The sequence below is a fragment of the Rothia sp. HMSC069C10 genome (assembly GCF_001812205.1).
In the GTDB taxonomy this organism is placed as follows: Bacteria; Actinomycetota; Actinomycetes; order Actinomycetales; family Micrococcaceae; genus Rothia; species Rothia mucilaginosa.
Window position 1 is genome coordinate 51,119 of sequence record NZ_KV808300.1, and the last position, 42,843, is coordinate 93,961.

The 42,843-nt window shown below is 59.7% G+C and carries 37 protein-coding genes, 4 tRNA genes and 1 pseudogene; 25 read left to right on the forward strand and 17 right to left on the reverse strand.

Annotated features, from left to right (window positions below; translation table 11 throughout):
- The 4 genes and pseudogenes from HMPREF2842_RS04865 to HMPREF2842_RS04880 form a co-directional block, all read left to right on the forward strand.
- Nucleotides 1–319, forward strand: a pseudogene (locus HMPREF2842_RS04865) (ATP-dependent RNA helicase); the annotation flags it as partial.
- Between the two features lie 304 nt (nucleotides 320–623).
- Nucleotides 624–695 (forward strand) — tRNA-Thr (locus HMPREF2842_RS04870).
- A gap of 38 nt (nucleotides 696–733) precedes the next feature.
- Nucleotides 734–807 (forward strand) — tRNA-Met (locus HMPREF2842_RS04875).
- Between the two features lies 1 nt (nucleotide 808).
- Nucleotides 809–880, forward strand: a tRNA-Thr gene (locus HMPREF2842_RS04880).
- 172 nt (nucleotides 881–1,052) lie between these two features.
- On the opposite strand, the gene HMPREF2842_RS04885 is transcribed toward HMPREF2842_RS04880, so the two are convergent.
- The gene (locus HMPREF2842_RS04885) at nucleotides 1,053–2,054 is read right to left on the reverse strand and encodes an LLM class flavin-dependent oxidoreductase (protein ID WP_070643060.1); all 1,002 of its coding nucleotides are present in this window, start codon (nucleotides 2,052–2,054) and stop codon (nucleotides 1,053–1,055) included.
- Nucleotides 2,055–2,262: 208 nt separating this feature from the next.
- On the opposite strand from HMPREF2842_RS04885, the gene HMPREF2842_RS04890 reads away from it, so the two are divergent.
- From HMPREF2842_RS04890 to HMPREF2842_RS04900, 3 genes are all read left to right on the forward strand, one after another.
- Nucleotides 2,263–2,715 carry a MaoC family dehydratase N-terminal domain-containing protein gene (locus HMPREF2842_RS04890; protein ID WP_005504824.1) on the forward strand — a complete coding sequence of 151 codons (453 nt, stop codon included), beginning with the start codon at nucleotides 2,263–2,265 and terminating at the stop codon, nucleotides 2,713–2,715.
- Nucleotides 2,715–3,176 carry a MaoC family dehydratase gene (locus tag HMPREF2842_RS04895; RefSeq protein WP_070643062.1) on the forward strand — a complete coding sequence of 154 codons (462 nt, stop codon included), beginning with the start codon at nucleotides 2,715–2,717 and terminating at the stop codon, nucleotides 3,174–3,176. The genes HMPREF2842_RS04890 and HMPREF2842_RS04895 overlap by 1 nt, the downstream gene beginning before the upstream one ends.
- A gap of 234 nt (nucleotides 3,177–3,410) precedes the next feature.
- Complete coding sequence (locus HMPREF2842_RS04900; RefSeq protein ID WP_070643068.1) at nucleotides 3,411–4,517, forward strand: UDP-N-acetylmuramate dehydrogenase; 1,107 nt, start codon at nucleotides 3,411–3,413, stop codon at nucleotides 4,515–4,517.
- Between the two features lie 117 nt (nucleotides 4,518–4,634).
- On the opposite strand, the gene HMPREF2842_RS04905 is transcribed toward HMPREF2842_RS04900, so the two are convergent.
- Together HMPREF2842_RS04905 and HMPREF2842_RS04910 are read right to left on the reverse strand one after the other, a co-directional pair.
- Nucleotides 4,635–5,606 carry a histidine kinase gene (locus HMPREF2842_RS04905; RefSeq protein WP_070643070.1) on the reverse strand — a complete coding sequence of 324 codons (972 nt, stop codon included), beginning with the start codon at nucleotides 5,604–5,606 and terminating at the stop codon, nucleotides 4,635–4,637.
- A gap of 132 nt (nucleotides 5,607–5,738) precedes the next feature.
- A complete protein-coding gene (locus HMPREF2842_RS04910; RefSeq protein WP_070643073.1) occupies nucleotides 5,739–7,166 on the reverse strand; it encodes an MFS transporter in 1,428 nt (475 codons plus the stop codon).
- Nucleotides 7,167–7,381: 215 nt separating this feature from the next.
- Here HMPREF2842_RS04910 and HMPREF2842_RS04915 point away from each other — a divergent pair, with 215 nt between their 5' ends.
- Complete coding sequence (locus tag HMPREF2842_RS04915) at nucleotides 7,382–7,771, forward strand: PGPGW domain-containing protein (protein ID WP_012902998.1); 390 nt, start codon at nucleotides 7,382–7,384, stop codon at nucleotides 7,769–7,771.
- Nucleotides 7,772–7,862: 91 nt separating this feature from the next.
- Here the strand turns inward: HMPREF2842_RS04915 and asd are convergent, their stop codons facing one another.
- From asd to HMPREF2842_RS04950, 7 genes are all read right to left on the reverse strand, one after another.
- Nucleotides 7,863–9,002, reverse strand: coding sequence for an aspartate-semialdehyde dehydrogenase (gene asd, locus HMPREF2842_RS04920; RefSeq protein ID WP_049327531.1), 1,140 nt, complete (start codon nucleotides 9,000–9,002; stop codon nucleotides 7,863–7,865).
- Between the two features lie 209 nt (nucleotides 9,003–9,211).
- Entirely contained in the window at nucleotides 9,212–9,862 is a 651-nt protein-coding gene (locus HMPREF2842_RS04925) for a dihydrofolate reductase (RefSeq protein ID WP_070643076.1), read from the reverse strand.
- Between the two features lie 22 nt (nucleotides 9,863–9,884).
- Complete coding sequence (locus HMPREF2842_RS04930; RefSeq protein WP_049353365.1) at nucleotides 9,885–10,766, reverse strand: thymidylate synthase; 882 nt, start codon at nucleotides 10,764–10,766, stop codon at nucleotides 9,885–9,887.
- 152 nt (nucleotides 10,767–10,918) lie between these two features.
- Complete coding sequence (locus HMPREF2842_RS04935) at nucleotides 10,919–11,926, reverse strand: NUDIX hydrolase (RefSeq protein ID WP_070643078.1); 1,008 nt, start codon at nucleotides 11,924–11,926, stop codon at nucleotides 10,919–10,921.
- Nucleotides 11,927–12,177: 251 nt separating this feature from the next.
- On the reverse strand, nucleotides 12,178–14,451 hold the full coding sequence (locus tag HMPREF2842_RS04940; RefSeq protein WP_083309209.1) for an RNA degradosome polyphosphate kinase: 2,274 nt from the start codon (nucleotides 14,449–14,451) through the stop codon (nucleotides 12,178–12,180).
- Nucleotides 14,452–14,517: 66 nt separating this feature from the next.
- Complete coding sequence (gene mshD, locus HMPREF2842_RS04945) at nucleotides 14,518–15,582, reverse strand: mycothiol synthase (protein ID WP_049347338.1); 1,065 nt, start codon at nucleotides 15,580–15,582, stop codon at nucleotides 14,518–14,520.
- A 180-nt stretch (nucleotides 15,583–15,762) separates the two neighbouring features.
- Entirely contained in the window at nucleotides 15,763–16,440 is a 678-nt protein-coding gene (locus tag HMPREF2842_RS04950) for a winged helix-turn-helix transcriptional regulator (RefSeq protein WP_080976894.1), read from the reverse strand.
- 621 nt (nucleotides 16,441–17,061) lie between these two features.
- Here HMPREF2842_RS04950 and HMPREF2842_RS04955 point away from each other — a divergent pair.
- Together HMPREF2842_RS04955 and HMPREF2842_RS04960 are read left to right on the forward strand one after the other, a co-directional pair.
- A complete protein-coding gene (locus tag HMPREF2842_RS04955; protein ID WP_049349557.1) occupies nucleotides 17,062–17,751 on the forward strand; it encodes a nitrobindin family protein in 690 nt (229 codons plus the stop codon).
- 65 nt (nucleotides 17,752–17,816) lie between these two features.
- The gene (locus HMPREF2842_RS04960; RefSeq protein ID WP_070643082.1) at nucleotides 17,817–19,052 is read left to right on the forward strand and encodes a CAF17-like 4Fe-4S cluster assembly/insertion protein YgfZ; all 1,236 of its coding nucleotides are present in this window, start codon (nucleotides 17,817–17,819) and stop codon (nucleotides 19,050–19,052) included.
- 141 nt (nucleotides 19,053–19,193) lie between these two features.
- Here the strand turns inward: HMPREF2842_RS04960 and HMPREF2842_RS04965 are convergent, their stop codons facing one another.
- Together HMPREF2842_RS04965 and HMPREF2842_RS04970 are read right to left on the reverse strand one after the other, a co-directional pair.
- Nucleotides 19,194–20,225: a 6-phosphofructokinase gene (locus tag HMPREF2842_RS04965; protein WP_049347329.1), complete on the reverse strand. Its 1,032-nt coding sequence runs from the start codon at nucleotides 20,223–20,225 to the stop codon at nucleotides 19,194–19,196.
- A 511-nt stretch (nucleotides 20,226–20,736) separates the two neighbouring features.
- Nucleotides 20,737–21,939, reverse strand: a complete 1,203-nt coding sequence (locus tag HMPREF2842_RS04970; RefSeq protein WP_070643085.1) for a pyridoxal phosphate-dependent aminotransferase — start codon at nucleotides 21,937–21,939, stop codon at nucleotides 20,737–20,739.
- Between the two features lie 354 nt (nucleotides 21,940–22,293).
- On the opposite strand from HMPREF2842_RS04970, the gene HMPREF2842_RS04975 reads away from it, so the two are divergent.
- From HMPREF2842_RS04975 to HMPREF2842_RS05030, 12 genes are all read left to right on the forward strand, one after another.
- Nucleotides 22,294–22,366: transfer RNA gene (locus HMPREF2842_RS04975), tRNA-Trp, on the forward strand.
- Between the two features lie 77 nt (nucleotides 22,367–22,443).
- The gene (gene secE, locus HMPREF2842_RS04980) at nucleotides 22,444–22,722 is read left to right on the forward strand and encodes a preprotein translocase subunit SecE (RefSeq protein ID WP_049353360.1); all 279 of its coding nucleotides are present in this window, start codon (nucleotides 22,444–22,446) and stop codon (nucleotides 22,720–22,722) included.
- A 104-nt stretch (nucleotides 22,723–22,826) separates the two neighbouring features.
- Nucleotides 22,827–23,573, forward strand: a complete 747-nt coding sequence (gene nusG, locus HMPREF2842_RS04985) for a transcription termination/antitermination protein NusG (protein WP_012903012.1) — start codon at nucleotides 22,827–22,829, stop codon at nucleotides 23,571–23,573.
- Between the two features lie 267 nt (nucleotides 23,574–23,840).
- Nucleotides 23,841–24,269, forward strand: a complete 429-nt coding sequence (gene rplK, locus HMPREF2842_RS04990; RefSeq protein WP_005504870.1) for a 50S ribosomal protein L11 — start codon at nucleotides 23,841–23,843, stop codon at nucleotides 24,267–24,269.
- A gap of 137 nt (nucleotides 24,270–24,406) precedes the next feature.
- Entirely contained in the window at nucleotides 24,407–25,102 is a 696-nt protein-coding gene (gene rplA / locus HMPREF2842_RS04995; protein ID WP_070643089.1) for a 50S ribosomal protein L1, read from the forward strand.
- A 239-nt stretch (nucleotides 25,103–25,341) separates the two neighbouring features.
- Nucleotides 25,342–26,316, forward strand: a complete 975-nt coding sequence (locus HMPREF2842_RS05000; RefSeq protein ID WP_070643091.1) for a TDT family transporter — start codon at nucleotides 25,342–25,344, stop codon at nucleotides 26,314–26,316.
- A gap of 101 nt (nucleotides 26,317–26,417) precedes the next feature.
- Complete coding sequence (locus HMPREF2842_RS05005; RefSeq protein WP_044150178.1) at nucleotides 26,418–27,572, forward strand: ABC transporter ATP-binding protein; 1,155 nt, start codon at nucleotides 26,418–26,420, stop codon at nucleotides 27,570–27,572.
- Nucleotides 27,573–27,971: 399 nt separating this feature from the next.
- On the forward strand, nucleotides 27,972–28,502 hold the full coding sequence (gene rplJ / locus HMPREF2842_RS05010; RefSeq protein WP_044150180.1) for a 50S ribosomal protein L10: 531 nt from the start codon (nucleotides 27,972–27,974) through the stop codon (nucleotides 28,500–28,502).
- A gap of 155 nt (nucleotides 28,503–28,657) precedes the next feature.
- Nucleotides 28,658–29,032 (forward strand): 50S ribosomal protein L7/L12, encoded by a 375-nt coding sequence (gene rplL / locus HMPREF2842_RS05015; RefSeq protein WP_005504884.1) that lies wholly within the window; start codon nucleotides 28,658–28,660, stop codon nucleotides 29,030–29,032.
- Between the two features lie 350 nt (nucleotides 29,033–29,382).
- The gene (locus HMPREF2842_RS05020) at nucleotides 29,383–30,924 is read left to right on the forward strand and encodes a glycoside hydrolase family 32 protein (RefSeq protein ID WP_070643092.1); all 1,542 of its coding nucleotides are present in this window, start codon (nucleotides 29,383–29,385) and stop codon (nucleotides 30,922–30,924) included.
- A gap of 241 nt (nucleotides 30,925–31,165) precedes the next feature.
- Nucleotides 31,166–33,163: a PTS sucrose transporter subunit IIABC gene (locus HMPREF2842_RS05025; RefSeq protein ID WP_070643093.1), complete on the forward strand. Its 1,998-nt coding sequence runs from the start codon at nucleotides 31,166–31,168 to the stop codon at nucleotides 33,161–33,163.
- Nucleotides 33,164–33,437: 274 nt separating this feature from the next.
- Nucleotides 33,438–34,091 (forward strand): GNAT family N-acetyltransferase, encoded by a 654-nt coding sequence (locus HMPREF2842_RS05030; RefSeq protein ID WP_044150184.1) that lies wholly within the window; start codon nucleotides 33,438–33,440, stop codon nucleotides 34,089–34,091.
- Nucleotides 34,092–34,207: 116 nt separating this feature from the next.
- On the opposite strand, the gene HMPREF2842_RS05035 is transcribed toward HMPREF2842_RS05030, so the two are convergent.
- From HMPREF2842_RS05035 to moaA, 5 genes are all read right to left on the reverse strand, one after another.
- Nucleotides 34,208–35,284 carry a LacI family DNA-binding transcriptional regulator gene (locus HMPREF2842_RS05035; RefSeq protein WP_070643096.1) on the reverse strand — a complete coding sequence of 359 codons (1,077 nt, stop codon included), beginning with the start codon at nucleotides 35,282–35,284 and terminating at the stop codon, nucleotides 34,208–34,210.
- Between the two features lie 136 nt (nucleotides 35,285–35,420).
- Complete coding sequence (locus HMPREF2842_RS05040) at nucleotides 35,421–36,734, reverse strand: molybdopterin molybdotransferase MoeA (protein ID WP_070643098.1); 1,314 nt, start codon at nucleotides 36,732–36,734, stop codon at nucleotides 35,421–35,423.
- Between the two features lie 151 nt (nucleotides 36,735–36,885).
- Nucleotides 36,886–37,596 carry a molybdenum cofactor guanylyltransferase gene (locus HMPREF2842_RS05045; protein WP_070643102.1) on the reverse strand — a complete coding sequence of 237 codons (711 nt, stop codon included), beginning with the start codon at nucleotides 37,594–37,596 and terminating at the stop codon, nucleotides 36,886–36,888.
- The gene (locus HMPREF2842_RS05050; protein WP_070643103.1) at nucleotides 37,596–37,862 is read right to left on the reverse strand and encodes a MoaD/ThiS family protein; all 267 of its coding nucleotides are present in this window, start codon (nucleotides 37,860–37,862) and stop codon (nucleotides 37,596–37,598) included. Before HMPREF2842_RS05050 ends, HMPREF2842_RS05045 begins: the two co-directional genes overlap by 1 nt.
- A gap of 126 nt (nucleotides 37,863–37,988) precedes the next feature.
- The gene (moaA, locus tag HMPREF2842_RS05055) at nucleotides 37,989–39,200 is read right to left on the reverse strand and encodes a GTP 3',8-cyclase MoaA (protein WP_070643107.1); all 1,212 of its coding nucleotides are present in this window, start codon (nucleotides 39,198–39,200) and stop codon (nucleotides 37,989–37,991) included.
- Nucleotides 39,201–39,434: 234 nt separating this feature from the next.
- On the opposite strand from moaA, the gene modA reads away from it, so the two are divergent.
- The 3 genes from modA (at nucleotide 39,435) to HMPREF2842_RS05070 (ending at nucleotide 42,770) form a co-directional block, all read left to right on the forward strand.
- The gene (gene modA, locus HMPREF2842_RS05060; RefSeq protein WP_070643110.1) at nucleotides 39,435–40,241 is read left to right on the forward strand and encodes a molybdate ABC transporter substrate-binding protein; all 807 of its coding nucleotides are present in this window, start codon (nucleotides 39,435–39,437) and stop codon (nucleotides 40,239–40,241) included.
- A gap of 149 nt (nucleotides 40,242–40,390) precedes the next feature.
- Nucleotides 40,391–41,266, forward strand: a complete 876-nt coding sequence (locus HMPREF2842_RS05065) for an ABC transporter permease (RefSeq protein WP_070643112.1) — start codon at nucleotides 40,391–40,393, stop codon at nucleotides 41,264–41,266.
- A 124-nt stretch (nucleotides 41,267–41,390) separates the two neighbouring features.
- Complete coding sequence (locus HMPREF2842_RS05070; RefSeq protein ID WP_070643115.1) at nucleotides 41,391–42,770, forward strand: molybdopterin molybdotransferase MoeA; 1,380 nt, start codon at nucleotides 41,391–41,393, stop codon at nucleotides 42,768–42,770.
- Nucleotides 42,771–42,843: the final 73 nt, after the last annotated feature.

Here is a 42,843-nt window from a genome sequence, read left to right on the forward strand (position 1 = left end):
TCGCGACTTCGGTGGTCGTGATAACCGTCGCGAGGGTGGCTACCGTGGCAACCGTGACGGTGGCCGTGACTTCGGCGGCGACCGCGACTTCAAGCGTGGCGGCCGCGATTTCGGTGGCAAGCGCAATGACCGTGACTTCGGTGGTCGCGACTTCGGCGGCCGTGATAACCGCCGCGAGGGTGGCTACCGCGGTAACCGCGATGGTGGCCGTGACTTTGGTGGTCGCGACTTCGGTGGTCGTGATAACCGTCGTGATGGCGGCTACCGCGGTAACCGTGACGGTGGCCGTGACTTCGGCGGCCGCGGCAAGCGCTACTAAGATTCCGGCTAAGCATGGATTTGCGGTATGAGAGGCTTGCTGAGGCTATCGGCTAGCAACCTTGTCATCCGCAGATGAGTCAAAGACCGGCAGGGGAGCGATGAGCTCTCCTGCCGGTCTTTTGTATTTGTGTGTTGATGTGTTTGCATCAGCTGTTGCGGTGGTGCCTGGTCATTGCGGGGGCTTCTGATCAAAGCTGGGCTCTCATGCGGCAATGCGGAGAACAGGAAAACATCAAATGTGGCGTATGCCATAGCTTTTCCGCTTGCGAGCATTCCTGAAGACCTGTATAGTTTTACCTGTTGCCCCGATAGCTCAGTGGTAGAGCGCCATCTTGGTAAGATGGAGGTCCCGGGATCGATTCCCGGTCGGGGCTCTCTCATTAATTCATGCGAGAGCACGTATTAATGATGTGGCGGTGTAGCTCAGCTGGTTAGAGCGCACGACTCATAATCGTGAGGTCGACGGATCGAGCCCGTCCACCGCTACGCCCCGATAGCTCAGTGGTAGAGCGCCATCTTGGTAAGATGGAGGTCCCGGGATCGATTCCCGGTCGGGGCTCAGATAAGCCTGTCTCTTCGGAGGCAGGCTTTTTTGTTTGCCAATTTTCTCTGCCTATTTTCTTTGCCTGAAGCCCGGTCTGCATGCGCTCAGCGCACTGCTCGATACCGGGCATAGCGAAGCCCCCGAGAAAAATACTCGGGGGCTTCGTCTTTATGCTCTGATCAAAGCGTTAGGAGGCGCGGCGTACCACCGGCAGCTGGGACAGTAGCTCGTAGGAGCGCAGGCGGTCCTCATGCTCCCACGCCTCGGTCATGACGATGAGCTCGTCAGCGCCCGTGCGCGCCACCAGGTCCTCAATACGAGCCTGCGCGGTGGCGGGGGAGCCTACGATTGCTTCGGCGGTCATGCGGTCAATGTGCATCTTCTCCGTGTCGGTCCAGACGGCGTCCATATCTTCCACGGGAGGTGCGAAAGACAGATTGCCGCGCACCACGCCCAGGAAGTGCTGCAGCTGGCTCGTATACAGGTAGCGGGCTCGCTCATCCGTATCGGCGAGCATTGCGCTTGCACCCACCATGACGTAGGGCTGTTCCAGATGCTCCGAGGGCTTGAAGTTTGCGCGGTAGGTGTCTACCGCCTCCTGCAGCATTGCGGGCGCAAAGTGCGAAGCGAACGCGTAGGGCAGGCCCAGCTGTGCGGCAAGCTGCGCACCGAACAGGGAAGAACCCAGAATGTACAGGGGCACCTTCGAGCCCTGGCCGGGAATGGCGTGCACGCGGTGCATGGGGGAGGGCTCACCCAGGAAGCGCTGCAGCTGCTGCACCTCGGCGGGGAAGCTCATGGCGGCAGAATCGTCGCGGCGCAGAGCGGCGGCGGTCATCGGGTCGGTGCCGGGCGCACGACCCACACCCAGGTCAATACGACCGGGGTGGAATGCGTTGAGGGTACCGAACTGCTCCGCCACCACGTAGGGTGCATGGTTGGGGAGCATAATGCCGCCTGAACCCACGCGAATACGCTCGGTTGCGGCGGCGATCTCCGCCATGACCACGACGGTCGCTGAGGACAGCAGGGAGCCGGCATTGTGGTGTTCGGCGACCCAGAAACGCTCGTAGCCGTAGGACTCAGCCGCGCGGGCGGCATCGATGGTGTTGAGCATGGTCTGGTGCTGGCTCTGGTCGGGGCGGTGCGGCATCAGGTCAAGCACCGAAATTTTTACGTTAGAAGACACAATTTTTCCTTCTTGATTGATTGCAGGTACCCGTCCAGCCTACGCCTGCTTGGGCTGGATGGGTAGGGGCCTTCGCTAGCAGGTAAAAATGCGACGAAATACTGCACGCCTGCACGCTGGTTGCCTGCACGCCGGTTACCTGTACAGTGGTCTGTCCACTCTGTGCGTTTGAGCTGAACACTGTGCACAAGAACGGTAGACTGAAATCATGAGCATTAACCCTGAGATTGTGGGCAGGGTCTACCCGTCCGAGAACACCTACGTTGTCGGTCGCGAAAAGATCCGCGAATTTGCCCGAGCAGTTCACGCAGAAAACCCCCTCCACCACGACGTTGAGGCAGCCCGCGCGGCAGGGTACGCAGATGTGATTGCCCCGCCGACCTTCGCCATTATCCTGGCGCAGGCAGCTGACGCGGCACTCATCAACGACGATTCCGCCGGTATTGATTTCTCCCGCGTGGTGCACGCCGACCAGCGCTTCACCCACCACCGCCCCATCGTTGCCGGTGATGAGCTGCGCACCGAAGTTCACGTGGACTCCGTGCGCGTTATGGGTGCCGGCGCCATGCTGACCACCCGCGAAGAAATCGTTGACGCGCAGGGCGAGCCGGTCACCACCTGCATTTCTTCCCTGCTGGTTCGTGCTGAGGAGGAAAACTAATGGTGCGTTTTGAAGATCTTGAAAAGGGTCAGGACATCGGTTCGCGTACCGTGGAGCTCTCCCGCGCTTCGCTGGTGCGTTACGCTGGCGCATCCGGTGACTTCAACCCGATTCACTGGAACGAGCGTTTTGCTCAGTCGGTGGGCCTGTCCGGCGTGATTGCTCACGGCATGCTGACCATGGGTACCGCCGTGCAGCTCGTGAGCGACTGGGTGGGTGACCCCGGCGCGATTGTGGACTACCAGACTCGATTCACCAAGCCCGTTCCCGTGGCGGATGCACCCGGCGGCGAAAACCCCGACACCCCCACGAACGCCCTGACCATCAGCGGTAAGGTGGGTGCCCTGAACGAGGAAGAGCGCACCGCCCGCATTGACATGACCGTCACCGCTCGTGATGAGGAAGGCAAGGAGCAGAAGGTTCTGATGAAGAGCCAGGCTGTGGTTCGTCTCTCGGCATAGAGTTTCTGTGCTTGCAGATAGCCGTGTGAAAGCAATTATGTGAAAGCCCCAGCGCTACCCGATGCGGTGGTGCCGGGGCTTTTGCATGCTCGGCTGCGCGCTCGCCGGCGCAGGTGGTGGCGCTTCTTTCTGCGGGAGGCGCGCCGGAAAATGAAGGCAAAATCACCATAAGGTTTTCGTGACTTTAACGCGTGGCGGGTGTTGACCCCGCACAACGACAGGTATTCTTAACCTATGACTGAAAAGCTGTTGAGCGAACTGACCACCGCCCAGGTAGGCGGCCCCGCTAAGACCTACGTCCGCGCCACCTCCGAAGCAGAAATTATCGAAGCAGTCTCCGCTGCAGACGCCGCAGGCGAACCCGTCCTCATCGTGGGCGGCGGCTCCAACCTGCTGGTTTCCGACGAAGGCTTCAACGGAACCGTCGTACACATCGCCTCCGAAGGTGTAGAGGTTCTGCCCATCCCCGCATGCGGCGGCGCGAACGTGCGCGTGCAGGCGGGCACCATCTGGGACGACTTCGTGAAGCTCAGCATCGAGAACGAATGGGTTGGCCCCGCGGCTCTCTCCGGCATCCCCGGCACTGTGGGTGCAACCCCCGTGCAGAACGTCGGCGCATACGGCGTTGAGGTGGGCGAGTTCATCGCCTCCGTACGCACCTGGGACCGTGAAAAGAACACTCGGAAGACCTTCGCGAGCGCAGACCTGCGCTTCGGCTACCGCGACTCGGTGCTCAAGCGCGCAACCGTCAACGGCTCGCCCCGCTACGTGGTGCTGACCGTTGATTTCCAGTTCACCCTCGGTAGCCTGTCCTCCCCGATTCGTTACGCCGAGCTGGCGAAGAGCCTGGGCGTTGAGCCCGGTCAGCGCGCCGAATCCGCACTGGTACGCGAAAAGGTGCTGGAGCTGCGCGGCTCCAAGGGTATGGTGCTCAACCCCGAGGACCGTGACACCTTCTCCACCGGTTCCTTCTTCACCAACCCGATTGTTCCGCGCTCGACCCTGGATTCCCTGCCCGAGGGCGCCCCGAACTTCCCGGTGGTCGTGAAGACTTCCCCGTTCACCGCGGGTGTCGAGGACCCCGATCACGTGAAGCTTTCGGCTGCTTGGCTGATTCAGCACGCCGGTTTCGAGAAGGGCTTTGGCCTGGAGGGTGAGTCTCGCGAGATTGCTCAGGGCCGTGCGAGCCTGTCGACCAAGCACACCCTGGCGATTACGAACCGCGGCGGCGCATCCGCTGAGGACATCTTCGCTATCGCCCGCGCTGTGCGCGACGGCGTGCGTGAACGTTTTGGTGTGACTCTGGTTCCTGAGCCTGTCGTGGTTAACGGCGAAATCTAAACGCTTAACTTCTCGCCTCTCGTAGCGCGAGGACGCATAGAATAAACGCTTCAGAATAAACGCTTCGGGCGGTCTCTGATAAAGAGGCCGCCCGAAGCGTTGTATTGACCCGCTGAGCTAGTGGCGAGGGGAAAAGATACACATCTGCCCCGGCAGGTAAGGCCTGCGCTTGGGCGTTGTGCGCGTTGCCGCCAGGGGAGCGGCGGGCAGGTGCTCCATCAGTACCTGAACCGCCAGGGGAAGCTTCTGCGGCGGGCTGGGGGCGTGGAAAATCGGCTTATGGCGCGTGGGTCGGTAGGGGTAGTATTCCGCGTCCTCGCTGTGCGACCAAACAAGGTTGCCGAACTCGCCGGGAACAGGGGAAAGCACGTTGGCGTAGTAGGCGCGCGTCTGCAGGTCGGCACGCTCGGAGGCGCCGGTAGTGGTGCCGGTGGATACGCCGCTGGGTACGCGGTCCTGTTCGATGATGAGGGCGCGGACCATGCCTCCTACGGTGCTGATCGCGTTTACGTGTAGGGCGAGCAGATCCCCGTCCTTGTGGTCGACCTGTACCTGCCCGTCCGCGAGGATTTGGGTGCCCATTGTGATGCTGCTGGCGATTCCTTCGCAGAGGGCGCGGATGAGCGCCATGCGTGCAGGGTAGAGGTCTGCGATATCCCAGCCGATGAGGGCGGGCGCGGCGGAATTGCCTGCGTATTCCTCGCAGGATTCGTAGGCTGCGACGTCCACGTAGCCGCGGGCGATGGGCTCATGGTCGTAGGGGCGGCCGTCGCGCTGCTCCCAGAAGCTGAGGGCGGTTGCGGTGAAGACAGCCTGGCCGTCGCGTACGGCGACGCTGAGCGTAAAGTCCTGTGGGTAGCCGTTTTTGGTGCGCGGGCGCAGGGTGATCGCGCGGGTGTATTCGTTGAATTCCTCGGGCCAGTCCAGGTAGTAGCTCATTTTTGCCCCGTCGTCACGGTGCACGGTGAGTTCGCCCGGTAGTAGCATGGCTTCGGGCACGCCGCCGGCACGTTCGGTGGCGTAGTGTTCGCTCACGGGCCAGGGGCTGAACTCTGTGCGGTAGGGGCTGGAGAGGAAGGAATCGAGCATAGAACGTATCCTCTCATAGTTTGAGGTTGTGGCGCATGGATAGGGGGCTTAAATGACAAATGAGCTGTCCCTTCTGACTACTCGGAAAAAGCGTTCAGGAGGGACAGCCCATCATGTAGGCTAGGCGGCTCTTTAGAGGGATTCGCCGCGGCGTTCAGGCAGCAGGAACACGGTGGTTGCCGCTACCAGGAACGCGGTGGAGAAGAGCGTAAAGAGCAGCGGGGTTCCACCGAATGCGACCAGCGGCGGCACAATGAGCGGCGCCGCGATGGAGGCGATACGGCCGATACCGGCGGCGGCACCGGTGCCGGTTCCTCGCAGGTGGGTCGGGAAGATCTCCGGGCTCAGGGCGTAGAGGGCGCCCCACGCGCCGAGGTTGAAGAAGGAGAGCATACAACCGGCGAGGATAATGAATACCTCGGAGTGCGCCATGCCGTAGCCAGCAGCCGCCAGTGCGGAGCCGAGCAGGAAGGTCGCCAGGGTTGCGCGTCGGCCCCACTTTTCGATGAGGTAGGCGGCGACCGCGTAGCCGGGCAGCTGGGCGAGGGTCATGATGAGGGTGAATGCGAAGGACTTCACGAGGCTGAAGCCCTGGGCGTTCAGCAGCGCCGGAATCCAGATGAACGCGCCGTAGTAGGAGAGGTTGATGCAGAACCAGATGACGCACAGGGCGATGGTCTTGCGGCGCTGACCGGCAGCCCAGATGGAGTGAATCTTCGCGGATTCTGCGTTGTCGGCACTTTCTGCGGCACCGTGTGCGGAAGCGTCTTCGGTCTGCTTCTTACCGGTTCGGGAGAAGAGCGCGGGGGAGGCCTCGAAACGTTCGACCACCTGGCGTGCCTGATCGTGCTTGCCGACCGACTCGAGGAAGCGCACCGACTCGGGGGTTCCCATACGGATTACGAGCGAGTAGATGGCGGGAATCAGACCGATGGCAAGCGCCCAGCGCCAGCCGTTCGCCTGCGGAACGATGAAGGTGCCGATGAGAGCGGCGAGGATCCAGCCCAGAGCCCAGAAAGCCTCCAGCGCGACCACGACGCGGCCGCGAATAGCGCGAGGCGAGAACTCAGAAATCAGGGTGGATGCCACGGGAAGTTCCGCGCCCAGACCCAGACCGACCAGGAAACGGAAGACGAGCAACACACCCAGGGAGGTTGCCAGGGCGGAAGCACCGGTCGCCAGACCGTAAATCAGCAGGGTGAGTGCGAAGATGTAGCGGCGGCCGAGCTTATCGGCGAGTAGGCCGCCGAAGGTTGCGCCGAGCGCCATGCCGACGAATCCGATGGAACCGAGCCAGGAGGCTTCGGTGGGGCTCAGATGCCATTCCTTGATGAGGGCCGCCATGACGAAGGAGATGAGACCTACGTCCATGGCGTCCAGCGCCCAGCCGAGACCCGAGATACCCAGGAGCTTGCCGTGGGCACGGGTGAAGGGCAGGTTTTCGAGGCGTTCGTTGAGGGTCGGTGCGGCGTTGCGTTCAGTAGCGGGTGCAGCGGTACCAGCGGGTGCAACAGCATTGGTGCGGGATGAGTCCGTTGATACGGGACGAGGGGAGGACACGGTAGTGGGTCGCTTCCTTAGTGTTTAGGCGTAGTGCCGGGCGAATTGTTCCCTTACAGTGTATAAAGGTACTTTCGACTTGAACACTATTGAAACGAAAAAATTTTGAAGATGACGGAAAAATCTCAACATGAAGAAATCTTTCACAGCACCCATCCAGCGGTAGGTGCTATTCTCTAACCACCGCCGCCCGGTGAAACTCACCTACGGCACGTTTGGAAGGAGCACCCCTGAAAACCATTGAAGATGAAGTCAAGGAAAGCGAAACCAGCCGCTTCCACCGCTGGCTCGAAGCCCGCAAGGAGCGTATGCACGCGCATCCGGTCATGCGTCATCTCTACAAGCCCCTCGTCATCGGCGTGGGCGCCTTCTGCTTCATCGCCGGACTGATTATGCTCGTCACCCCCGGCCCCGGCTGGCTGTTCATCTTCATCGGCCTGGGCATTTGGGGTACCGAATTCACCTGGGCACGCCGCGCCAATATTTTCATGAAGCACGTGGTGCTCACCGCCTGGTACCGCTACCGCGCCTGGCGACAGCAGCGTAAGGAACGCAAAGCCGCACGCAAGGCAGAACGCAAAGCCGCCGCCGCAAACCAGCGCTAACCCCACACGCGCTATACGCAGGCACAAAAAGCCCTCGCTCCCATCCTAAAAGAATGGGAGCGAGGGCTTTCTTATAGCTTGTCAGTGAGCTTTAGAGCTTGCCAACAGCAATCTGCAGCATGCGGCGAATCGGCTCAGCAGCACCCCAGAGCAGCTGGTCACCCACGGTGAACGCGCTAATGTACTCGGGGCCCATCGCGAGCTTACGCACGCGACCAACCGGAATTTCCAGAGAACCGGAAGCAGCCACGGGGGTCAGCTGCTCCATGGAAGCCTCACGCTCGTTCGGCACGAAGCGAACCCAGGGGTTGTCTTCAGCGATGATGCGCTCAATCTCCTCGAGCGGCAGGTCCTTCTTAAGCTTGATGGTCAGCGCCTGAGAGTGCGAGCGCATCGCAGCGATGCGGACGCACAGACCATCCATGGTAATCTTCTCGTCCTCGGAGCGGCCCAGGATCTTGTTGGTCTCAACCTCAGCCTTCCACTCTTCGCGGGACTGGCCGTTACCCAGATCCGAGTCGATCCAGGGAATCAGGGAGCCGGCGAGCGGCACACCGAACTGGGAGGAATCCAGCTCACCGGAGCGCTGCTTAGCAAGGATCTTGCGGTCGATGTCCAGAATTGCGGATGCGGGGTCGTTCAGCTCCTCGGAGACCTCGTTGCCCAGGTCGCGGAACTGCGCGAGTACCTCGCGCATGTGGCGGGCACCGCCGCCGGATGCAGCCTGGTAGGTCATGGAGGTAGCCCACTCGACCAGGTCGTTCTTGAAGAGGCCGCCCAGGCCCATCAACAGGCAGGAGACGGTGCAGTTACCGCCGACGAAGTCCTTCACGCCGGATGCCAGGCCGCGGTCGATGACGTCGCGGTTAATGGGGTCCAGCACGATGATGGAGTCATCGTTCATGCGCAGGGTGGAAGCGGCATCAATCCACAGGCCGTCCCAGCCTGCTGCACGAAGCTTCGGGTGCACAGCCTCGGTGTAGCCACCGCCCTGAGCGGTCACAATAATCGAGTGCTTACGCAGCTCATCAATGTCGTATGCGTCCTTCAGCTCGGACGGCTCAATTACGCCGTCGAAGGTGGGCGCAGCGCCACCAACATTAGAGGTAGTGAAGAAGACGGGGGTAATGCCCTCGAAGTCGCCTTCCTCAACCATGCGCTTCATGAGGACGGAGCCCACCATACCGCGCCAGCCAACAAAACCTACAGAGTCACCGGGATTAAAGTTCATGGTTCCCAGTGTACTCTCAGGCTGGCGGGTGCGGACTAACACCGTACAAAAAATTTGATATTCGGAACGGGATACCGTGTGAAGAGGCGGGGTTTATTACCGGGGCACCGGGAGGCGCATTAAACACTCAAGCCCGCGGTACTCCGGGTGGAGCAACCGCAGACTTGAAATGCATGTCTATATCAGCGAGTGAATGAGGGAAGCTTGAACTAGATACGTTCGAGCCGCTGGAACGAGAAGTACATGGGGTTCTTCGTGCCCGACTCATCGATCAGGTAGCCCTTCTCGCTATTTTCCCAGGCACTCTCGGAGGTGACCCGCCAGCACCCGTTCGGGGAGCTACCCTCGCAGTTACCCGCAGAATTTGCAAGCTGCAGGTCGGGCGCTCGCGTATCGCCGGTAATCTCGTTACCTTCCTGGCAGTAGAAGAGGGTCCGCTCCACCGTCTCTACCCGACCGAAGGCGGGCAGGTCGGTGCGGGAGAGCGCCTCCGCGTAGACGGAGCCGCCACCAAGAATCCAAGCATCAACTGCGGCGGTATCTGCCGGGGTAGCTTCGACCGGCGCACCCGCAGCGTCACGAGCCGCGTACAGCGCCGCATCCAGCGAAGGAACCCACAGGGCGCCATCGCGTTCTTCCGCCTCGGTCACCGACCGACTAATCACAATATTCGTACGGCCCGGCAGAGGACGAAAACGCGGCGGGAACGACTCCCAGGTGCGGCGACCCATAATCACCGGAGCGCCCAGCGTCACCTTCTTGAAGTGCGCCAAATCCTCCGGCGCGTACCAGGGCATATCCCCGTCACGACCAATGATGCCGGCATCAGTTTGAGCCCAAATAGCGCCCAGACGAAACATCATTCCTCCTCGTTACCTGCAGTTAGACCGCGATCGGGGCGGCAATACCGGGGTGGTGCTTGTAATCCACCAGCTCAAAGTCTTCATACTCGTAATCGAAAATAGAAGGCTTCTTCGTCTTAATGACCAGCTTGGGGTACGGGTACGGCTCACGCGGCGGGTAGGGGTTACCCTCCGGGTCGGTGCCGTAACCCAGCTGCTTCTTCACCTGCTCCAGGTGGTTCGAGTAGATGTGGCAGTCGCCGCCGGTCCACACGAACTCGCCCGGCTCCATGCCTACCTCCTGCGCAATCAGGTAGGTCAGCAGCGCGTACGAGGCGATGTTGAAGGGCACGCCCAGGAACATGTCCGCGCTACGCTGGTACAGCTGGCAGGACAGCTCCTTCACACCGTCCGCGCGTTCGTGCACGTAGAACTGGAAGAGTGCGTGGCAGGGCGGAAGCGCCATGTTGTCCACCTCGGCAGGGTTCCACGCTGAGACGATGTGGCGGCGCGAGCTCGGGTTATTCTTCAACGAATCAATAACCTTCGCAATCTGGTCAATCGTGCCGCCGTCGGGGGTCGGCCACGAACGCCACTGCACGCCGTAGACCGGGCCCAAATCGCCGTTCTCATCAGCCCACTCATCCCAAATGGTCACGCCGCGCTCCTGCAACCAGCGCACATTCGAGGAACCGCGCAAGAACCACAGCAGCTCAATGGCAACAGACTTGAAGTGCACACGCTTGGTGGTAATCAGCGGGAACGACTCACGCAGGTCAAAACGCATCTGACGGCCAAACACGCCGAAGGTGCCGGTGCCGGTACGGTCGGAACGCTGCGCATCCGCCGCGATGGCGTCCTTGTTCTCCTCGAGGATTTCGCGCAGAAGATCTTCATAGGGAGTGGGGATTGCGTGAGTCATAAGAAAAACCTTGAATCCTGTCAGTAGACGTGAGAGACGGTCACAAATCAACCGCCCCTCTATTGTAAACCCTCGAACGGGCGCAGGTAGAGCAAACGCGCTGAGCATAAAGCCCAGCGCGCTCGCTGTTAGAAGATCAAAGTATATGGATGTTAGTCCAGAGCCGCGCGTACACGCTCTACCGAGACAATACGCGGGTTGTCGCCCTCAGTCACCTGCAGAACCAGGGCATCGCCAGGCTCCAGGTACGGGTCCTCGGTCGGAAGAACCTCCGCGGAACCCTCAAACAGGTACTCACGCAGAACATCCATCACCTGGGGCAGAACCGGGCGGTGAGTGCACAGCAACGAGGAAGAATCCTTATCGAACAGCGACGCCACGGTGCGGGCAACACGCGCCGGGTGACGCTGAGCCCCAGCCTCCGACAGGGACTTCTTCTCCTTTACCGAAACACCGTAATCCACCGAATACGGGGTCACGGTCTGAACGCAACGCAGCCACGGGGAAGAAATAATGCGGCTCGGAGCCCACGCCGCAAAGAGACGGCTAGAAGCCAGCGCCTGACGCTTACCGGTAGCCGCGAGCGGACGGTCATCCTCAGCGGCAGCCCAGTTTGAACGCGGCTTAGCCTTCGCGTGGCGGGCAATCAGCACCGGGCGGGTGCGCAGCACGTCCGCCTCCGCGAGAGCCTCCAGGGACTCCAGGGGAGCCAGGTCGTCCTCGTTGGTCAGCAGGGCGCGAGCAACCTCGGTGGATACCCAACGCAGCTCATCCACTTCACCCTCATCCGCCAGGGCGCGGGCACCCTCGGGAAGTTCAGCGGACCAGTAGAAGACATCCTTAGGGCGGCCACCCACCGGGTAGGAAGTCACCGCCAGGGGCACACCCAGAACAACCTGCAGGCTGACCTCTTCGCGAATCTCACGAATAGCAGTCTCAGCCAGGGACTCGCCCGGATCCTGCTTGCCCTTAGGCCAGGACCAGTCGTCATAACGAGGGCGGTGAATGATGAGGACCTCAAGCGCACCGTCGCGCATACGCCAAATCAGTGCGCCAGAAGCAACAATATCCGCAGTGTTTGAGGGGGCACGGTCAATGCTGTTGACCGCGTCAAAACGTCGTGCCGAGTAGTAGATGGAGGGGGAATCCAGCGGTGCCATATCTCTCTCTGAACCTCTTCGCTAGGCTTGCGCACAATGCCAGAGGGCATCATGCTCCGCGTCTAATTGTAGGGGAGAGAAGCGTCAAGTTGTAATCTTGACGTAACCTGTTGTTCACTTTTGCGCTAAGTGCACTAGTCCACCCCAAGATTTTGCACGACACGCAGTAAACCCCGCCTGTCCCACGCGTTAAAGCGCGAGAACAGACGGGGCTCACAACCAGAAATCACCGGTAGGTCAGCGGCAAATCCTTAGACCTTATCCACCACGTTCTTACGGGAACGCGAGCTCAAGTAGTACGACTGCACGTCCTGCAACGGGTTGCCCTGATCGTCGGTGTCGTGGCGGGTCCAGTTACCCTCAGAATCCAGGTGCCAGGTACGCGAAGAATCACTCATGTAGATGGTGAACATGTCACGCAGATACTTCACGTGGCGCGGATCCTTCACCGGTACCAGAGCCTCAATGCGGCGGTCCAGGTTGCGGTGCATCATATCGGCAGAACCAATGTAGACAATCGGGTCGCCACCGTTCTCAAACGCAAACACGCGTGAGTGCTCCAAGAAGCGGCCCAGCACCGAACGGACGCGAATATTCTCGCTCAGCCCCTTAACACCCGGGCGCAACGCGCAAATACCGCGAACCACCACATCCACCGGCACACCAGCCTGCGATGCGCGGTACAGCGAATCGATGACGGCCTCATCCACCATGGAGTTGCACTTGAACTGAATCTTCGCCGGACGGCCAGCCTTATGGTTCTCAATCTCCTGATCAATGCACTCAATCAGGCCGCTACGCAGAGTACGCGGCGCCACCAGCAGCGACTGGTAGTTAGTCTTCGGCGCGTAACCAGACAGCTGGTTGAACAGACGCGAAACATCCTCACAGATCTGCTCATCGCAGGTGATGATGCCCAAATCCTCGTAGAAACGAGCCGTGGACGGGTGGTAGTTACCGGTACCAATATGAGCGTAACGACGCAGGTGGTTACCCTCGCGGCGTACCACCAGAGACAGCTTGCAGTGAGTCTTCAGACCCACGATGCCGTACACCACGTGCACGCCAGCGCGCTCCAGCTTACGAGCCCACGAGATGTTGGCTTCCTCATCAAAGCGAGCCTTAATCTCCACCAGCGCCACGACCTGCTTGCCAGCCTCAGCCGCCTCAATCAGCGCATCCACGATGGGGGAATCGCCACTGGTACGGTACAGGGTCTGCTTAATCGCCTGAACACGCGGGTCGGCGGCAGCCTGCGCCAAGAACGCCTGCACACTGGTCGCAAACGAATCGTACGGGTGGTGCAGTAGCACGTCGTGGTCGCGGGCGGCAGCAAAAACATCCGCAGCCTTCGCGGTCTCGGTGGCGTTGAGCCAACGGGAAGTGTGCGCAATGTGCTTGGGGTAGTGCAGAGCCGGGCGGTTCGCACGAACAATCGCACTCATACCGCGCAGATCCAGCGGAGCCGGCAGGCGGTACACCTCAGACTCATCAATGTTCAGCTCAGAAATCAGCAGATCCAGGATGGTCGGGTTGATGGTGTCCTCAACCTCCAGACGGACCGGCGGACCGAAACGACGGCGCAGAAGCTCCTTCTCCAGAGCCTTCAGCAGGTTCTCTGCATCGTCCTCTTCCACCTCAAGATCCTCGTTACGGGTCACGCGGAAGACGTGGTGCTCCACAACCTCCATGCCCGGGAAGAGAGTGTCCAGGTGCTCAGCAATGATGTCTTCCAGAGCAATGTAGCGGCTCTCACGGCCCGCAGTGTTGGCGGCGCGGGAACCATCCACAGAGACCATACGGTCCAGCTGATCGGGCACCTTCACGCGAGCGAACAGCTCCTTGCCGGTCTGCGGGTTACGCACCAGCACCGCAAGGTTCAGCGACAGACCCGAAATGTACGGGAAGGGGTGCGCCGGGTCAACAGCCAGAGGAGTCAGAATCGGGAAAATATCGCGCATGAACTCCTCGCGCAGACGCTGCTTAGCGTCCGCATCCAGGTCGTTCCAACCCACAATGCGGATGTTCTGCTCCTCCAGAGCCGGAAGAACCTGGTTTTGGAACACATCAGCGTGGCGAGTCTGCAACTGGTGAGCGCGCTCAGCAATCTCTTCCATCTGCTCTTCGGGGCTCAGACCTGCTGCCGAAGGCACCGCCAGACCGGTCGCAATGCGGCGCTTCAGACCCGCCACACGCACCATGAAGAACTCATCCAGGTTAGACGCCACAATCGACAGGAAGTTCAGACGCTCCAGCAGGAACAGGTTCGGGTCCTCCGCCAGCTCCAGCACGCGGGTGTTGAAGTCCAGCCAGCTGCTCTCACGGTCGAAGAAACGCTCCGGGCCGAACTCCTCTTCCAGACTGAAGTAGGAGCGCTTCTCGCCCTTCTCAATGCGGTCGCCGCGAGACTCGGCACGCTCAATCTTCGAAATATCGTGGCCGATATGAATGACACCGGTCATGGGTGCCGGCTCAGACGGCTTAGGCTTAGGCGCCTTATTCAGGCCATTGGGGGCGGGTACCATACTGTACTTGCCTTTCTGATCGGGGATAAGTCGTGAAGAAGCACGCCAGAGACGGCGCACCAAAAGCTAGGCGGCAGGCTCATCCTGCTGGGCGGGGGCGTACATGCGGTCAACCGTCGCCACGCCGAAACCCAACGAAGTGTAGAGGGAATATGCGGTGGTGTTATCGGCATCCACGTACAGGTCGATGGCGCGCAGCGGCTCGCCGTTCTCGTCCTCAGCGCATGCCAGGTATGCCAGCGCGCGCAGGGTGAGGGTTCGGCCCAGGCCGCCTCCCTGCGCCTGAGGGTTCACGCCCACCACGTAAATCTCACCGGAGGGGGACAGCTCGCCCTGCTCCTGACCGGTTGGAATCTTCGTCCAGGTGAATGCCGCGATGGCGGAGTCGTCATCCACCTCGGAGGCGATGAAGAAACCCTCGGGGCGGAACCAGGGGGAGCCGGTGCGCTCGCGCAAATCGGCAAGGGTGAGCTTGCCCTGCTCCGGGTGGTGCGCAAAAGCGGCGGCGTTCACGCGTAGCCAAGGGAACTCGTCCGCGCCGGTGAAGGTGCGCATCCGCAGGTTCTCCGGCAGAGTGCGCGCATCGGAGCGTTCCACGAGCTCTTCGCGGGTCTGCGCGTCCAGGGGCAGAACCATCTTGTACAGCACACGCACCGGCTCGAAACCGTGCAGGGTCGCGAACGCGTGGGCGGGGCTTTCGATGCCGGTGTCGGTGGCGCTACCGTGAACCCAGAGGCGGTAGCGGGTTGCGTCATCGCCCAGCTGGCGGACGGCGTGGTCGAAGAATGCGCTACCTGCGCCTCGTCCGCGGTATTCGGGGGCGACGGCTGCCTCAATCACGCCGGTATCTTCATCGTTTGCCGGGGTGAGCGCCACGAAGACGGCGGCGAGGGTGCCGTTATCCTCGGCGACAAAGAAACGCGGAGGGATCAGGGTGCTTTCGTGGAGTGCCTTACTCAGTTCAATGCGGGTCTGCTCAGAGAATGCCGAGACGCCGTCGTGGCGGGCAACCTTCTGCGCGAAGGAATCGAAGCGTTCCAGCAGCTCTTCGGTGAGCTGCGGTTCTGCGTAGACCGGGGTGCTTGCTGCGGGCAGGGTGGAGGTTTCGGGTGTCTGACTGTGTACCATCATCGCCTTCTTTCGTAGCCTTCTGATTCAACTCTACCGGGGATAGTTGCTCTTTGGAGAGTTTGTTCTCCGTCCTGGGCGAATATGACAAGAACCGGAACATTTACGCATTCTGGTACTTGGCGCAGCACCGGGGCAACTCGCAGAGTGGGTACACCAAAACAGGGGTTGGAGCCCCAAAATTTAGCGGGTGCTGTTGAAGGAATAGCCCACGTTACGCACGGTCGAAATCATCTGCTCGTACTCGGTACCGAGCTTGGAACGCAGACGGCGCACGTGCACGTCCACGGTTCGGGTACCGCCGTAGTAGGAGTCGTAACCCCACACTTCGGAGAGCAGTTGGGCGCGGGAGAAGACCCGTCCGGGGTGTAGCGCCATGAATTTGAGCAGTTCAAACTCTTTGAAGGTCAGGTTCAGTGCGGTACCGGAAAGATGCGCGGAGTACGCCTGGGTGTCAATCACGAGGTTGCCTGCGCGTACCACTCGTTCCTGCTGGTTTTCTTCTTCAGCGGTTGCTTCCCTTTTGATGGCAAGACGCAGACGCGCATCCATTTCGGAAGGGGAGGCCTGGTCAGAGACAATATCGTCCACCTGCCAGGAGGCGGCAACAGCCGCCATGCCACCTTCGTTCAGGAGTGCGATGAGCGGCAGTTGCACACCTGCGGCGCGCAGTAGCTGGGCGCAGTGGCGTGCTTTGACGAGGGCGGTGCGGGCATCGACCATGAGCAGGTCGAATGTCTCGGTTTCAAGGGTGGTATGGGCGGTGTCGAGGGGGAAAACGTGTACCTTGTGGCTGAGTAGACTCAGCGAGGGGATCATATCCTGCGCGGCGGTATCGCTCAGAAGCGCAATACGGTACACACCCTCTCCTTTCCCGGTAAAATATTAGGCTCTTTCTAGTGTACTCGCCAGGCTGTGACGCGGCTGTGGGCGCCGGTGTAGACCGGGCCGAATATCGTATTCCGGACTGTTCGTACAGGCTTCTCAGCTGGCTATGATGGGGCACCTACCCGGATTCTGCGGGGCTAATATTTTGCTGGCGCCGGGTGGGGCGTATGCCTGTTGAGAATCGTGCTGTTCACTATGTTTCTGCCGCTGATTCTCGCCCTTTCGGGGCGGGTCTATGGTAGGTTTAAGGCATGGAAAACAATCTTATGGCTCTTGAAGCTCTCTTCATGTCGCTGATGGCTATCATCTCCGTGTGCATCGGTATCGGTGCATTCGCAGTGTTGCGTGGCCTCTTCAGCGGTCAGAAGTAGTCTTCCCGCACAGAGCAGAAGCATCGCCCACACAGGGCTTTAGGCGGTCGTACGGTTCGTACCGCCTCGCCAATGGCGGCGTGAACCCCCACCCGGTCCCCTCCGGTTGGGGGTTTTCTTTATGCTGCCCGCCGTACCGTTTACTCTGCAGACGGCGGTGCTACCCCGTGCCGTGAGCGAACGAACAGGCTACTGTTGTACGCAGGATACTAAAATGGAAGGTATGGCTATTGAAATCCCTACCAACCTAACCCCTGAACTTGTTCCCTTCGCATGGTTGCTCGGCACCTGGGAAGGCACCGGAACCATGTGGTACGAAGGCCAGGAAAACACCCCCTTCGGCCAGATTATTACTTTTGAGCAGGATGGTCTGCCCTTCATTGAATACCGCGCTGAGTCTTTCCTGCTCGATGACGAGGGTCAGAAGCTGCGCCCCATCACCGTTGAAACCGGTTTCTGGCAGATTGACCGCCCCCTCACCGACGCTGACGGCGGCTTCGGTATCGTTCCCAAGGACGTTGTTCCCGCCTTCGCTGACGCGGCAAGCGTAGAGACTCTCCGCAACGCCGACGACGGCTTCTCCCTGCTGGCAACCATTGCGCACCCCGGCGGTATTAGCGAAAACTACGTGGGCATGGTTAAGGGTCCGGTCATCCGCATGCAGACCGGTAACCTGCTGCGCGACGACATCTCCCACGAATACGCAGGCTCCGTGCGCCTGTGGGGCCTGGTCAACGGTAACCTCATGTGGGACTGGGAGGTCGCAGATGCCGAGGGTAAGCTGCACAAGCACGCCTCCGCTGAACTGCGCAAGACTTCCTCGATGACCGGTGATTCCCTGGGCACTTCGATGTTCGGTTCCCTAGACGGCGAAGAGCCCACCGGCGAGCCCGGCTCCGAGCCCACCGCCTAATAACTAACTTGTGTCTGCCCCGCTGATTGGCGGGGCAGACTCTTTGCGTGAAAGGTGCACCTTCTGTGACTGATTCTTCGCTTGAAGCCCCTCAGACTGAGGTACCCCAGGCCGATGCCGCCCGCCCGGTGAGCCCCCTGCTGAGCCTGCACGGCGCTTTTGCCGCCGCCGGGCTGGATGCTGGCGTCGCCGCACACTACGGCAACCCCATGCTGGAGCAGCGCGCCCTCAGCATTGACCGCTCCGCCGGTGCGGATGAGCCGCTAGTGTTAGTGGACCGCTCCTCCCTGGGCGTAGTGCGTGTTGCGGGTCCGGACCGCCAGACTTGGCTGACTTCCATCGCTTCTCAGATTCTGACCGGCATGACCGCCGGGGAGAGCCGCGAGTTCCTGCTGCTTTCGCCTCAGGGCCGCGTGGAGTATGCCCCGGCTGCTATCGAAGATGGCGAGGCGCTCTGGCTCATCGTGGAGGGCGACCAGGCTCAGCCGCTGACCGATTACCTGAACCGCATGAAGTTCATGATGCGTGTTGAGGTACAGAACCTCAGCGACGAGTACGCCGTGCTGGAGAGCGCCCGCAACCCGATTCTGCAGGACGGTTCGGTGCATCCGGCGCTCGCTGAGTGCAAGCCGCTGGTGTGGGAGGACCCTTGGCACACTCCGGCACCGGGTAGCTACCGCTACGATGAGGCGGGCGATGCTCACCCGGGTGCGGACTACGTGCGTTTCTTGAGCATCGTGCCGCGCTCTGTTCTGCCCGCCCTGGCTGAATCTTCGGACGCGCGTTTTGCGGGTCTGTGGGCTGCGGAGGCTCTGCGTATTGAGGCGTGGCGCCCGCGCTACGGCACTGAGGCGGACGATAAGACGATCCCCCAGGAGCTGGATTACACCCGTACGGCGGTGCATTTCGATAAGGGCTGCTACAAGGGGCAGGAGACGGTGGCCCGCGTGCATAACCTGGGTCGCCCGCCGCGCCGCCTGGTGTTCTTGGATATTGACGGTTCGGAGCACACCCTGCCGGCGGCAGGTAGCGAGCTGTTTGTGGAGGGCAAGTCCCGCCCGGTCGGTCGTATTACCTCGGTGGCGTTGCATCATGAGGCGGGCCCGATTGCTCTGGCTGTGATTAAGCGCGGCGTTGATCCGCAGGCGCCTTTGCGTGCGGTTGATGGCGGCGATTTCCTGCCGGATGGTTCGCCAGCACCGGCTACCGAGTATGCGGTGGCTCAGACGACGGTGGTTTCGCCGGAGTCCGGTGAGGTGGCGCGTCGTTCTTTGGCGGGTCAGGACTTCCTGAAGCGCTAGGCGCTCCCCGACCCAAAACCGCCTGAACTAGAACCCATCCCAACTAGAACCGCGGAGGCGGACACTCGTTGCGAGTGCCCGCCTCCGCGGTTTTAGTATGAGTGCTCAGCGAGCTTGCTGAGCTTGCTGAGCTTGCGGGGTTTAGCGGCCGAAGAGGACGGCTGCTTCTTCCCAACGTTCCTGAGGTACGGACTTCAGACCGTCCAGTGCCTCTTCAAGGGGTACGTACTTGATCTCGGTGCCCTGAACGGAGACCATCTTGCCCCACTGCTTCTGAGCGACCATGTCGACTGCGCCCATGCCCAGGCGGGTTGCGAGCACGCGGTCGTAGCCGGTGGGTGCGCCACCGCGCTGGATGTGGCCCAGGATGGTGTTACGGGTTTCGACGCCGGTCATCTTCTCGATTTCGTGGGTGATGTACTCACCGATACCACCGAGGCGGGGACGACCGTCCTTCTCGGTACCCTTGTTTGCCATGACGTCGTCGAAGCCTTCGGGGATGAAGCCTTCAGCCACAACAACAAGGGGAGAGCGGCCGCGGTCGTGTACTTCCTTGACCCATTCAGCAACCTGCTCCATGGAGACCTTGACCTCGGGGATCAGGATTGCGTGTGCGCCTGCAGCCATACCGGAGTGCAGTGCGATCCAGCCGACGTGGCGGCCCATGACCTCTGCGACCATGCAGCGGTGGTGCGATTCACCGGTGGTGCGGATACGGTCCATTGCCTCGGTTGCAATGGAGACTGCGGTGTCGAAACCGAAGGTGTAGTCGGTTGCGCGCAGGTCGTTGTCGATGGTCTTGGGCACACCGATGACGGGCAGGCCTGCGTCTGCCAGACGCTTTGCGCCTGCGAGGGTGCCTTCACCACCGATAGCGACGATTGCGTCGATGCCGTGGCGTTCCATCATGATTTCGATGTTTTCGGGGCCACCGTTGGGGCCGTCGAAGGGGTTGGTGCGGGAGGTACCGATGATGGTGCCGCCCTGGGATGCCAGGCCGCGGACCTTCTGGCGGGGCAGGTCCATGTAGTCGCCTTCAACGACGCCTCGCCAGCCATCGCGGAAGCCGACGAATTCGTAGCCGTACTTCTTGACACCGTTGAGCACGGCGCCGCGGATGACAGCGTTCAGGCCGGGGCAGTCGCCGCCGGAAGTAAGCAGACCGATCTTCATATTGGCTCCTTGTTGATGTCTGCGCATTGGGGTGTTGTGCGCGCGTATATAACTATGACCTCCGCGATTTTGGCACGGGAATGTGTGCCGGTCGGGAGGTCGTTCTCTTGGTCTCTATTTTAGCGGTGTTTGGGTTGTGTTGGTAGTGGTGGAAAGACGTGGGAATGCCCAAATCGCGGCATAAAAGTTCAGGTTTTTGAAACCTGTATGTTTGGGTTTGATATACAAATAGCCGCCGCTTCCCACCTATGGCACCGAAGAGGCAAACGAGGCCTCCGCGCATCCGAAAAGATGCGGGAGGCCTCGAACGTTTTAAAAATATTTTTAAATCTTTGTGGGATTCCCGGTTTTTAGAGCAAGAAACGGTCAATAACCCTGTGATTGATCGTTTTGTGCCGGTTCATCCCACGTCTGAACCGCCCTCCCTACCGAACTGCAGTCCCCACTGATCTGCCGTCCCCACAGAGGTGAGTTGCACGGTTCAGCGGGCGCGGTCAGGGGGGGGACGGAACTAGTCGCGTGCCTGACCGAGGAACTTCTGCAAGCGGTCCAGGCCCTCCGCCAGGTCCTCGTCGCTCAGGGCGTAGGAGAGGCGCAGGTAGCCGCTGGGACCGAATGCCTCGCCGGGAACTACGGCGACCTCAGCCTTTTCGAGGATGAGCTCGGCCAGCTCTGCGGTGGTCTGCGGGCGTACGCCTTCAATTTCCTTGCCGAGCAGTTCGCGTACGTCAGGGTAGGCGTAGAACGCGCCGGTGGGTACGGGGCAGTGCACGCCTTCAATAGCGTTCAGGCCATCTACGATGGTGCGGCGGCGGCGGTCGAAAGCTGCGTGCATGATTTCCACGTCGTCCTGCGGGCCGGTCAGAGCGGCAAGAGCTGCGCGCTGGGCGATGTTGTTGACATTGGAGGTCATGTGGGACTGCAGGTTGGAGGCTGCGGCGATAACGTCGCGCGGGCCAATCATCCAGCCCACACGCCAACCGGTCATGGCGTAGGTCTTTGCCACACCGTTGAGGATGACGCACAGGTCAGCGAGCTCGGGCACCGCCTTCAGGATGGAGACAGCCTGAACACCGTCATAGGTGAGGTGCTCGTAGATTTCGTCGGTCAGAACGAAGATGCCCTTGGCAAGTGCCCATTCGCCGATGGCGCGGGTTTCTTCTTCGGTGTAGACGGCACCGGTCGGGTTGGAGGGGGAGACGAAGATGAGTGCCTTGGTGGCGGGGGTGTATGCGGCTTCGAGCTGCTCGACGGTGACCTTGTAGTGCTGGTCGCTACCGGCGAATACCTCGATGGGGTTGCCGCCTGCCAGGCGGATGCACTCGGGGTAGGTGGTCCAGTAGGGTGCGGGCAACAGGACGTCGTCGCCTTCGTCGATGACGGTTGCGAATGCCTGGTAGACCGCCTGCTTGCCGCCGTTGGTGATGACAACCTGGGAGGGGTCAATCTCTACGCCGGAGTCGCGCAGGGTCTTTTCCGCGATTGCCTTCTTCAGTTCGGGAAGACCGGAGGCGGGGGAGTATCGGAAGTTCTTGGGGTCGTTGAGCGCTTCGCGTGCGGCGTCCACAATGTGCGCGGGGGTGGGGAAGTCCGGTTCGCCTGCGCCGAAACCGATGACGGGGCGTCCCTGAGCCTTGAGTGCTTTTGCCTTTGCGTCGACGGCAAGGGTTGCGGAGGGTGCGATGGCACCGATGCGGCTTGAAATACGCGCCATGGGGCTCTCTTCTCTTTCTTCTTGTGCGCTGCCGGCGTGAAGTCGACAAGGAAATAGGTGATGGGAATGCACGTGTGGGACCAATCTGCGCCTGATGGGCGCGGGTGTGTGCGGCATTCCTCTTATTAGGATACGGTCCACTAGTAGTGATGCGGAACCCTTCGTCAAGGTATCTCAAGAGGTTTTTCGAAAAATATTACATTCTGAAGTTGCATCGGCCCCGAAAGATGGTTTACAGTTAGTTCTGCACCCGCAAGGGTGTAATTGTTTGCCCCTCTAAAGCCCACGGCTTAGGAGGCAATGGAGGAGTAGACAAGTGAGAAGCAACTCTCACACCTGAAGTTAACGCTTCAAAGGGTGGTGGCTCAATTGGTAGAGCAGCGGTCTCCAAAACCGCAGGTTGCAGGTTCGAGTCCTGTCCGCCCTGCTTTTATTGCCTCAATAACATCTTCGTACGCCCGTTCCCCGGGCGTACTTTTTTAGACTCAGAAAGGGGCAGAAGAAATGGCATCGTCTGCTACCGCCGAGAAGGCTGTTAAGCCCGGCGCATCGTCGAAGAGCGATAAGAAGCTCGGTTTCTTCGGCCGTATTTTTGCATTCCTCCGTGAAGTTATTGCGGAGTTGAAGAAGGTTACTACTCCCACCGGACGCGAACTGGTTGGTTACTTCTTCGGAGTTCTGTTCTTTGTCGTGGTGATGCTCCTGCTTATTTCTGGTCTGGATTATCTTTTCGGCCAGGGAGCATTCTGGATTTTCGGTAACGGAACGATTCAGCGTAACTAGTACTGGCTGCATCCTTATTCTGGGTGCCCCATCAGTGATTTCCCTCAGCGTGTTGGTGAGTGGGAGTTCCCTCTAGATGATTAACGATAGAAAGTAGGAGCGACGTGTCCGAGCAGGAACTGGTATCCGAGATTGAAGAGGTCGAGGTAGCCGCTGCTGAGGCTACTGAGGAGTCTGCGGCTATTGAGCAGCAGGCTGAGGAAGCTACCGAGGCTGTCGAGGTGGCTGAAGCAGCTGCTGAGGCGGCTGAGGAAGTCGACGCTCTGGAAGAATTCAAGTCCAAGCTGCGCCGTCAGGCGGGCGACTGGTACGTGGTGCACACCTACTCCGGTTACGAGAACAAGGTGAAGACCGGTATCGAGACCCGTATCCAGAACCTGGAAGCTGAAGATGAGATCTTCGAGGTTCAGGTTCCCATGGAGACCGTGGTTGAGTTCAAGAACACCGTGAAGAAGACCATCCGCCGCGTGCGCGTTCCCGGTTACGTTCTGGTGCGTATGGAACTGACCGACCACTCGTGGGGCGTTGTCCGCCACACCCCCGGTGTGACTGGCTTCGTGGGTCAGGATGCGTACAACCCGGTCCCGCTGCGCATGGACGAGGTTTTCGACATGCTCCTGCCGGTCTTCGAAGAGCAGCAGCAGAGCCAGGGCCTGCCCGTTTCCAAGCCCGTTATCGAGTCCGACTATACTGTGGGCGAGAACGTCCGTGTGAAGTCCGGTGCTTTCGAGGGCATGGATGCTACCGTTTCGGAGATCAAGGGCGAGTCCCAGCAGATTGTCGTGATGATTTCCGTCTTCGGTCGCGACACCCCGGTGACCTTGAGCTTCACCGAGATCGAAAAGATTTAACGCTTCTAGCGTGTGAATATGAGCCTCGCACTGTTGGTGCGGGGCTCATATTTTGTGTCGGCTTTGTAAGCGGCATTAGTTGTGCAGACGAGGTTTAATCTTTCTGCTAGCTGGCGCTGGATTAAGTCGCTGATTAACGCTAGAATATTGGTTTGTGTATGCGCATGTCACGCTTTCATGTGGATGCACGGGTGACCGCGCCACGGTCACCGTCTTGCCGGCGTACGCTCCTGTGCGTCGGTTCCCAGCTAAGAAAAGGACCCTACATTGGCTCCCAAGAAGAAGGTCACTGGCCTCATCAAGCTGCAGATCCAGGCAGGCGCCGCTAACCCGGCTCCCCCCGTCGGCCCCGCACTGGGCTCGCACGGTGTGAACATCATGGAGTTCTGCAAGGCATACAACGCTGCAACTGAGTCGCAGCGCGGTAACATCATCCCCGTTGAGATTACCGTCTACGAGGATCGCTCCTTCACCTTCATCACCAAGACTCCTCCGGCTTCCCAGCTGATCAAGAAGGCTGCTGGCGTTGCTAAGGGCTCCGCTGTTCCTCACACCACCAAGGTTGGTTCGCTGACCGAGGCTCAGGTGCGCGAGATCGCTGAGACCAAGATGCCCGACCTGAACGCAAACGACCTGGATGCTGCATCCAAGATCATCGCAGGTACCGCTCGTTCCATGGGTATCACCGTCGAGTAATTTCGGTTCGCCGAATAGCCGAGTAATCGGCACCGTAGATTTTTCTACACAGAACTTGTAAATGCCCGTCGTATGGACGGGATGTGGCAGAGCCGAGCGCGGCTCACGAGACCACAACTGCATAAGGAGAAAAGCAGATGGCAAAGCGCAGCAAGGCGTACAAGGCAGCTGTAGCCAAGATTGAAGAGGGTAAGCTCTACACCCCCGCCGAGGCAGTTGCCCTGGCGAAGGAAACCTCTTCCACCAAGACCGATGCAACCGTTGAGGTTGCAATGCGTCTGTCCGTTGACCCCCGTAAGGCAGACCAGATGGTTCGCGGTACCGTGAACCTGCCCCACGGCACCGGTAAGACCGCTCGCGTGGTCGTTATCGCAGCAGGCCCCAAGGCTGCTGAGGCTGAGGCAGCTGGCGCTGACTTCGTTGGTTCCGACGAGCTGATCGCAAAGATCGCTGGTGGCTGGACCGACTTCGACGCAGCGGTTGCAACCCCCGACATGATGGGCAAGGTCGGCCGCCTGGGTAAGATCCTGGGTCCCCGTAACCTGATGCCGAACCCCAAGACCGGTACCGTGACCATGGATGTTGCAAAGGCTGTTGCAGACATCAAGGGCGGTAAGATCGACTTCCGCGTTGACCGTAACTCCAACCTGCACTTCATCATCGGTAAGGCTTCCTTCACCGCTGAGCAGCTGGAGGAGAACTTCCAGGCAGCTCTGGAAGAGGTTAACCGCCTGAAGCCCTCTTCGGCTAAGGGTCGTTACATCTCCAAGGCAACCGTTGCTACCACCTTCGGCCCCGGCATCCCCGTTGATCCGGCTGCCGTTGCTGCATAAGGTATGCACCTGTAGCTTCTAGCATGAGCTAGTAATCGCCCCCGACGTTTAGGCGTCGGGGGCGATTTTTTATAGGATTGAAACGATAGAGCGATTTTTAGCCCCCGGGTTCTGGCTCTGAGTTCTGGCCCCGAATTCTGACTCTAGCTGGCTTTGACGTTATCTCTGCCCGGAGCTTTCGAGACAATATTGGGGTGTCCCCCCCCAACCTGCCCTACAACCATGAGAGGTAAAACCCAATGCCTTCTTCCCTTCAGAGCGAGCGGAGTGCCCGTCGAGGCCTCAGCGTGCCGGTCAATTATTTTGCGGTAGCGCTGGGTACCGGTGCATTGGGTGCTGCCTGGCGTACTGGTGCCTCGAAGGGAATGGCACCTGAATGGGTGGGCGAGAGCATCCTGGCTTTTAACGCTGTGGTGTGGTTGCTCCTTGTGGGTTTCCTGGTTCACTCGGTGGTGAAATACCGTGCGTGGGTGCGCAGTTTTTGGGAGCATCCGGCACGTACTTGCTTCTTTTCGTTGGTTCCGGCAACGACAGCGCAGGTGGGGGCGGCTCTCTACCCCTATGCTCAGGTTTCGGCTCTGGCCTTGGTTGTGTTGGGAGCTGTGGGTCAGTTGTATTTCGCGTCTCATCGTATTGCCGGTACATGGCGTGGTGGGTATGCGCCTGAGGCTGCCTCGCCGGTGCTGTATCTGCCGACTGTGGCGACAAATTTTGCGACCGCTACGGCGATGGGTTTTGTGGGGTGGCACGATATGGCGATGCTCTTCTTCGGTGCGGGTCTGATTTCGTGGTTCAGTGTTGAGGCCGCAATTCTGAGCCGCCTGCGCACCCTGGCCCCGCTACCTCAGGGGGAGCGCGGTGTCATCGGTGTTCAGATGGCGCCGCCTTTTGTGGGTGGTAACGCGTACCTGGCGGCTAACGGCGGCACGGTGGACTGGTTCTTCCTGATACTGACCGGTTATGGCATTCTGCAGCTGTTCTTCTTGATGCGTTTGCTCCCCTGGACTCTTGAGGGTGGTTTCTCGATGAGCATGTGGGGTTTCTCGTTCGGTATGGCTTCCATGGCGGCGAGCGGTATTCGCTTGACGGCTGCTGGCTCGCTGGGGTTGGTGGGTCCTGCGCTAACGGTGGCGGGTACGGCTTTCCTCATCTTCCTGTGGGTGGGTACGCTGCATCTGGCGTTGAAGGGGCGTTTGCTGGTACGACCGAGCTAGGGCGCTCACATGAGACTCTGGTGCGAGGTTCGCGCGCTGTTTTATGACGGTGCTTATCTTCTGCACGCGTGCCGGGCACAAGTTTCGGCGATAATGGGGGAATGACTTCTGCATCCTACTCTTCTGCCGCGGCGGAGCCTTTTGAAGGCCTGCGTATTCGAGGTGTCGCTAAGACCTTTGGCACTGATACGACGGTTCTAAACGAGATTGACCTGGATGTTCACCCCGGCGAGCTGATTTCTCTGGTTGGTTCTTCGGGTACGGGCAAGTCCACTCTGCTGCGCATTATTGCCGGTTTGGAGGAACCGAGCGCGGGTCGGGTGACCTATGCCGGTCAGCCTCTAGAGCGCGGTTCGGTGGGTGTGGTTTTTCAGCGCCCTATTCTGTACCCGCACCTGAGCGTGAAGGACAATATTCTCTTCCCAATCCGGCTGGGCGCGTTCTCGGGTGGGGTTGATATGGACTACTACCGCGAGCTGCTGGAGGCGTTGAAGCTTGAGGGTTTGGAGTCCCGTAAGCCTTCGCAGCTGTCGGGTGGTCAGGCTCAGCGTGTGGGTATTGCGCGTGCTTTGATTCGTCGTGCCCCGGTGGTTCTTTTTGATGAGCCGCTGGCGAGTGTGGATGAGCAGATGAGCGCGAGTATCCGTGCGGACATTGTGCGTCTGCACGAGCGCTACGGTTTTACGGGCCTGTACGTGACCCATGATCAGAATGAGGCGCTCATGCTGGGTCAGCGGGTGGCGGTGATGGATGCCGGTTACCTGGTGCAGGTGGATACTCCGGAGCGTCTGCTGGCGCATCCGCATACTCTGCAGGTGGCGAAGCTTATGGCGGCGCCCGCGCTGAACCTATTGGCTCTTGAGGATTCTGAGGCTCTTCCTGCTGGGTGCGAGCTGGCGATTCGTGCGACCGCTTTGTGCCCCGTGGCGGCAGATGCTGCTCATGGCCTGCCGGTGCAGGTGCTCGGGTGCCGTCACCTAGTCGGTGGCATGCTGTACCGCGGGCGTCTGCTGGAGGCGGTTTCCTTACCTTTGAAATCCCCGCGGGCTCAGACGGAAACTGAGCTGAGCGCCCAAATGTATGCCCGTGTGCGTGCGGGTCAGGAACTTGAGTTCTTTATTCCCGATGCGCAGGGTGCTACCTTGAGCGGAACCTCCCCGAACAGTACTTTCCTGAGTGTGGGAGAGCGGGTGCACCTGGGTGTGGCAGCGGAGCGTTGCTTCTTGTTCTCAGGTGGAAAGCGCTTTTACCTCTAGAACACGGTTTCTGGGCCTTTCAATCGGGCCTTTTAGGCGGGAGAAAGAGCGGTTATTTGGCTTAAAAGGGGTCTTTAAGTGATTAATCCCACTTAATCACGTTTTTAACTTGCGACTCGGGCTTTAACCTGAGATGATGAATGAACCAAAGACCGCCGGTCTAGAACTATGTCCTTTATCGCCACCTCGATGGAGACGAAGAATAGAGTTCTGATAAGAGCAGATTTCACTAGAAATCGCCGCCCGCGTAGGTAACTCGAAGTGAATAGTCGTTGCCCTAATTTAGGGTGCCGTCTATCGTGCCTCGTACGCCTACGCGTCGGGGCATTTTTTATTGCTTGCAATAAATGCTTCGAGGCTCTACCGGCGACCTTACAAGAATCGGAAGAAGGAACTACCATGGCGACTCAGGAAAAGATCGCTGCAGTATCCGAGCTGAAGGAACTCTTCGAAGCTTCGAACGCAGTCATCCTGACCGAATACCGCGGTCTCACTGTTGCACAGCTCAAGGAGCTGCGCCGCGCACTCGGTGCAGAGACCGAATACGCCGTGGTGAAGAACACGCTGGCTGCTATCGCAGCTAAGGAAGCTGGCATCGACGCATTCGAAGGCCACCTCCAGGGTCCCTCCGCACTGGCATTCATCAAGGGCGACCTGATCGATGCTGCTAAGGGCCTGCGTGACTTTGCCAAGGCTAACCCCCAGCTGATTGTGAAGAACGGTTACTACGAAGGTGCCGCTCTTTCCGAGGACGACGTCAAGCGCTACGCTGACCTGGAATCCCGCGAGGTTCTGCTGTCCAAGGTTGCAGGTGGTGCAAAGGCTACCATCGCACGCATCGCACAGGTTGTGGACGCACTGCGCGTCAAGCTGGAGGAGCAGGAAGGCGCAGCTCCCGCTGCAGCCGAGGAGGCTTCGGAAGAGGCATAAGCCCCTTTCGTGCTACTGCACCAGCGCTGAGATACTCAGCAGCGTGAACGCAAACAGCGTATAACGCACCCTAAATTTGACCGACCCTTTCGGGTAGGTACTGAAGATTTACACCGCGGGCGTCAGCCCGCACCAGATAGTGAAGGAGCCAAACAATGGCTAAGCTGTCCATCGAAGAACTCATTGCAGCATTCAAGGAACTGTCCCTGGTTGAGGTTTCCGAGTTCGTTAAGGCATTCGAGGAAGAGTTCGACGTCACCGCAGCAGCTCCCGTTGCTGTTGTAGCAGGCGGCGCAGCAGGCGAGGCTGCTGAAGAGAAGTCCGAGTTCGACGTTATCCTGGAGTCCGCTGGCGACAAGAAGATCGCAGTGATCAAGGAAGTTCGTGCCCTGACCTCCCTCGGCCTGAAGGAAGCAAAGGACCTGGTTGACAGCGCTCCCAAGGCTCTGCTCGAGGGCGTTTCCAAGGAAGACGCTGAGAAGGCTAAGGAGCAGCTCGAGGCTGCTGGCGCAACCATCACCCTCAAGTAATCGACTTCTTCTCGATTCTTACGCGGGCGGTGCATCCATCGGATGCGCCGCCTCGCGGCATTTAACAGCCCCGAACCTTCCCCGACATTACGGCGGGGGCGGTCTCGGGGCTTTACTATGCTCGCATTATGTTTGGAGTGTCGGTTACCTTCTCCGGTAGCTTACGGAGTGTTTTTGTTAGTACCTAGTGATGCCCACGGCGAAGAGGCCCCTGTGACCACCCTGTGCCTCAACTGAGAGAGGCTGAGAGCACTGTGGTGCCTCTCTCCTAGAGCCCGGCGATGGGGGAGAGGTGCCGTATGATGGGATGAGACAACCCAGACATTCCCCATACACGAAAACGGATAGACATGAGCGAGCAGAAGAAAAAGAAGAAGAGCGCAACCGAGCGACCCGACCGCGACTTGGCGGCTGAAGCACAGCAGATCCTGGACGCCTTCGGCGCTGGTGTGCGTGAAGACCGCGACTACCCGGCACTGCACCTGGCCCCTCCCGTGGGCCGTCTGAACGACCCGAACGGCCTGGTCTTTGACGGCAAGCGCTACCATGCCTTCTACCAGTACTCGCCCCTGCACCCGGAGCGTATGGTCTACTGGCGCCACGCCGTGAGTGAGGACCTGACCCACTGGACCGATGAGGGTACCGCCCTGGTTCCCGACAGCCGCTACGACTCGCACGGCTGCTACTCCGGCTCCGGCATCAATGTGCCCGGCGGTTTTGAGTTCTTCTACACCGGTAACGTGAAGGACGAGAAGGGCAACCGTGAAACCTACCAGATCCTTGCAACTGCGGGGGAGGACGCGAAGCCGACCCGTCAGCTGCCCCCGCTGATTTCCGGCCCCGCAAAGGGCTACACCGCGCACTACCGCGATCCGCACGTTTTTGAGCGTAACGGCGAATGGTGGATGGTTATTGGTGCTCAGCGTGAGGACCTGACCGGTGCCGTGGTCGTGTACACCTCCGCCGACCGCCGTGAGTGGACCTTCCGCGGCGAGCTGGCTATCAAGGATAAGACCCTCAAGGGCACCTACATGTACGAATGCCCCTCGCTGCTGAGCATGCGCGATGAGCTGACCGGCGAAATCCGCGACGTACTGATTTTCAGCCCGCAGGGCATGGAGCCCCTCGGCGAGAAGTACAACAACATTTTCCAGAGCGGCTACATTGTTGGTTCGCTGGATAACGAGACCCTTAAGTTCACCGTGGAGACCCCCTTCACCGAGCTGGATGCAGGTTTCGAGTTCTACGCACCGCAGACCATCTCCGGTACCGGCCTGACCGCCGACCCGAAGGCACCGCACGATGTATGCGGTGATGCCCCGGTGATGATTGCTTGGCTGGGCAATGCTGACCAGGACGACCTGCCCTCGTGGAGCCACCGCTGGGTGCACATGTTCACCTACCCGCGTGAGCTGCACCTGCGCAACGGCAAGATTTTCCAGCGCCCGGTTCCGCAGCTGAATGACGCGATGGAGATGACCCCGCTGTACCGCGAGGAGGAGAAGGGTAAGCTCGTCGAGCTGAAGAATGCCCTGACCTTCCGTCTGCGCGGCCGCGTGAACGTCTCTGACGAGTGCGTGAAGCTGAAGATCAAGGACACTCACGGCGTGGCACTGAGCATCGTTCTGGATAAGGACTTTGTGCAGATGGACCGTGGCGGTACCCGCTACACCGAGGGTGGCAGCCTGCGCCGTCGAACCCTGAAGCGTTCGAAGATTCGCGAGTTTGACCTGCTTGTGGACGGTTCGGCAACTGAACTGTATGTGGGTGGCAAGCTGGTTGCGTCCATGGGTGCTGAGGTGATGACTGCTCGCACCTTCTTCAAGGGCGATAAGCGCCGCGTCCGCCTGACCGGTGGCGAGGTGCTGTCCCTGGAGTATGGCCGTCTCTAAGCTGTTTTCTAAACCTGGGGAGCTGCCTACACGGGGCTTTCCGGTAATTTCTGAATATGTCTGAGGGCTCACTCTCCGCATGGAGGGTGGGCCCTCGCTTTTAAGAACTTTCCCGTGATACCATGTTTTACATCTGATATGTCAAACGTATGACATATGCATGACATGCACACACAGACATGTCACCCCACCCCATTCACAAAGCATCATACGGTGGTGCTCCAAACAAAGGAGAGCGAGCGTGGACCACAAGTCAGTGGCACAGCGCGTGCTGAAGGACGTCGGTGGCACCGGCAACATCGTTGCAGCCGCACACTGCGCAACCCGCCTTCGCCTCGTCCTGAAGAGCCAGGACAAGGTCGACCAGGTAGCAATCGACAACGACGAAGACCTCAAGGGTAGCTTCCTCAATGCTGGCCAGTTCCAGATCATCGTCGGCCCCGGCGACGTCAACGAGGTGCACAAGCACCTTATCGCCGCTGGCGCACCCGAGGCGTCCAAGGACGACCTCAAGAGCATCGCCGCGAAGCAGGGCAACATTGTCTCCCGCTTCATCAAGACCATTGCTGACATCTTCGTTCCGCTGATTCCGGTGCTGGTCGGTGGCGGTATGCTGATGGCGCTCAATAGCCTCCTGACTTCCAAGGGTATCTTTGGTCCCCAGGCAGTTATTGAACTTTACCCGGAATGGGCTGACTTCGCGGACATCGTCAACCTGCTCTCCGCAGCTCCCTTCGCTTTCCTGCCCGTGCTGGTTGGCTTCTCCGCAACCAAGGTCTTCGGCGGTAATCCTTACCTGGGCATGACCATGGGTGCCGCAATGGTCTCCCCGGCACTGATGAACGGCTACAATGTCGCTGCCTCTCTGGCAGGTGCCGAGGGTAGCGAACCGATGAAGTACTGGAACCTCTTCGGCCTGCAGGTCCAGCAGGCGGGCTACCAGGGTACCGTGCTGCCCATCATGCTGGTTGCCTTCATCCTGTCCCACATTGAGAAGTTCTTCCACAAGGTCCTCAAGGGCACCATCGACTTCATCTTCACCCCGACCCTCACCATCCTTATCACCGGCTTCCTGACCTTCATCTTGGTCGGCCCGCCGATGTTCCAGCTGGGTACCTGGCTGGGTGAAGGTATTAACTGGCTCTACACCGTTGCTGGCCCGCTCGGCGGTCTGATCTTCGGTACTTTCTACGCATTCATCGTGATGACCGGTATGCACCAGGCATTCCCGCCCATCGAGATGAGCCTGTGGGCTACCGGTGGTTCCTTCATCTTTGTTGTCGCGTCGATGTCTAACGTGGCTCAGGGTGCTGCCGCAGCCGGTGTCGCACTGACCACCAAGAACAAGAAGATCAAGGGTATTGCTTCGGCATCTGCACCCTCCGCATTCCTCGGCATTACCGAGCCCGCAATGTTTGGTGTGAACCTGGCTCTGCGCTGGCCCTTCTACATTGCAATCGTCTCCGCGGGTATTGGTTCGATGTTTACTTCTATTCTTGGAATTAAGGCGGGTAAGCTTGGCGCCGCTGGTTACCTTGGCTTCCCCTCGATTGAACCGACTGTTGGCGCTGGTATTCCTGGCTTCTTCGGCTGCCTCATCCTGACCACCGTCATCGCTTTCGTTGCCTCCTTCATCTGGGGTAAGAAGGTTGAGGCTGGCAACACTGAGGCACCCGCTGCACCCGCTGCTGCCGCTCCCGTTGCCACCGTAGCTGCTGCCGCAGCTCCCGCCGCCGCTGTAGCATCTGAGGCTGGCGAGAGCGTCGAGATCGGCTCCCACATGGTCGGTTCCGTGGTTCTGCTGGCTGACGTCAAGGACCCCACCTTCTCCTCCGGCGCACTGGGTGCAGGCACCGCAGTGGAGCCCACCGAAGGTAAGCTCTACGCACCGGCTGACGGCAAGATTACCGTTGCATTCCCCACCGGCCACGCATACGGTCTGCGCACCGAGGATGGCCTGGATCTGCTGATGCACATCGGCATGGACACCGTTGAGCTCGACGGCAAGCACTTCGAGCCCAAGGTTGCTAAGGGCGACACCGTTAAGCGCGGCGACGTCATCGCCGAGTTCGATATTCCCGCCATCAAGGCGGCAGGCTACCCGCTGGCAACCCCCATGGTGATTACCAATGCCAAGAAGGCAGCTGCCTCGGTTGAGGATGTCCAGGCTTCGGGCACATCTGTCACCAGCGCAGATTCACTCCTGAAGGTTGCACTGAAGGCAAAGGCTAACGCATAGTCTGCACTCTTAGTGAGTAGATAACCTCAACGTGATGTACACCCCGTACCGCTCTTCCTAGAGCTGGTGCGGGGTGTTCAAATTTTCCTGCAAAGTAATGCAAAAATAACATGAATAAATATTCGTAAAATTTATGCATATTGGTGCAATATAAGCTGGCACACATTCGATGCATGGCTATGAAAAATGTCTTGATAAGGCAGAATTTATTAGCCAGGAGTGAATAATCCAGCTAATATTTATGTATAGTTTCAAGCTTTTGTAAAGGGTGAATATGACCTCAGCTTCCTATACCGTCCGCACCGCCGAGTCTCATGAATATGCAGATGCGCTCGAGGTGCTGATTGCCGCATTCGACGGAGATCCCGCCATGATGGCAGTCATCGCAGGCGGTAGCCGCCGACAGGAACTTGCCAAGCTCCGCGCAATCATGACCCTGCAGGTCTACGGCAACTTCCAGGGCCGCGGACGTATCGACATCGCTATTGATAACTCCACCGGCAAGATTGTGGGTGTCTGCCTCTGGAACACCCCCGAATCTCACGAAGGTTCCTTTGCTAACGAGCTCAAGCAGTTTGGTGCCTACTACAAGGCTCTCGGTTGCAAGACTCTGCTGAAGGCAATCCTGATGGAGTTGCACCTGCTCAAGTACCGCCCCGCGTACAAGCACTGGTACCTCTTCAACATTGGTGTTCTTGAAGAGTATCGAGGTCGCGGTATCGGCTCCCGGCTACTCGATTACGGTACCGAACGCATCGGTGACTACCCCGCTTACCTCGAAGCATCGACCTACGACAGTGCACGCCTCTACGAGCGCCGCGGATTCTTCTCCCTCGGACCGCTCCACGGTATCTTCTCCAAGGCGCACGCCGTCGGTATGGTCTACCCCGGAACCGGCCCGACCGAGATTGTGCAGCGCGCCTCCTAAACTTCCGGACGCGCACAAAACCGATAAATGTATATGCAAAATCCGCCCCACCGTGAGCACTCGCACGGTGGGGCGGATTTTTATCGTCAGAAGAGGAGCTTCTTATTGGAGCTCGTCTATTGGAGCTCGTCCGGGGCGGAGGTGTCAGGCTGAATCTGATCCAGATTCGGGATAGAACGCACCGTAGCCCCCAGATGGAGCTCAACCGGGAGCACATCCTCGGGCTGGGTAATTGGGGGAGTGGTCTTCTCTGAGGAATCCTCCTGCTGTAGCTCAATGAGCTCCAGCAGACGCTGCGCGGTACGCTCTGCCATGCCCTCAATCGGCTGAACCACGGTCGCCAACTCCGGCATGAGCAGCTGAACGCTCTGCGTGCCATCGTAACCAATCACCTGGAAATCCTCCGGAACACGAATAGCGCGTGCGCGCGCCCAGCCCAGCGCCAACGCGGCGTAATTATCGTTGGAGGCAAAGACCGCATCCACCGGCTCCGGACTATCGGCGCGTTCATCAAGGTAGCGGTAGAGCACCTCACGTTTAATACCCAGTGAAGGACGGAAGCCCAGCTCCAGGAACTCCGGCATGAGTCCGGCTTCGAGCATTGCCTCACGGTATCCGCGCTGACGCTCATTGTGCTCACCCAGGGTAGAAGTTACGTGCACAATATTCTGCGCACCCGTGGCGATGAGGTGCTCCGTGGCGGCGCGGGCACCTCCGTAGTTATCGGAGCGAATATTCGGGTAGAAACCGCTTTCGAGACGGTCTACGGTCACCAGGGGAGCCTGTGCATGCGGAATGTTAACCAGCGCGTCTGAGTGGGCGCCACTGATGATGCCGTCCACCTGATTGGAGAAGAGCATCTCCAGGTAGCGCTTCTCTTGCTCGGGATGATCGTCGCTATTGCAGAGAATGACCCGGTAGCCCTCTTCGGCAAGGTAGCTTTCGAGGCGGTACACCATCTCCCCGTAGAAGGGGTTCGCAACCGTGGGGAAGATGAGGCCCACCATCTGCGAGCGCTGACCCTGCAGGCTGCGGGCGATGGCATTGGGTCGATAGCCGAGTTCCCGCATCGCGTCGTGGACCTTGGTGCGGGTATTTTCGCTCAGGTAGCCGCGGTTATTGAGTACGCGGGAGACTGTGGTCGGGGAGACGCCCGCTAGGGCTGCAACGTCGCTGAGTTTGGGCTTTGCCATGGGGGCTCCCTTCGTTATGCTAAACGATTGACATATCTCTCTACTATACCTTCTTCACGGGGGCTAACGTGGCCTCAAAAACCAGAAAAAACGCTTTTCCCCTGTGCTGTCAAACGCACCGATTTATCGTACCGGTCTACAGCACCGGAATAATCGGAACGCGAGCCCCCACCTCATGGGCAGAACCCCGCACCGAAGAATCATCCAACACCGCGCAGTGAGTAGCCGCCGCCAACGAGGACAACATATGCGACGCCGACTTCGGCAGAGGATACGCCACGCCATCACGCACCGACACCGGAAGCAGACGAGCCCCCGCCGGCTTACGCAAAGTATCCACCGGATCACCCAGAACCGCTGAATCCAGCTCAGGAAGAGGCATATCCCTCATACCAGCCAAAAGCGGCGGCAAATACGAATACAAAGCCGTGTACGCAGCCAAAGGATTACCCGGAAGACCCAACACAAAACGCTCACGACCCGAATTCGGGCCCGTCTCCGGAACCGGCAAACGCGCAGCCAACGCAGGATGACCCGGACGCACATCCACCGACTCAAACAGATAGGTTGCGCCCATATCGTTGAGCACTTTACGCACCAAATCAACACCCGAGGTGCTTGACCCGCCCGTAAACACCAGCACACGAGCCGTCGACGTAGACAAGAATGTGCGGAACTCGGACTCAACATCCGCCAGACGAATTGAAGGGCGCGCCTCGCAGCCCGCAGAAATAATCGCATGCTCCATAAAGCCGCCAAACGCATCACGCACCTGACCCGGCGCAGGCACACCAAACGTAATGACCTCATTACCCGTAAACGCGCAACGCACCGGAATCGGAGCATACACCGGCAACTCATCAAAACCATTCGTGCCCAAAAACGCAGCCATACGAGCAGACACACGGTCACCGTGGCGCGCCAACAGCTCGCCACGCTCCAGCTCAGCACCAGCATGGCGAATATCAGCACCCGGTGCCGGAGGCTCAAAACCTTCCGCCATATCCAAGTAATGAATGCTCGCCTGAGTCTCCAAATGGGAACCCATGCCCGGACGCGAAGAACCCTCCGCACCCTCATACAGGCGGGAATGCTCCTCACGCACAATCGCCTCGGCACCCTCCGGGATTAAACCGCCCGTCAGAATCGGGGTCGCCTCACCCGGAACAATCGGCACCGTCAGACGGTGAATATTCGCGCGAGAATCCTCCGGATACGCCGGCGTTACCAGACGCCACGGAGGCACACCCGCCACAGCGTAACCGTCCATCGCGGAAGAGCTGTAGTGGGGCACCGGCATCACCGAATAAATATCGGCCGCCAAATAATGGCCAATCGTCGCCAACAGCGGCAAAGATTCCGTCTTAACATGGGGCGCAACCTGCTGGCCCTCCTCATGCAGAATCTGACGGGCCTGCTGCCACGAAACAGAAGGAATATGGTGAGACATCGTACCTCGTAAAAGTGTGTGCGGGACGCGCAACAGCGCGCGAGCTCAAAAACATCGCCCGGTCGGGCGTTAAGAACTGAGACCTACCACTAGGGTACTCGTAGCTTGGCAACTAGCGCTCCCGCGCGCCTCAGATGCTAATAAACTCGTGCTAATAACTCGACCAGAGCGAAGTTGTATAGCCAAGAGCCTGCGCCTGCTCCCACGTATCAACATCGGCGGTATCAGCGGCAGACATCTCCACCGCCGCGGGGTTCAAACGGCGCAAAAAAGAACGAACAGAAGCGTCAGTCGTGCCGGTCGAAAAGACCGAACGGATCGCCTCAAAACGGTAAATACCCACCAGCGGCTGATAGATGCCCTCAGAAACACCCCAGAAACCTGCAGATGCTTCAGAATCGTTGGGCGCTTCAGAATCGGTGGGGGAGGGGGTAGCGGTCGCGGCCTGCTCGGCACCCCGCGCGGCGGTAAGTAACTGCTGAACCGCCGGAGCAATACGCGGAGTATCTACGCCTAAAATCAGGCACCAGCTCGGCAGCGGCGCCTGCGAGCGCTCGCAATCCGTCGCAATACACTCCAACCCGGCATGAATCGCAGCGGCAGGACCCGAAAACGGCGGATCCTCACGAGTGTGCAACACCCCCGACGGCAACGGCAAGCTCTCAGGACCCACCACCACGCGCGGGGACGCGCTCGCCACCGCCTCCAGGGCGCAATCCAGCAGGGTGCTCGTGCCGTCAGACAGGGACGCCTTCGGAACGTGGTTCAGGCGGCGAGAAGCACCTCCGGCAACAACGACCGCGGCGCACGAAAAATCACCCTCAGCGGGAAGCTCCGAACCGGGCATCTGATCCGCCCGCATTATCCACCCGCAAAGGGAGGCAGAACGTCCACACGATCGGCATCCTGCAGCGGAGCCTGCGCATCAGAACGGGCACCGTTGACCAGGAACGAGCACTGCTCCATGACCTGCGCAAGAGTCAGACCCGAAGGGGTTGTGCCCTCCAAGCTCTGGCCCAGATGCTCAATCAGCGCGCCAAGAGTTGCAGACGACAGCTCAGCCAGGGGCACCGACAGCTGCGCGGTACCCGCCGCAGAACGCGCGGCAGCGAAAAAATGAACCTGCATAATGCTCCTCAATCCTTGATCAAACTCTGAGTAGGGTAGCCGAAAGCCAGGGGGTAAGGTGCCAGTAAAAGACCTTGTCCCACGCATATTTGGCTGTATATCCGGCTAATAAATAGGGTAGCTTCCTTAGCCACCAATAGCGCTCATCGAGCGGCTCGCCTTGGCGAACTCCTCAATATCGAAGTCAGCGTCTTCCTTGCCGTGAGCGCGCGGCTTAAACCACATGCCCTCACGCCAACGTAGAGCCAGCTGCTGATCGTCAGCGCCGGAGCGTAGAAGCTGCATTAGATCAGTCTCAGTGTCAGAGAACAAGCACGAGCGAATCTTGCCGTCCGCCGTCAGACGGGTACGAGTGCACGCATTGCAGAACGACTCCGTCACCGAAGCGATAATGCCCACACGGCCCAGCGACTCGGTGTCGTCAGCCGGGAAGCCCGCCTCATCCAGGGCAGTGCCGAGCGGGTACACCTCCCACAGCTGAGCGGGGGAGTCGCCGCGAGCCTCAGCCACCGAACCTAGAACGTACTCAGCCGACAGTTTCTCGCGAATCTCAGCGGCAGTAATCGTGCCCTCACGGGTCCAACGGTTATCGGCATCCAGCGGCATCTGCTCAATAAAACGCAGCTGATAACCGCCCGCCAATGCCCAGCGCAGAAGCTCCGGAGCCTGATCATCATTCAGACCCGGCATCAGCACAGCATTAATCTTGATGGGCCACAGACCAGCCTCGGCAGCACCGTCAATACCCTTGAGCACGGCATCGAGCTTATCGCGGCGGGTCAACTCGGCAAAGGTTTCACGGCAAATCGTATCCAGAGAAACATTGATGCGGGTCAGACCAGCCTCCGCCAGGGCGGCGGCACGCTTCTCCAAACCAATACCGTTCGTTGTAATAGCAAGCGGAACATCCGGATGCGCCTGATGGATACGGGAAATAATGTCCACCAAATCGGCGCGCACCAGCGGCTCGCCACCGGTAAAGCGGATCTCCTCCACGCCCAGCTCAGTAATCGCAATATCGGCAAGGCGCGCAATCTCCTCGGCGGAGAGCAGATTCTCCTTGGGAAGCCACTGCAAACCATCCGCCGGCATGCAATAAATGCAACGAAGATTACATTTATCGGTCAGAGAGATACGAAGATCAGTCGCCACGCGACCCCAACGGTCCAAGAGCGGACCGCTGTTTGTAATATTCGGGAGCTTACGCTCGACCTTTACGCCACTCTCAGATTTTTCGGGCGTAATAAAAGCAGCCCCGTTACCCTCCGCAGAAGATAAGGTGCTTAACGTTGGGCCCGCAATGAGCTCAGAAGAGGCCGAATTTGCCGTGTACGCCATGTAAAACCTATGTGGAAAATTTGCATATTTCAGGTGACAATATGATTATTCCATGTTCCGGCGCCCCGTACATAGTGTGTGCAGGGTAAGTTACAACTGCGCCACGGCAGACAACCACGACGAAGTAACGCCGCGTGTACAAGCTAGGGACGTACACGGAACGTCATACAGAGCCCGCACATGGACGCACCTCACCTTCAATAGCAGTACGAACTAACCAAGGAAACAAATTTCATGAAGAGCCCCCTCGCAGCCCTCAGCGCGCTCGCGGCAGCAACCCTCGCCCTCACCGGATGCGGCGCCACCCAGAGCTCCTCTTCGTCCACTGCCTCCGCATCGAGTAGCCAGGCTGCCTCCGGCAAGGTCGAAGTCTTCGCCGCAGCCTCCCTGAACAACGCCGGTGCAGACCTCGAAAAGGCATACGAAGCCGCCAACCCCGGCGTAGACGTCACCTTCGTCTACGAGGGCTCCGCAAAGCTCGTCAACCAGATTGAGCAGGGCGCAACCCCCGACCTGCTCATCACCGCAGACACCAAGAACATGGACAAGGCAAAGAAGCTTGACCAGTTCTCGGCTTCCGAAACCAACGTTCTGGTCACCAACAAGCTCGTGCTCGTCACCGCCGAAGGTAACCCCGGTAAGATCAACAGCCTCGACGACCTCAAGACCACCGAAGGCGTCGTCGCAGTCTGCAAGGAAGACGTTCCCTGCGGCACCATCGCCCACCAGGAACTGAAGAAGCACGACATCACCCTCAAGAACGCAACCACCGAAAGCAAGGTCACCGACGTAGCAACCAAGGTCACCACCGGTAACGCCGACGCGGGCTTCATCTACACCACCGACCTCGCCGCAGCCAAGAAGAAGGGCGCCAACCTCGGCTCCGTTGAGCTGACTGACGTGGAACGCAACGAATACCCCGCAGCGCTGAGCAAGACCGGCTCCTCCTCCGAAGCCGCGAAGAAGTTCAACGAATGGCTGAAGACCTCCGACGAGGCGAAGAAGATCCTCACCGACTACGGCTTCAGCACCGCAAAATAACGCTAGCGCCGTTCCGCACCGCTGAAACCCGGAACACGGAACGGGCGTCCGCAGGATGCGGCGGCACGCTCAACGAGCAAGCCGCCGCATCCTGAACGCGTCTCCTGCCGCGCTCTCAAGACCCCGAAGAAATACGCCGAGAAATACCCATGACAGACAGCACCGCAACCACTCGCCGCCGCGTCGGCGCCTCAAGCACGCCCGGGAGCAGCCTCTTCGCCTCCGTGCCTGTGCTCTTCCTGGTTCCGGCGTCGCTGGGTATTTTCCTCATCGCGGGTCCGCTTCTCGGGCTCTTTCTCAACATCCCCTGGAGCCAGCTCGGCAGCATCTTCACCCCGCAGGTGCTCGGGGCGGCGAACCTCTCGCTAGGCACCGCTGCCGCCTCCACCCTTATCTGTGGCCTTCTCGGCGCACCCCTGGCGCTCGTGCTCTCCAAAGTGCTCAACCGCTCGCGGTTGCACCGATTCGGGTCAGTTCTCTACGCCATCATCTACACCCCGGTGATTCTCTCCCCGGTCGTCTCCGGCCTCGGACTGCTCTTCTTCTGGGGACGCAAAGGCATGATCGGCACCTACCTCTACCAGGCAGGAATCTCCATCCCCTTCACCCCCAACGCGGTGATTATCGCCCAGGTCTTCGTCGCCCTACCCTTCTTCGTTGCCACCGCAGTCACCACCCTGCAGGCTATTCCCCGCGAATACGAAGAAATCGCCCTCGTCGAAGGCGCTAAACCCGCAGAAATCACCTTCAAAGTGCTCCTGCCCCTCGCCGCGCCCGGCCTCGCCACCGCCTTCCTTCTCTCCTTCGCCCGAGCGCTTGGTGAATACGGCGCAACCGTCACCTTCGCCGGCAACGTCCAAGGAAAAACCCAAACCATACCCCTCGCCATCGACCTAGCCATCAACAGCAGCGACATCCCCAGCGCCCTCGGAAGCGCCCTGATACTCATCAGCCTCTACTTAGGAATCTTCGGGGTCCTCGGCCTGATCCGTGCCCTCAAAAAACTACGCGAAAGCACCCGATAAGCCGCTTCGTCACTTGCCCCACATACCGGCCGGCACACACCGGTCCTTAGGCAAAACTGCATTTACCAGTCCACAAACACACACCTACACTAGTCATAACCGCCGCCGCACGATTGGAACCGCCATGATTTCCCCCGAATTCAATGGAACCCCTAGCACCGAAGAATACCGCGCCTACCTGGCGCTCCTGCTACGCGAAGTCTTCATCGGCACAGCAGAAACGGTTCCCCTCTACCATGCGGCAGGACGCATCCTCGCCCAAGACGTCACCGCACGTATGGACGTACCCAGCTTCGACAACTCCCAAATGGACGGCTACGCCCTCACCGCTGAAGCCGCAGGACGCGAAGACCGCATCTTCACCGTCGGACGCGAAATCCCCGCCGGCCGCCCCCTGCAGCGTTCCCGCTCCTCCGACGACCTGACCTACCCCATCATGACCGGCGCGCCCATGCCCAAGGGCTACGACGCCGTTATTGCCGTCGAACAGTCCGAACGCATCGAATACCCCGACCTGCCCGAATCCTTCGGCCGCCCCAGCGAAAAGGTCAAACTTGCCCCCGGCAAGCCCGGGCAGTTCGTGCGCCGCCGCGGTGAAGACGTCGTCACCGGCCAGGTCCTCGCACGCGCCGGTGAACGCATCACCCCCGCCATGCTTGGTGCGCTCGCATCCCAGGGCTACGCACGCCTGACCGTTGCGGCTGGTCCTCGCGTGCTCGTGTGCACCGGCGGCGACGAGATCCTCTCCGGCGTTGAAGAAGATGGAAGCGCCACCACTCAGGAACTTGGCCAGGGCCAGATTTTTGACGCCAACGGACCCATGCTCACCGCCATGCTCCGCGAAGACGGAGCGGAGGTGCGCCGCATCGCTATCGGTGACGACCCGGTAGAGCTGGTGCACCGCCTCGTAGCAGAGTACGAGAGCTTCAAACCGGACATCATCATCACCTCGGGTGGTATTAGCCACGGCAAATACGAGGTGGTCCGTAACGCCATCGCCAAGGCACACGAAGCCGATATTCTGGTGCCCGTCTCCTGGTTTGGCCACGTCAGCCAGCAGCCCGGCGGCCCCCAGGGCGTGAACCTGCTCGACTTCAAGGGCCACCGCGTGCCCATGATCTCCTTCCCCGGAAACCCAGTGAGCACGCTCATCTCGTACGCGCTGATTCTGCGCCCCTACCTGCGTGCTGGCGGTCCCTACGGTGTGCCCTACGCGGTCGCCTCCGAACAAGCGACCTTGAATAACGCACCGCGAGGCGTGCTCGTCACCGAAACCCCGCTCACCGCACCGGCGGCCAAACGCCAGTTCCTGCGCGGCACCCTCGCCATGGTCGAGGTGGAACCCGGAACCTACCGGGTGGAGCTCTACCCGGACGTCCTCTCAGGCTCGCACCTGCTGCACCGCGCCGCCCAGGCGGACGTGCTCATCGAGCTGGCGCCCGGAACCACCTACACCGGGGGAGAAGCGGTACCCTACCACCGCATCCGCCTCACCGATAACTAAGCCCCCGCCCCGCATTTGAACTGCCTCCCGTTTCTTGGACAATGAAAATAAAGTCCAAGAAACAGGAGGCTTT

Excerpts from the sequence above, each read along its gene's own strand:
- HMPREF2842_RS04890 (WP_005504824.1), top strand. The coding sequence starts at position 2,263 with ATGAGCATTAACCCTGAGATTGTGGGCAGGGTCTACCCGTCCGAGAAC.
- HMPREF2842_RS04895 (WP_070643062.1), top strand. The coding sequence starts at position 2,715 with ATGGTGCGTTTTGAAGATCTTGAAAAGGGTCAGGACATCGGTTCGCGT.
- HMPREF2842_RS04900 (WP_070643068.1), top strand. The coding sequence starts at position 3,411 with ATGACTGAAAAGCTGTTGAGCGAACTGACCACCGCCCAGGTAGGCGGC.
- HMPREF2842_RS04905 (WP_070643070.1), bottom strand. The coding sequence starts at position 5,606 with ATGCTCGATTCCTTCCTCTCCAGCCCCTACCGCACAGAGTTCAGCCCC.
- asd (WP_049327531.1), bottom strand. The coding sequence starts at position 9,002 with ATGAACTTTAATCCCGGTGACTCTGTAGGTTTTGTTGGCTGGCGCGGT.
- HMPREF2842_RS04925 (WP_070643076.1), bottom strand. The coding sequence starts at position 9,862 with ATGTTTCGTCTGGGCGCTATTTGGGCTCAAACTGATGCCGGCATCATT.
- HMPREF2842_RS04930 (WP_049353365.1), bottom strand. The coding sequence starts at position 10,766 with ATGACTCACGCAATCCCCACTCCCTATGAAGATCTTCTGCGCGAAATC.
- HMPREF2842_RS04935 (WP_070643078.1), bottom strand. The coding sequence starts at position 11,926 with ATGGCACCGCTGGATTCCCCCTCCATCTACTACTCGGCACGACGTTTT.
- HMPREF2842_RS04940 (WP_083309209.1), bottom strand. The coding sequence starts at position 14,451 with ATGGTACCCGCCCCCAATGGCCTGAATAAGGCGCCTAAGCCTAAGCCG.
- mshD (WP_049347338.1), bottom strand. The coding sequence starts at position 15,582 with ATGATGGTACACAGTCAGACACCCGAAACCTCCACCCTGCCCGCAGCA.
- HMPREF2842_RS04955 (WP_049349557.1), top strand. The coding sequence starts at position 17,062 with ATGGCTATTGAAATCCCTACCAACCTAACCCCTGAACTTGTTCCCTTC.
- HMPREF2842_RS04965 (WP_049347329.1), bottom strand. The coding sequence starts at position 20,225 with ATGAAGATCGGTCTGCTTACTTCCGGCGGCGACTGCCCCGGCCTGAAC.
- HMPREF2842_RS04970 (WP_070643085.1), bottom strand. The coding sequence starts at position 21,939 with ATGGCGCGTATTTCAAGCCGCATCGGTGCCATCGCACCCTCCGCAACC.
- secE (WP_049353360.1), top strand. The coding sequence starts at position 22,444 with ATGGCATCGTCTGCTACCGCCGAGAAGGCTGTTAAGCCCGGCGCATCG.
- rplA (WP_070643089.1), top strand. The coding sequence starts at position 24,407 with ATGGCAAAGCGCAGCAAGGCGTACAAGGCAGCTGTAGCCAAGATTGAA.
- HMPREF2842_RS05000 (WP_070643091.1), top strand. The coding sequence starts at position 25,342 with ATGCCTTCTTCCCTTCAGAGCGAGCGGAGTGCCCGTCGAGGCCTCAGC.
- HMPREF2842_RS05005 (WP_044150178.1), top strand. The coding sequence starts at position 26,418 with ATGACTTCTGCATCCTACTCTTCTGCCGCGGCGGAGCCTTTTGAAGGC.
- rplJ (WP_044150180.1), top strand. The coding sequence starts at position 27,972 with ATGGCGACTCAGGAAAAGATCGCTGCAGTATCCGAGCTGAAGGAACTC.
- rplL (WP_005504884.1), top strand. The coding sequence starts at position 28,658 with ATGGCTAAGCTGTCCATCGAAGAACTCATTGCAGCATTCAAGGAACTG.
- HMPREF2842_RS05020 (WP_070643092.1), top strand. The coding sequence starts at position 29,383 with ATGAGCGAGCAGAAGAAAAAGAAGAAGAGCGCAACCGAGCGACCCGAC.
- HMPREF2842_RS05030 (WP_044150184.1), top strand. The coding sequence starts at position 33,438 with ATGACCTCAGCTTCCTATACCGTCCGCACCGCCGAGTCTCATGAATAT.
- HMPREF2842_RS05035 (WP_070643096.1), bottom strand. The coding sequence starts at position 35,284 with ATGGCAAAGCCCAAACTCAGCGACGTTGCAGCCCTAGCGGGCGTCTCC.
- HMPREF2842_RS05040 (WP_070643098.1), bottom strand. The coding sequence starts at position 36,734 with ATGTCTCACCATATTCCTTCTGTTTCGTGGCAGCAGGCCCGTCAGATT.
- HMPREF2842_RS05045 (WP_070643102.1), bottom strand. The coding sequence starts at position 37,596 with ATGCGGGCGGATCAGATGCCCGGTTCGGAGCTTCCCGCTGAGGGTGAT.
- HMPREF2842_RS05050 (WP_070643103.1), bottom strand. The coding sequence starts at position 37,862 with ATGCAGGTTCATTTTTTCGCTGCCGCGCGTTCTGCGGCGGGTACCGCG.
- moaA (WP_070643107.1), bottom strand. The coding sequence starts at position 39,200 with ATGGCGTACACGGCAAATTCGGCCTCTTCTGAGCTCATTGCGGGCCCA.
- modA (WP_070643110.1), top strand. The coding sequence starts at position 39,435 with ATGAAGAGCCCCCTCGCAGCCCTCAGCGCGCTCGCGGCAGCAACCCTC.
- HMPREF2842_RS05065 (WP_070643112.1), top strand. The coding sequence starts at position 40,391 with ATGACAGACAGCACCGCAACCACTCGCCGCCGCGTCGGCGCCTCAAGC.
- HMPREF2842_RS05070 (WP_070643115.1), top strand. The coding sequence starts at position 41,391 with ATGATTTCCCCCGAATTCAATGGAACCCCTAGCACCGAAGAATACCGC.